This is a genomic window from Nostoc sp. JL33 (assembly GCF_017114985.1).
Taxonomy (GTDB): domain Bacteria; phylum Cyanobacteriota; class Cyanobacteriia; order Cyanobacteriales; family Nostocaceae; genus Nostoc.
This window is the reverse complement of sequence record NZ_JABXKP010000100.1, coordinates 24,761-82,431: the sequence shown is the minus strand read 5'-3', so window position 1 is coordinate 82,431 and position 57,671 is coordinate 24,761. Positions and strand designations below refer to the sequence as shown.

Annotated in this window: 46 protein-coding genes, 1 tRNA gene, 1 pseudogene, 1 CRISPR repeat array and 2 riboswitches (1 of these 51 cut by a window edge); of the genes and pseudogenes, 23 read left to right on the top strand and 25 right to left on the bottom strand. The window is 42.4% G+C overall.

The window, feature by feature from the left end; translation table 11 throughout:
* A CRISPR array of direct repeats spans nt 1-1,287; the repeat unit is 37 nt; unit sequence GTTTCAATCCCTGATAGGGATTTTGATGAATTGCAAT (it extends 364 nt beyond the left edge of the window).
* A 463-nt stretch (nt 1,288-1,750) separates the two neighbouring features.
* Nucleotides 1,751-2,581, top strand: coding sequence for a dienelactone hydrolase family protein (locus HWQ23_RS30300; RefSeq protein WP_292837398.1), 831 nt, complete (start codon nt 1,751-1,753; stop codon nt 2,579-2,581).
* A 66-nt stretch (nt 2,582-2,647) separates the two neighbouring features.
* Here the strand turns inward: HWQ23_RS30300 and HWQ23_RS30295 are convergent, their stop codons facing one another.
* A complete protein-coding gene (locus tag HWQ23_RS30295; protein WP_292837074.1) occupies nt 2,648-5,767 on the bottom strand; it encodes an MFS transporter in 3,120 nt (1,039 codons plus the stop codon).
* Nucleotides 5,768-6,268: 501 nt separating this feature from the next.
* On the opposite strand from HWQ23_RS30295, the gene HWQ23_RS30290 reads away from it, so the two are divergent.
* The gene (locus HWQ23_RS30290) at nt 6,269-6,481 is read left to right on the top strand and encodes a high light inducible protein (RefSeq protein WP_292837072.1); all 213 of its coding nucleotides are present in this window, start codon (nt 6,269-6,271) and stop codon (nt 6,479-6,481) included.
* A 574-nt stretch (nt 6,482-7,055) separates the two neighbouring features.
* Here HWQ23_RS30290 and HWQ23_RS30285 read toward each other — a convergent pair.
* The 4 genes from HWQ23_RS30285 to ntrB all read right to left on the bottom strand — a co-directional run bounded on the left by HWQ23_RS30285 (nt 7,056) and on the right by ntrB (nt 11,479).
* Nucleotides 7,056-7,676 carry a universal stress protein gene (locus HWQ23_RS30285; RefSeq protein ID WP_292837396.1) on the bottom strand — a complete coding sequence of 207 codons (621 nt, stop codon included), beginning with the start codon at nt 7,674-7,676 and terminating at the stop codon, nt 7,056-7,058.
* Nucleotides 7,677-7,868: 192 nt separating this feature from the next.
* A riboswitch (cyclic di-AMP (ydaO/yuaA leader) is annotated at nt 7,869-8,082 on the bottom strand.
* Nucleotides 8,083-8,120: 38 nt separating this feature from the next.
* Complete coding sequence (locus HWQ23_RS30280; protein ID WP_292837394.1) at nt 8,121-8,957, bottom strand: ABC transporter ATP-binding protein; 837 nt, start codon at nt 8,955-8,957, stop codon at nt 8,121-8,123.
* Between the two features lie 131 nt (nt 8,958-9,088).
* Entirely contained in the window at nt 9,089-10,531 is a 1,443-nt protein-coding gene (locus HWQ23_RS30275; protein ID WP_292837070.1) for an ABC transporter substrate-binding protein, read from the bottom strand.
* A gap of 96 nt (nt 10,532-10,627) precedes the next feature.
* Nucleotides 10,628-11,479: a nitrate ABC transporter permease gene (gene ntrB / locus HWQ23_RS30270; protein ID WP_292837068.1), complete on the bottom strand. Its 852-nt coding sequence runs from the start codon at nt 11,477-11,479 to the stop codon at nt 10,628-10,630.
* A 97-nt stretch (nt 11,480-11,576) separates the two neighbouring features.
* Nucleotides 11,577-11,777, bottom strand: a riboswitch (cyclic di-AMP (ydaO/yuaA leader).
* Between the two features lie 417 nt (nt 11,778-12,194).
* Here ntrB and HWQ23_RS30265 point away from each other — a divergent pair.
* Nucleotides 12,195-13,385 (top strand): sensor histidine kinase, encoded by a 1,191-nt coding sequence (locus tag HWQ23_RS30265; RefSeq protein ID WP_292837066.1) that lies wholly within the window; start codon nt 12,195-12,197, stop codon nt 13,383-13,385.
* 264 nt (nt 13,386-13,649) lie between these two features.
* On the opposite strand, the gene HWQ23_RS30260 is transcribed toward HWQ23_RS30265, so the two are convergent.
* The 5 genes from HWQ23_RS30260 to HWQ23_RS30240 form a co-directional block, all read right to left on the bottom strand.
* Entirely contained in the window at nt 13,650-13,748 is a 99-nt protein-coding gene (locus HWQ23_RS30260; RefSeq protein WP_472850579.1) for an element excision factor XisH family protein, read from the bottom strand.
* Nucleotides 13,749-13,846: 98 nt separating this feature from the next.
* Nucleotides 13,847-14,530, bottom strand: a complete 684-nt coding sequence (gene rnc, locus HWQ23_RS30255; RefSeq protein ID WP_292837064.1) for a ribonuclease III — start codon at nt 14,528-14,530, stop codon at nt 13,847-13,849.
* Between the two features lie 159 nt (nt 14,531-14,689).
* The gene (locus tag HWQ23_RS30250) at nt 14,690-15,469 is read right to left on the bottom strand and encodes an NYN domain-containing protein (RefSeq protein ID WP_292837062.1); all 780 of its coding nucleotides are present in this window, start codon (nt 15,467-15,469) and stop codon (nt 14,690-14,692) included.
* Between the two features lie 559 nt (nt 15,470-16,028).
* The gene (locus tag HWQ23_RS30245; protein ID WP_292837060.1) at nt 16,029-16,637 is read right to left on the bottom strand and encodes a hypothetical protein; all 609 of its coding nucleotides are present in this window, start codon (nt 16,635-16,637) and stop codon (nt 16,029-16,031) included.
* Nucleotides 16,638-16,815: 178 nt separating this feature from the next.
* Nucleotides 16,816-17,403: a Uma2 family endonuclease gene (locus tag HWQ23_RS30240; RefSeq protein WP_292837058.1), complete on the bottom strand. Its 588-nt coding sequence runs from the start codon at nt 17,401-17,403 to the stop codon at nt 16,816-16,818.
* Between the two features lie 94 nt (nt 17,404-17,497).
* On the opposite strand from HWQ23_RS30240, the gene bchD reads away from it, so the two are divergent.
* Nucleotides 17,498-19,528, top strand: coding sequence for a magnesium chelatase ATPase subunit D (bchD, locus tag HWQ23_RS30235; protein WP_292837056.1), 2,031 nt, complete (start codon nt 17,498-17,500; stop codon nt 19,526-19,528).
* A 53-nt stretch (nt 19,529-19,581) separates the two neighbouring features.
* Here bchD and HWQ23_RS30230 read toward each other — a convergent pair whose 3' ends face one another.
* Nucleotides 19,582-20,367, bottom strand: a complete 786-nt coding sequence (locus tag HWQ23_RS30230; RefSeq protein ID WP_292837054.1) for an RNA polymerase sigma factor SigF — start codon at nt 20,365-20,367, stop codon at nt 19,582-19,584.
* A gap of 337 nt (nt 20,368-20,704) precedes the next feature.
* Here HWQ23_RS30230 and HWQ23_RS30225 point away from each other — a divergent pair, with 337 nt between their 5' ends.
* From HWQ23_RS30225 to HWQ23_RS30185, 9 genes and pseudogenes are all read left to right on the top strand, one after another.
* Nucleotides 20,705-21,433, top strand: a complete 729-nt coding sequence (locus HWQ23_RS30225) for a Bax inhibitor-1/YccA family protein (RefSeq protein ID WP_292837052.1) — start codon at nt 20,705-20,707, stop codon at nt 21,431-21,433.
* A 130-nt stretch (nt 21,434-21,563) separates the two neighbouring features.
* A pseudogene (locus tag HWQ23_RS30220) lies at nt 21,564-22,719 on the top strand (PCRF domain-containing protein).
* Between the two features lie 121 nt (nt 22,720-22,840).
* A protein-coding gene (gene prfB, locus HWQ23_RS30215) for a peptide chain release factor 2 (protein WP_292837050.1) occupies nt 22,841-23,963 on the top strand; the annotation gives its coding sequence in 2 pieces (ribosomal slippage) (nt 22,841-22,912 and nt 22,914-23,963; 1,122 coding nt in all).
* Nucleotides 23,964-24,270: 307 nt separating this feature from the next.
* Entirely contained in the window at nt 24,271-24,426 is a 156-nt protein-coding gene (locus HWQ23_RS30210) for a DUF3285 domain-containing protein (protein ID WP_292837048.1), read from the top strand.
* Between the two features lie 39 nt (nt 24,427-24,465).
* Nucleotides 24,466-24,993, top strand: coding sequence for an rRNA maturation RNase YbeY (gene ybeY, locus HWQ23_RS30205; protein ID WP_292837392.1), 528 nt, complete (start codon nt 24,466-24,468; stop codon nt 24,991-24,993).
* 151 nt (nt 24,994-25,144) lie between these two features.
* Nucleotides 25,145-25,600: a diacylglycerol kinase family protein gene (locus tag HWQ23_RS30200; RefSeq protein WP_292837046.1), complete on the top strand. Its 456-nt coding sequence runs from the start codon at nt 25,145-25,147 to the stop codon at nt 25,598-25,600.
* 372 nt (nt 25,601-25,972) lie between these two features.
* Nucleotides 25,973-26,572, top strand: coding sequence for an anthranilate synthase component II (locus HWQ23_RS30195; protein WP_292837044.1), 600 nt, complete (start codon nt 25,973-25,975; stop codon nt 26,570-26,572).
* Nucleotides 26,573-26,795: 223 nt separating this feature from the next.
* Nucleotides 26,796-27,863, top strand: a complete 1,068-nt coding sequence (locus tag HWQ23_RS30190; RefSeq protein ID WP_292837042.1) for an RRXRR domain-containing protein — start codon at nt 26,796-26,798, stop codon at nt 27,861-27,863.
* A 36-nt stretch (nt 27,864-27,899) separates the two neighbouring features.
* Nucleotides 27,900-28,667: an MBL fold metallo-hydrolase gene (locus HWQ23_RS30185; RefSeq protein WP_292837040.1), complete on the top strand. Its 768-nt coding sequence runs from the start codon at nt 27,900-27,902 to the stop codon at nt 28,665-28,667.
* A gap of 149 nt (nt 28,668-28,816) precedes the next feature.
* Here HWQ23_RS30185 and HWQ23_RS30180 read toward each other — a convergent pair whose 3' ends face one another.
* Nucleotides 28,817-30,058 carry an FG-GAP repeat domain-containing protein gene (locus tag HWQ23_RS30180; RefSeq protein ID WP_292837038.1) on the bottom strand — a complete coding sequence of 414 codons (1,242 nt, stop codon included), beginning with the start codon at nt 30,056-30,058 and terminating at the stop codon, nt 28,817-28,819.
* A 592-nt stretch (nt 30,059-30,650) separates the two neighbouring features.
* Between HWQ23_RS30180 and HWQ23_RS30175 the strand changes: the two genes are divergently transcribed.
* Nucleotides 30,651-31,961, top strand: coding sequence for an aminopeptidase P N-terminal domain-containing protein (locus tag HWQ23_RS30175; protein ID WP_292837036.1), 1,311 nt, complete (start codon nt 30,651-30,653; stop codon nt 31,959-31,961).
* 31 nt (nt 31,962-31,992) lie between these two features.
* On the opposite strand, the gene HWQ23_RS30170 is transcribed toward HWQ23_RS30175, so the two are convergent.
* The 10 genes from HWQ23_RS30170 to HWQ23_RS30125 form a co-directional block, all read right to left on the bottom strand.
* On the bottom strand, nt 31,993-32,460 hold the full coding sequence (locus HWQ23_RS30170; protein WP_375466460.1) for a hypothetical protein: 468 nt from the start codon (nt 32,458-32,460) through the stop codon (nt 31,993-31,995).
* Nucleotides 32,461-32,698: 238 nt separating this feature from the next.
* The gene (locus HWQ23_RS30165; RefSeq protein ID WP_292837034.1) at nt 32,699-33,244 is read right to left on the bottom strand and encodes a hypothetical protein; all 546 of its coding nucleotides are present in this window, start codon (nt 33,242-33,244) and stop codon (nt 32,699-32,701) included.
* Between the two features lie 411 nt (nt 33,245-33,655).
* On the bottom strand, nt 33,656-35,542 hold the full coding sequence (gene ftsH2, locus HWQ23_RS30160) for an ATP-dependent zinc metalloprotease FtsH2 (protein ID WP_292837032.1): 1,887 nt from the start codon (nt 35,540-35,542) through the stop codon (nt 33,656-33,658).
* 459 nt (nt 35,543-36,001) lie between these two features.
* The gene (locus tag HWQ23_RS30155; protein ID WP_292837390.1) at nt 36,002-36,496 is read right to left on the bottom strand and encodes a hypothetical protein; all 495 of its coding nucleotides are present in this window, start codon (nt 36,494-36,496) and stop codon (nt 36,002-36,004) included.
* Between the two features lie 222 nt (nt 36,497-36,718).
* A complete protein-coding gene (gene gltX / locus HWQ23_RS30150; protein WP_292837030.1) occupies nt 36,719-38,164 on the bottom strand; it encodes a glutamate--tRNA ligase in 1,446 nt (481 codons plus the stop codon).
* A gap of 138 nt (nt 38,165-38,302) precedes the next feature.
* Nucleotides 38,303-38,376 (bottom strand) — tRNA-Asp (locus HWQ23_RS30145).
* Between the two features lie 97 nt (nt 38,377-38,473).
* Nucleotides 38,474-40,000: a serine/threonine protein kinase gene (locus HWQ23_RS30140; RefSeq protein WP_292837028.1), complete on the bottom strand. Its 1,527-nt coding sequence runs from the start codon at nt 39,998-40,000 to the stop codon at nt 38,474-38,476.
* 101 nt (nt 40,001-40,101) lie between these two features.
* Entirely contained in the window at nt 40,102-41,724 is a 1,623-nt protein-coding gene (locus HWQ23_RS30135; RefSeq protein WP_292837026.1) for a serine/threonine protein kinase, read from the bottom strand.
* Nucleotides 41,725-42,050: 326 nt separating this feature from the next.
* Complete coding sequence (locus HWQ23_RS30130) at nt 42,051-43,235, bottom strand: esterase-like activity of phytase family protein (RefSeq protein WP_292837024.1); 1,185 nt, start codon at nt 43,233-43,235, stop codon at nt 42,051-42,053.
* A gap of 381 nt (nt 43,236-43,616) precedes the next feature.
* On the bottom strand, nt 43,617-45,077 hold the full coding sequence (locus HWQ23_RS30125; protein ID WP_292837022.1) for a TM0106 family RecB-like putative nuclease: 1,461 nt from the start codon (nt 45,075-45,077) through the stop codon (nt 43,617-43,619).
* A gap of 127 nt (nt 45,078-45,204) precedes the next feature.
* On the opposite strand from HWQ23_RS30125, the gene HWQ23_RS30120 reads away from it, so the two are divergent.
* From HWQ23_RS30120 to HWQ23_RS30080, 9 genes are all read left to right on the top strand, one after another.
* On the top strand, nt 45,205-46,395 hold the full coding sequence (locus tag HWQ23_RS30120; RefSeq protein WP_292837021.1) for an aminotransferase class V-fold PLP-dependent enzyme: 1,191 nt from the start codon (nt 45,205-45,207) through the stop codon (nt 46,393-46,395).
* Nucleotides 46,396-46,842: 447 nt separating this feature from the next.
* Nucleotides 46,843-47,925: a glycosyltransferase family protein gene (locus tag HWQ23_RS30115; protein ID WP_292837388.1), complete on the top strand. Its 1,083-nt coding sequence runs from the start codon at nt 46,843-46,845 to the stop codon at nt 47,923-47,925.
* Between the two features lie 27 nt (nt 47,926-47,952).
* On the top strand, nt 47,953-48,450 hold the full coding sequence (locus HWQ23_RS30110) for a hypothetical protein (RefSeq protein ID WP_292837020.1): 498 nt from the start codon (nt 47,953-47,955) through the stop codon (nt 48,448-48,450).
* On the top strand, nt 48,447-48,671 hold the full coding sequence (locus HWQ23_RS30105) for a hypothetical protein (RefSeq protein ID WP_292837019.1): 225 nt from the start codon (nt 48,447-48,449) through the stop codon (nt 48,669-48,671). The genes HWQ23_RS30110 and HWQ23_RS30105 overlap by 4 nt, the downstream gene beginning before the upstream one ends.
* A 43-nt stretch (nt 48,672-48,714) precedes the next feature.
* Nucleotides 48,715-49,128 carry a secondary thiamine-phosphate synthase enzyme YjbQ gene (locus tag HWQ23_RS30100; RefSeq protein ID WP_292837017.1) on the top strand — a complete coding sequence of 138 codons (414 nt, stop codon included), beginning with the start codon at nt 48,715-48,717 and terminating at the stop codon, nt 49,126-49,128.
* 297 nt (nt 49,129-49,425) lie between these two features.
* On the top strand, nt 49,426-50,175 hold the full coding sequence (locus HWQ23_RS30095; protein ID WP_292837015.1) for a hypothetical protein: 750 nt from the start codon (nt 49,426-49,428) through the stop codon (nt 50,173-50,175).
* Between the two features lie 39 nt (nt 50,176-50,214).
* Nucleotides 50,215-51,003, top strand: coding sequence for a Nif3-like dinuclear metal center hexameric protein (locus tag HWQ23_RS30090; RefSeq protein WP_292837013.1), 789 nt, complete (start codon nt 50,215-50,217; stop codon nt 51,001-51,003).
* Between the two features lie 192 nt (nt 51,004-51,195).
* Entirely contained in the window at nt 51,196-51,414 is a 219-nt protein-coding gene (locus HWQ23_RS30085; RefSeq protein WP_292837011.1) for a hypothetical protein, read from the top strand.
* 639 nt (nt 51,415-52,053) lie between these two features.
* On the top strand, nt 52,054-52,365 hold the full coding sequence (locus tag HWQ23_RS30080; RefSeq protein WP_012408115.1) for a DUF6679 family protein: 312 nt from the start codon (nt 52,054-52,056) through the stop codon (nt 52,363-52,365).
* An 88-nt stretch (nt 52,366-52,453) separates the two neighbouring features.
* On the opposite strand, the gene HWQ23_RS30075 is transcribed toward HWQ23_RS30080, so the two are convergent.
* The 3 genes from HWQ23_RS30075 to HWQ23_RS30065 form a co-directional block, all read right to left on the bottom strand.
* Nucleotides 52,454-54,124 (bottom strand): MBL fold metallo-hydrolase, encoded by a 1,671-nt coding sequence (locus tag HWQ23_RS30075; RefSeq protein WP_292837009.1) that lies wholly within the window; start codon nt 54,122-54,124, stop codon nt 52,454-52,456.
* A gap of 617 nt (nt 54,125-54,741) precedes the next feature.
* Complete coding sequence (locus tag HWQ23_RS30070; RefSeq protein ID WP_292837007.1) at nt 54,742-55,209, bottom strand: DUF29 domain-containing protein; 468 nt, start codon at nt 55,207-55,209, stop codon at nt 54,742-54,744.
* Nucleotides 55,210-55,404: 195 nt separating this feature from the next.
* Nucleotides 55,405-57,671 (bottom strand): HEAT repeat domain-containing protein (locus tag HWQ23_RS30065; protein ID WP_292837005.1); only part of this gene is annotated, 2,267 nt, incomplete at its 5' end.

Below are 57,671 nucleotides of genomic sequence, written 5' to 3'. Positions count from 1 at the left end.
CGATTCCAGTTTCAATCCCTAATAGGGATTTTGATGAATTGCAATATATCAGCCCAAGCAAGGCGGCAATCGAGCCAACTGTTTCAATCCCTAATAGGGATTTTGATGAATTGCAATTTCCCTGTAAGGATTTGGGAATATTTGCTTCATCAGGTTTCAATCCCTGATAGGGATTTTGATGAATTGCAATTGTCCGTTGGGCAGTTTCACGATATTATTCTTTTGGTTTCAATCCCTGATAGGGATTTTGATGAATTGCAATCTAGAATACCGTCTGAGTCCTTGGGAGAAATTAAGGTTTCAATCCCTGATAGGGATTTTGATGAATTGCAATTGCTGCTTTTGGCAGTAAGGGCAGCTAACTTGCCATTGGGTTTCAATCCCTGATAGGGATTTTGATGAATTGCAATTTGATGCTATTCGGACTGAAGAGAAAACTCATTGGTTTCAATCCCTGATAGGGATTTTGATGAATTGCAATCCCGATGGCGAATCATGGCGAGTTCGTGTTTGCCAGTTTCAATCCCTGATAGGGATTTTGATGAATTGCAATATTTTTGAGTGGGTCATCAATTATTCCGCAGTTGTGGACGAGTTTCAATCCCTGATAGGGATTTTGATGAATTGCAATTTATCTTCGCCGTACATCTCTACAAAAGCCGCGTGTTTCAATCCCTGATAGGGATTTTGATGAATTGCAATTTCAGCAGTTAGCTGGTAGCCAGGGGGTTCCCGATGTGCCGTTTCAATCCCTGATAGGGATTTTGATGAATTGCAATGCCATGCCAAGTCCCTAAGATGTTATAAAGTGCAAAATAGTTTCAATCCCTGATAGGGATTTTGATGAATTGCAATATGTTTGGATTAAATATCGCTAAAACGGCTACTGTTTCAATCCCTGATAGGGATTTTGATGAATTGCAATCTAGGGGCTACGGCTAACACTGGAGTGTCCTTACTGGTTTCAATCCCTGATAGGGATTTTGATGAATTGCAATTGTCAATGGCAAGTTACTGATCACGATCCACGTTTCAATCCCTGATAGGGATTTTGATGAATTGCAATAAACTGACGCGCTGAGTAACCCAAGACGTAACATGTTTCAATCCCTGATAGGGATTTTGATGAATTGCAATTTGTTCCGGCGGCGATCGCTCCCCAATCGACACGGGTAAATGTTTCAATCCCTGATAGGGATTTTGATGAATTGCAATCAGATAGTCTTTTAAACAAAATTAGTGCTGGCGCAGTTTCAATCCCTGATAGGGATTTTGATGAATTGCAATGGCGGGAGCCTGAAAGGCAAGCTGTATTTAGTTTTCAAGGTGCGGTTGCGCGATTCAACAGCAATCATAGCATTAGAGAATTCGTTTGGGAAGAGTGTCGGGAAAAATTCAAGGCTGAAACCCACTCTTTGTAAGCATTTCAGAGATTGCGCGGATGACAATTGGGCGATTAGTGGGTGAAATGCTTGCTGGGGTTGAGATAGAAGCAGTTTTTTCGGCTGTGGAATTTGTACACCTACCCTGCCGCGCATTTGACTATACAGAAACTTAACTATAAAGGAACTCAGCACAGAAAATTGTTTAGTCCGGTGGCTTTTATTTACCAATACGTCCAACTTTTCCCTGACAACAGCCACAGAGAAAGAACGCTTGGACTGCAAACGAAGCTAATATTATTGTAGTATTTGGTTGCCGTAGTACGGATAACAAAGAATAAAACTTTCGCCAATTCAAGGTAGAGATGATGCAAGAAGTAACTCGCCGCAAATTTATTGCAACAGCCACCCTAGCGACGGGTTTTGCCCTCGCAGTACAACCCATTTCTGCCGGAGTCATCACTACCGATGCTAAGAGTTTGGTAGCTGGTGCGGTGAAAATTCCCGTCAAAGATGGCGAAATTCCTGCATATAGAGCAGCACCAGCCAGTGGTGAAAATTTCCCAATTGTTCTGGTAATCCAAGAAATCTTTGGCGTACACGAGCATATTCAGGATATCACTCGTCGCTTTGCCCAGTTGGGGTATTTAGCGATCGCACCGGAATTATTCATCCGTCAAGGCGATGTCACTAAGTTAAGCAGCATGGACGAAATTCGCCCAATTGTCGCCAAGGTGCCAGATGCCCAAGTATTATCCGATCTCGATGCGACGGTACACTGGGCGGCGAAATCAGCTAAAGGTAATGCCAACAAATTGGCAATTACAGGCTTCTGCTGGGGCGGCCGCATTACCTGGTTATATGCAGCACATAACCCCAAGGTGAAGGCTGGTGTGGCTTGGTACGGGCGACTCGTGGGCGATGCTACCGAACTTCAGCCCAAGTATCCTGTCGATATTGCATCAAAACTGACAGTTCCCGTTCTTGGACTCTACGGCGGCAAAGATACGGGTATTCCCATCGATACAGTAGAACAGATGCGCGATCGCTTAAAGGAAAGCAGCAGCAAATCTAAAATCATCGTCTACCCCGATGCACCCCACGCTTTTTTTGCCGATTATCGCCCCTCCTACCGCGAGAAAGAAGCTAAGGACGGTTGGAAACGTCTTTTGGCATGGTTTAAGGAAAATGGCGTGTAAGTCTGCGGAACAAAAAAAGCCTCCCGGTATGGGAGGCTTAAAAGTTAGCGGAGAAAACTTGTTAAACTACTGCGTAACTACAGCGATCGCTCCTCCTAATGCAGAGAAAACGGCGGAGACGGATGCTGTGGCAAATAGCCACCAAGCGGCTGTAGCTGCGGCTTTGCGGGTTTCTTCTGCTTGTCGTTGTGCTTGATGTTTCACCTCTTCTAGGCGGCGTTGAGCTTCGTGCTGTATGCGTTCTGCACGTTGCAATACTGTGTTGCGTGCGCGTTCAATTTGGTCGATGATCCGGTTGGCATCTTCTTCGGAGATGTCCTCACGAGAACTCATAATTGCCACCAGGGTCTCACGATCAAAAGAGGATAGGCGATCGCGCAGGGCATCAAACCCCGCTTGGGGATCGTCAAAAAATGTGCGAACATCGCGCTTGATACTATCGTAATTAAGTTCCGGGCGATCCAGGGCGTTGAGATAGTTGCGAATGCGGCCGAAAACCCCATCAATTGCATCTTGAATGCCTCGTTGAATGTTCCGCACTTGTTCTACAAATTGATCCCTTACCGATACCATGTTATCGGCAATCCGCGCCGCTTCTTCATCAGAAATATCTTCCCGAATTTTTAGCAAGGCGATGATCGTAGAACGGTCAAAATGGGAAAGGCGATCGCTAAAACTTTCTACCCCAACTCGCGGATCGTGCAACAATAATTGCAAGTCGCGTTTAATACCTTCTGGGTTAAGTTCTTCCTTGCCAGTTTGCCGCAAATACTCTTCCAGATAACCTTTGAATGTTTCCACTCTTTGCTGTGTGCGGCTAGCTAGGCGACGAGGCGCACGTACAAAGTTGCGAATCGAAGTTTGGGTGGAATCAATGATTTGATTGACTTGTTCTTCACTTAAGTCTTGGCGTTGACTGAGCAACTTCACCAGTGTATCTCGGTCTACCTGCGACAACCGACGGCGCAGTGCGACAGCTCCCTGCTGGGGATTTTCAAACAATCTGGTCAAATCTCGCCCAATACCTTCTGGGTTGAGTTCTTCTTTACCAGTATTCCGCAGATAATCTGCGATCGTGGTGGTAACAGAGTCGTATTGCTCTTTGGCTTTATCCACTACAGCTTGGGGTGTGTGGCGAATGTTATGCCAGGACTCTTCAGCAGTATTGATGATTTGATTAACTTGATCTTCACTCAAATCTTCCCGTTGGCTCAATAGCTGCACCAAGGTATCGCGGTCAAAGCGAGACAAGCGGGCGCGAATTGAGCTAATTCCAGCTTGGGGATCTTCTAGTAACCTTTTGAACTCCGCGCGGATGGCATCAGGATTCAGTTCTGCTTTTCCGGTGTTACGCAGATATGATTCTACATTCAGCCACAGGGTTTCTGCTTGATATTGTGCCTGTTCTGCTAATCCTTTGGATTCTACCAAGACGCGATCGCGCTGTTTTTCCAACTCATCGAGAATGCTGTCTACTTCATATAGCTGGACATCATTACGTTGCAGCAATATCTCCCGAATTTCCTGACGCTCAATGTGCGCCAGTCGCAATGTCAGGGTTTCATAATCTGCATCTGAGTCTTGCAACAGTGGTTTGAAATTCTGCTCAATGCCTTCGGGTGTCAAATCTGCTTTCGGGGTAACGAGCAGATAACTTTCCACTGCACGTTGCAAGTCTTGAACTATCTCTCTTTCTTCGACAACTTTCACTGTTACTACCACATCTTGGCGCACAGCTTCTAGCTGATCTGCAATGCGCTGAATTTGGGCTTGGGTAAGTAGTCCTCGCTGTTGCAGGATGTTGGCGAAATCGTTGCGGGATAGTTGCTCTAGTTCCCTCTTGACTATTCCGGGGTCAGCTGCTGGGTCGTAGATGACATCACGAAATTCCTGAGCGATTTTTTCTGGGCTTAGTTGCCAAGCATAAGTGTTGTGCAGATAGTTTTCGACATCAGCCCGAATTGGGCTATAGGGTTGTGATGGTGTTGGCAACCCTAGCTTATCTGCTTGTTGGGTGACTTTCTCTTTGGCAGTAGTCAGGCTACGCAAGATTTTTTCTACATCCAAATCAGGCAAATCTGCCCGTCCCAACACAGTGGCAGTTAAGGCAGATAGCGCTTGCTGGACTGTACTTTTAATTGGGCCTGAAGCCGCCTTTTGGTCAGATCCTTGGGAACCACCCTTTTCTGCTACTAACCGATCCAGCTTGGCGTTGAGTTCATCTGTTTTGGTCTGTCCTGCTGGAAGTGATTTGAGATAATCCATTAACTCACCCAGACGGTCTTCGGTGGGTGGTTGCTGACTTACGACTTGCTGCCAAACTTTATACAACGTATCAGCAATCCGGCTAACGTCTTTTTTGGAAAGGTCGGTGCGACTGCTGACTAACTCGATAAACTTTTCGCGGTCGATGTTGCGGATATCTGGAGTCCCAGCGATCGCTTTTAATTGCGGATCGTTGAGTAAATTTTCAAAGTCACTCCGAATTTTCGACACATCTAGCTCTGGAGGACGGATCTTTTCTAAGTAATCCTCTATGTTCTCCCGGATACTCATAGGGTCGATGGCGCTCCCTAGTTCCCGACCGATAGCGGCGGCGGCGGCTTCAGCCGTGGCTACAACTTGGTTATTGATAGCTTTTGCGCCCAGTGCGGCGGTGGCTGTCCCCATAATCGCCTGAAAGCCGGAGGTTGCTGTACTCACGACTGAGCCAATTAAGGAACCCACGGTGGTGGAACTTACCCAGACGAGGAGCAAAAAGTAAGCACCCCAAATCACCAAGCCGAGAATCGCTCCCAATACTGGGTCTAAGATTACAAGGCTCAATTTTACCGCCAGAAAAGAAGCGATTAAAAGAGCGATCGTCACAGTGACTAATGTCCAAATCCCCACGGCGGTGCCGATTTTGCGAATGCTGCCGCCCAAACTTCCGGCTTCCCCACTATCTGAATCGGAATCAGATGAGTGCCCCAGGTAGGAAATACCGGCTGCAAGGGAGAGATTAGTTAGAACTAATTGGAAAGCAAAGGCTAGAATCACGCCGGAGATTAAAGCCACAAAAAAGCGCGGCCCGGAAAAGAGACCCGATGCCTGTGCTGGCGTAAGGTTTGAAGTATCTGCTTGAACCTGTGCTACCCACAATAGTGGTTTGTAGAGTCCCACCATGATTTCCGTACTATGGAACATTGTATTTCCTTGTTCTAAGTTTAATTTTAGGGAATTAAGAATTTCTTGAGAAGCAACTCTTAGTATGTATTTATGTCTGTACCTATGGCAATACCTAACTGTTTAGTTCAGAATCGTAGAATTTAGCTGGTTAAAGCATCTCTCCAAAGGCTGAAAAGCGTATCCGGCGTTAGATATAACTTTTATATCTAACGCTAAAAATATTCATATCAGATGAAAAATTTAGCTAATTATTGGCTGCTACGTTTTAATTTTTCATTCCTGAGTCACAACTATTTATTTTGCGAAAATTGCAGTTTAATTCTGATAATTTTACATTTCTTTATAATTAGATTTTTATCACCCTCTCAAGGTGGATTTATCTGCACCAAGGTGTAGTTGATGATCATCCGCAAGAAGTGCCTGTAGTTTATGCCTAAAGGCAGAAAGGATCTGAGTTTTAAATAGCTACATTAAACTTAACAAACGAAAACAAACGAATTATTAAGGAAAAACAAAAAAATGGCAACTCAAGAAACTCGCCCTTCTACTGATTTACCATCTGTTGCACCCGAATACAACGGTGTAGATCGCAATGCATTTTTGTTTGGCTGGACTCCTCAAGCCGAAATTTGGAATGGCCGCTTGGCAGCTATTGGCTTTCTCGCCTATTTACTTTGGGATTTGGCTGGTTATAGCGTTGTTCGTGACGTGCTACACATCGTTGGATATTAGTAATAGCTAAGGAGTTAGGAGGAGCCACTGCGTTGCGGGGGTTCCTCCTTTGTAGCAAGTGGCGTTGATCAGTTTGAAACATAGTATAGGACTAATATTTGATTTCTGAAAAAGCTCGGTACAACTCGAAAAGCCTTATTCCTTATTCCCTACTCCCTACTCCCCACTCCCCGCCTACGTAGATAATTTCAAAAATCAAATACGATTCCTATATTAATTAAAAACTCAAAACTGATAATTCTTAACTCCTGGCTAAGGGATTTCCAACAAATAAATTATTCAATCTTGTCGGGTGGGCTAAAAAGTCCGCCTTTGGCTATGGACAAAGAAGAAGTAGATGGACTGAAATAAATATAATATAGTTTGTCATTGCTTCACTTCGTTCGCAATGACATTTTATATTTAATTTTGCCCAGCTAGGTACAATAAATATATCCCAGAAACAAGCAAAATATCACAAGTCCCATAATTTTTGAAGAAGTAAGTTTATTTAGTAGCGAAAAAAGCCACCTATAAATAGGTGACTTATCTATGATTAAAATTTGATAAAAATTACTGAAATTCTGAACAGCGATTATTCATCAATACAACTAGGAATGCCCAAAACGGCACAGGGGAAATTAGAACCTAGAGCCTCAATCATCGGATGATTAACAGAGTTGCATCCTAGAAACAAAATATCGGCAGTTTCTGAGTCAACAACTTTCTTAAGTTCTGTGGAAATGCAGCCAAACCGCAAATGAGATTTGAAGGAACCCTGCCATTCTTCAGCTAGACTTCGGGCTTGCCAGAGAATTATATCTGCTTGTTGCAGGGGAGTTACTACTGTCTGCAATTTGGGTTGAGTTAATACCAGTGTGATAGACTTTGATACTTCACTGATTTGACATTCCAATGAAGGCTGTTGTTGTGGAAAGCTCAAGATGTTTGGATGCTGGTTGCTTTGATTGTTTTCTACCACATAAACGGCTTGAACTGTAACTTCTGCATTAGTGGCTAAACGCGTTTGATGAGCAATCCAAAAAGCAATATCTAGCGCCGTATGACTGTTAGGAGATGCGTCATAAGCAACAATTAAGTTAACTGCTTTTGAGCTTTCAGGTTTTTTAGAAAAAGGTTTTTTTGGCTCTGGCAGCAGTACCATTTGTTCAATTAAGTTATCTCGGCCTGTGGCACTTTGCAGACGTGCTAACATTGGCTTAATTTGCACAGCTTTACTTCTCCTAATGAAATGAATTAGCAATGAGAAGCAGGGGGACAAATTTTAGATTTTAGACTTCGGCTACGCTCAGTCGAACGATTTTAGATTGAGTGACGATAAGCAAAATCTCAAATCTGAAATAAGTCAAGGAAACCCCAATAATAACTGTATTACAGCCAAAGACTTGGGGGTTCCTTCCATTGCCTACGGAGTTAGCTGACGGGCTAAGACTGGAAGGTGTCTCTCTCTTAGGAGTGGTGAGTGCTGTTAGCGGATAGCTAGGGTTTAGCCACTGCTGAGTTAATTAATAATTCCTAACTCTTGACTCTTAACTCCTCACTTTCTATGAGATACGCCCCACAATATGGTTCCTCCGCTTCAAATTCAGCTTTCATGACTTTGAATTAGGCTACCCACTAAAAAAAATGATAATCTAACTTACTCGTCTTGGGTAAAATATCGATCAAGAAAATTTAGGGCGTGGTTGCGGAGTTCAAAATATTCTTTTGAGTTTCGCATGGCGGCCCGATCGCGTGGATGTTCAAAAGGAACTTTTAATATCTCTCCTATACTAGCAGCTGGGCCATTGGTCATCAAGACGATGCGATCGGACATATAAATTGCTTCATCTACATCATGGGTAATCATCATCACTGCTTGACGATTATTTTCCCAAATATCCAATACCTGGCGCTGCAATTTGCCACGAGTTAACGCATCTAGTGCCCCAAAAGGTTCATCCATCAGCAACATTTTGGGACGAATTGCTAAAGCTCTGGCAATACCTACTCGTTGTTTCATACCTCCAGAGATTTCATCAGGATATTTGTCAGCCGCCGCCGTCAAGTTTACCATTGCCAAGTGTTGATTTACAATGCTAATTTTCTCAGCCCTATTAGCATTTTTTAACACTTCATCCACGGCTAAACGGATATTTTCTCGCACAGTTAACCAAGGTAACAGCGAATAGTTCTGAAATACCATCATCCGTTCGGGCCCTGGCTGACGAATTTCTTGTCCATCTAGCCTTACTGAGCCGGAAGTTGCTTTTTCTAAACCAGCTACTATCTTTACTAGAGTTGATTTACCACAACCTGAGTGACCAATTACAGAAATATATTCATCTTCACCAATCGTCAGATTAACCCCATCTAAAACGACAAAATTATCTTTATCAGGTGTCGGATAAGACTTGACTAAATTTTCAATTTCTAAAAATCCCGGGCTGGGCAGAACTTCAGTCTGGGTATTAATAGGTAATGAGGTATATTCCATCATCAAAATGCTCCGAAAATAATTTAGTCATCAGTCAATATTTAACAAAAGAGAATAAAGGCACCAGTCGGCAGAATTCAAAATTAAATTCTGTGTGATCTGAATTCTGTATTCTTCTTTAAACTTGGGATTTAAGACATGAAAAAGTTAGTGGGAGCGTTAGCCCTGATGGCAAAACTATTAAGATAACCTACCGGATCACTGGGGTCGAAGCCTTTATTATCTATAAAGACTTCTGGTGGTTCGACCTTGTAATCATCCTTGGGACACTCGATGCCCATTTCAGATGCTATCTCCCGATATAAATCTGTTTTCCAGCCAAGCTCTGCTAGTTTCTCAGCATTTTTGGGGAATTCTTTAATTTGCCCCCACCGCGCTGCTTGTGTCATCAACCAGATACTTCTCGATCTCCACAAAAATGTGGAGTGTTCTGCTGGCTGTTTGGGAAAGTTGTCAGGAATATCGAAGAAAATCGTGGTGTCTGCGGCTTTGATGGTGCGGTCTTTGCCGTCAAAGCCGCCATAGTTGTAGTTACCGAGAATTCCCGGACTTGTAAACTTCGCGATTGGGGCATTTTTGTTTTTAGGTCTAGCGCCTGTAAAAGAACGGTCTGTAATCAGTTCAGCAACTTCTTGACGGTTTTCTACTTTGCTGCAATACTGGCAAGCTTCAATCATCGCCTTGACTAAAGAACGATAGGTTTTAGGATATTTGTCGATGAAAGATTGCATCACCCCCAACAGTCGATCTGGGTGTCCCCACCAGATTTCTTTACCTTGTGCGAAGGTAAAGCCGATATTTTCATTACCTGTAATTGCGCGTGTGTTCCAGGGTTCTGCAACCATGTAAGCTTGCATTGCACCAATCCGCACATTTGTCACCATTTGGGGGGGCGGAACGATGATGATCCGAAACTCTTTAAGCGGATCAACACCTGCGGCGGCGGATAGGTAGCGGACAAAGTATTCGTAAATGGCGGAACTCAGAACAACTGCCCAAACTTTGCGTTCTGGCGGCTGCTGGTCAAAGTAGCCTCGGAAATCGCGCCCAAAGGCTTCTAGCGCACCATCGCCATATTTTTGTTGATACTCATACCACGGACGTAGCCCAAAATCCCACATGGCTTTGTTCATGGTCATGGCGTTACCGTGGCGGTGAATGGTCATCGCTGCACACAAGGGGGCGTGGCGTGCGCCTTCAGCACCAATTCTGGCGTTGGTGACTGCACCGGATACTACGGGTGAAGCATCCAGGCGACCAAAAATTAAACCGTCGCGGGAGGTGGCCCAACTGGCTTCGCGGTTGAGTGTAACGTTCAAACCATATTTGCGGAAGAAGCCTTTTTTCCAGGCGATCGCAAATGGCGCACAATCATTAACGGGAACGTAACCAACGGTAAGATCAGATTTTTCTAGGTCTTGGGATCTAATTACTGGTTCTACAGCTAAAGCTTCTTCAGTCAATCCTTTGGCGGATCTATCTCCTGAAATCGCACAGGAGGACAGCGCTATTGATGTTGTGGTTGCTCCTATTCCCTTAATAAAATCTCGTCGATTCCAACTATTATCACCCATTTTTGTAGCTCCATTGGTGATTAATTTGGTTGCCAGATAGGCTAACCCCAAAGTGCATTAAAGAGCGTCTTAGGGTTTTGATGCGAAAAAGTTTAATCAGTTAGAAGCTGTCGGGCGGCGAGTTATTAATTCTTGGATTTTGCCCACGCCGTAATCTAGGATTAACCCAGTTAAGCCAATTATCAACACAGCTAAAAACACTGAACTCAGGTTTAAGCGACTCCATTCATCCCAGACAAAAAAGCCGATACCAATACCGCCTGTGAGCATTTCCACGGCGACGATTACTAGCCAAGCTATCCCTAAACTAATTCGTAAACCTGTAAAAATATACGGCAAACTTGCAGGCCAGATGATTTTTGTAATTCGTCGCCAACGGGGCATTTCCAGCACTCGTGCCACATCTAAATAATCTTGGGGAACGCTAGAAACTCCTAATGCGGTATTAATAATTGTCGGCCATAAGGAAGTAATAAAAATTACAAAAATGGCTGAAGGATCTGCTAAATTGAAAATTGCTAAGGCGATGGGTAGCCAAGCTAGGGGCGATACGGGCTTAAAAATTTGAATGATCGGATTGAGCGCTAACATTGCCGGTCTGGACATGCCAATTAGAAACCCCAGAGGAATCGCTACTACTGCACCTAATAAAAAGCCCAATAATACCCGGCGCAGACTTGCTATCAACAACCAACCAATTCCCAAGTTGCCGGGGCCTCGTTGATAGAAGGGATTTAAGATGTAGTCTAGATTAGCGATTAGCGCTTCTGGTGGGGTGGGCATCAATTCATGGTTGGCAAGTGCAACAATCCACCACAGCAAAATTATTCCTAAGAAGCCCAATACAGGTAGAATGAAGACATCTCTAAGGATGACAGGTTTTGTCTTCTTCCAAGCAGCTTGTCCTGCGATCGCAGCGATCGCAACCAAATTTAGTTGAAATATCATTTACGACCTCAACAGATTTAAGTGCAGGTACAAAAAATTTGAGCAGTACCAGCCTTGGACACTGATGAGATCGGAACATTATAAAAATGCCGTCTCTTCAGTCTCCTCTCAATGCCTACGAAGTTAGCTGACGGGCTAGGGCTGAGAGATGCCCTTCTGAAGAAAGTTATCAGTTATGAGTTGAATATTGAGTAAAGTAACTTCTAACTCTTCACTTTCTCTGAGATACGCCCCACAATTTGGTTCCTCCGCTCCAACGTCACCTACTGTGATCTGATGGATTAGGCTGACTTACTCTAATGGATACTAGTTATCAACAATATAACATCAATGCTCAGTAAAAGCCAACTGTATTATCATAAATGTTGTTGATTTCAATACCAAAATCAAGTTTGTTTCCTTGCTTTTCCGTAATTGACAAAATTTATAATTTTAGCTGTCTTGTGAGTGAACTCATTGCACACACAGCTAAACAACAATAGTTGAATCAATCATCAAGTTTGCTACCTGCTTAATTAACATTTCTTAACAAAAATTATATTATACCTTCCCCCTTCTATATACGGGAAGTTAATCTCGCAAACAACAGAACAGATAAAATCTATTTCTTTTGGTAGGTTAATAAAATCGCTAATTTTGGTAAAAAACCACTGCAATCGCTAAACTATTTGCATATGGAAGTTTACTCATCTATCTCCTAGCTGAATTTAACATAATGGATTTTAGTCAAGTACTGGCTGAAAAAACGGACACTATCCTTGATAAATGGATTGTAGCAGTTCGCAAGGATAGACGAATTGAAAGTGCTGATGACCTATCTTACACAGCGATCAAAAATCATATCCCTGATGTCTTGAAAGCTATGGTAACAGTGCTGTCAAAATGCCAGGAGAATGATATTGAGTCGATAGTTATTGCCAGTTTCGAGCATGGAGCTATTCGAGCTGAACAAGGCTTTTCTCCAGGAGAAATTGCCAGAGAATATCATCTGCTGCGAACAGTAATATTTGATGCTCTACAAGCAGATTTATTGGGTGGAACCCCGTCAGAGATAATTCGTTCCATGCGTTTGATAGATGCAATTGTAGATGAAGCGATCGCTCGGTGTTTCAAGAGTTATGTTGAGGAGCGGTTGCGAGAATTACAGCAGTTGCAGTCATCACTAACACTCCATAATGAAGAACTCACACGTTTAATTAGCGCTAATCAAGAGCATCTTTCGCAACTAGCCCACGAATTGAAACATCCTTTAACTTCTATTATTGGTTACTCGGATCTGTTTTTACGCCAACAACGACGAAAGACTCAGGTAAAAGACACTTCTGCCAATTTAGAACACATTGAGCGCGTGCTACGTAATGGTAGACAATTACTGCACCTGATTAACAATGTATTAGAACTTTCGCGGTATGATGCGGGGCAGATAAAACTCCAACTAGTACCCATCGATGTGCGTGAATTAATTAATAATGTATGTGAAATGTTGGAACCTTTAGCATCTGGGAAAAATTTAAAAATCGTAGTAGATTGCGATCGCGCTCCCAAAGACTTAATCACAGATTCTCTTCAATTCCAACAGATTGTCACAAATCTTATTAGTAATGCAATTCGTTATACAGAGTCGGGGACTATTATTATAATGTGCCAGGTGTTGGAGAACCAGAGATGGGCGATCGCAGTTTCTGACACTGGAATTGGCATTGCACCAGAAAACCAAGCCCAGATATTTGAACCCTACTTTCGCGTGAGTTTTAGCGATCGTCCTTATCTTCCTGATAGTACAGGATTGGGGTTAGCGATCGTCTCGCGGTTAGTGAAACTACTACAAGGTGAAATTAAGCTAGTCTCTGAGGTGGGAATTGGTTCTACTTTCACTGTAATTTTGCCCTTAGAAGTGAAGATTTGAGAAAGTTTATAGTATAGTTTAAACACTCATGAAACTGCATATTGTGTATGTTACTAGTGAAAGTGTCGCGCTAACCGATATCCCGCCCAGAACTGAAGTTCGGGGCTAATAGCTCAAGTCCACTTAAGTGGACTGAAATTTTCCATTTCACAAAGTTTAGCCATCTACATCGTTTAAAATCTTGTATTTAGTCCTCTTGAGAGGAATGCAAGCTATAAGCAAGAGGAATTGATTCTGAGGTGGGATGGGAACCAAGCGCAAGATTTAAAAGATGTTGGTAATGACAAGCTTTAAATGTAGGGAGTCATCTGTAATTATCCAGCCTTGTTGAATTGAGGCATTCTTAACAGCATCATGATAAATATCTCTTGCAGGGATATCAAAGTATATTCATTAAAATAACTCTCCTTGGGCTAGTTATGATTTGGTTTCTGCGGTAAGGCGTGAGATAAAAATCATTTTTACAACAACAAACCTTGCTTTTTCAACTCAGCTAGCGCATCTTCAGCAGCAGCTTTTTCAGCCTCTTTTTTATTGCCTCCCTGACCTTCGCCGTAAATTTTTTCATCTACCAAAACTTTTGCGATGAATTGTGGCGCGTGAGAAGGGCCACTTTGCTCTGTGAAATATTTAGGGGGATTTGGGGTAAGATTGCGTTGCACCCATTCCTGAAAGCGATTTTTTGAGTCTACATTAGAGCGAGACACAACAATATTCTCAGGTACAGAATTAAACAAAGGTTCTACAATTTTGCGAACTTCCTCAATATCTGACTTGTTATCCAGATAATAAGCACCAATCACAGCTTCAAATGTACTGCTAAGTAAATTAGGATTTTGGTAGCCTCCATCTCGTATTGCACCTTGTCCTAGACGCATCCGAAAATCTAAACCTACTTCAATAGCAAATTTTGCTAATTGCTTCTCATCTACCAGCGCAGAACGCCGCCGAGTTAATTCATCTTCTCCCTTTTCTGCGTGTTTTTCATAGAGATATTTACCACTTAAGAAATTTAGAATAGCATCACCAAGAAACTCTAGACGTTCGTTATGTTCGCCTTCTCCAGGATGTTCGTTGACATAAGAACGGTGGGTAAGTGCTTGTCGCAGAAGTTTTTCATCATGGAATATTAGAACTTTGTGCATTTTATCTTGTGGATTGTTGCGTAAATTAACTGTTGGGAAACTTTACAAGTGTGCTTTTATTCAGATATGAAAAAACCGCAAATTGCGGTGTATTGGCAAAACCCAGCTTAGGATAAAACTGGGCTTTTAAAAGCTATTTAAAATAGCTAGTTTGTCTAACTAAATTAAAAACAATTCCTGACCTTCCCTTTGCACTTTACGATCTCTTACAGCAGCATTAACAAACTGACTAAAGTTTTTAAACTTCTTGCCATCAGGCATGGAAATAGAGGAAAATCCCTGATATTTATTACAATGCTGACGCATCAATGTGTTAACGTATCCAAATACGGTAGGCTTGCCTTGGCTTAAGGCAGTGTTGATAGCTTCAGTCATATACTCTATAGCCTCATTGTAATTAATCTGAGACACAAGAGCTGTGTTTTGAGGTTGAGTCTTATTGCTATTGGCAACTAGCTGAGGTAATTCATCTACAAAGTAGAAGTTATCATTACCAACTAGTTTAATCAACTCTGAACTCTCACTACCTCGTTGAGCAAAGACAATGACTTTTTTACCTAAAGCCTTTAAAATGCAAATTAAGCCAGCATAGTCCCAGTCTCCTAATACGAGGATAATTATATTAACTGAAGCATTAAAGGCAACCCAATTAATACAGTCATTTATCAATCTATAATCTGCACTATTCTCTGAATTATCAGGAACATCAACACCCTTCATACCAAAAATTTCTAGCTCATTTTTGGTAGAAACTTGGTCTATGTAGTGTGAATTATAGTAGACATTTTTGCAGCCTATACGCCCCTTCGATTGGGCAAATTCCAGCAACAAATGACCCTTTCCTTTAATTGAAGAGACGTTTTGAATATCGGCAAAAATACCGATAGAATTTTTCTGCTGGCTTGTTTGTCTATTGAAAGATTGATTAGCGTATGCCATCGTAATGTATCCAGTATTCTTTGGTGAACTGGACAGCTTCAACAAATTACACATCTACCAGTAGTAGGGCTTTATACGAGGAATTTGCACTCAAAAAGTACTTCCCTGAAATAAAGCTCTCTACCGTCGCTTTCCTTTGGTTCAAGTCTCAGCCGTAGAACTCCTGGCTTCCTACCAAGTTTCGCGTCATCCTTTCCCCTGAACATTCATCCAAACATCTTGTCTTCCCGTTGAAAGTCTAGTCAATCAGTTGACCTGACATTGGACTGAATACTCAGCCGAAGGGATGACACGAAGCTCGGCAGGAAACTAGGAATTCTGCTGCTGAGACAACACCAAAAACCTGCGCTTTAGAGTGCGGTTATTTTGCTATCTTACATACACAATTGCATAGCTGATGCTGGATGTCAATATAGTTATTTATGAAGTTTTAGTAAAAACGTAGACGCGTAGCGGCTTGTCGTAAGACATCGCCTATTATCCCTTAAGTTTAATAATCATCTATCGTATTCTCTCAAAACCACCATTTATTTAAATAATATTTTAGCTAATAAATAATTTACGGCTTACTTTGCGCGATCGCACCATACAAAATACCTAAAATTCTCTTAATATCCTTAATATAATACTCACTCAAATCAATTGAAACTACATTGCCTTCAAGTTTGAGAAATTGCCAAATAGTACCGATAGTAACAGCACCATATATAGCTTTAATTTGATTTCCACCTCTCTCGTTAAATAACTGAGCAGCTACCATTTCGGCAATACATTGCGCTAAACCAGACCTTAAATTCTCATTTTTACTTTCTACTAAGACAATCACCGGACTACGTACAAGCAACTGCTCTGAAGAAAGACTCAAAATAAAACCACAAAAGCCATTTAATCCTCGCTGGCTATCAACAGTAAAATCAACTCCAGAAAACAAGCTGATTTCATAATTAAATTTGCGCCTAATTTCTAATAAAATTGGACTTATTATCATTTCACTCCGAGCTTTTTCTGTACTTATCGCTACTGCTAAATCAACATTTTCCCTAACAATGGTAGATAATAAATCACTACATTCTTGCTCTTGTACATTTGCGAATAGTCCAGATAACTCGTGAATAACTAAACCAAAAGAATCAATAACTTCAATAACTTTGAAATCACTATAAGCCATAAGAATTACTCTTTGCTTGGTCTTAGAGGATGTTTGAAAAGTATTGGGCGAATAGAATTCGCGGCTACACAGACAAAACCCACCGACCTGGGTTAAGAACCCCTGATTTTATATTTTCTATTCGCAGGGCGATTAATAAATTAAACTTTACAAACATCGTTTTATGCCATAGCAAAGTTTAAAAATTCTGCTTGGGCGGAAACACCCTAGCTAAATTAAGAGATAAATCAGGGAAGCAGGGAAAAGTTATTACCTCATTTGACAAGAAAATTCTCTTATTTGAATAACCATGTCTGCCTTGATTATCCTGATATGGTTCACTGTAAGCTTCCAAATAATTATCGAATAAATTGAATATCCAATAATCAGTAATACCCGCTTTAGCATAGAGAGGGATTTTCACATCTTGGTCATAAGCTAAAGAAGAATCTGCAACCTCCATCACCAATAACACATCAGTCGGTTTAGGATGAGCCGACAGATAATTATCATCTCGGTTTTGAACAATCGCAAAATCTGGTTCAGGTTCACTGTTAGGTGGTAAAGTAATTGGCGCTTGAGATTGTAGAGTTGCCCTATCTCCTACAATCTTTGGGAGTTGTTTCCATAAATTCCTTAAACAAGTTTCATGAGCTGTACCTTTGGATGCCATCTCAATAATTTCGCCGTTGATTAATTCAATGTGGTCATCTTCATGGAAAAAACCCAATTCTCCAAGCCTGTGGTATTCATCCAGTGTGAAGCGTTTAGCCTGAGCAATACTCATAACCTTACCTTTGTCTCATTGCCACCATAATACTTATTCTAAATGTGCCAGAAATTGGTATGCTAAAGGCCAAGACTCGCTATGAAAGCAAACAATGGCCGCGCCTACTATCAATTCCACGATCACTGCCTTTCCCTTGACAGCCGTAGTCGGTCAAGAAGCAATTAAATTAGCCTTGCTGTTAGCCGCAGTTGATCCTGGTTTGGGGGGAGTGGCGATCGCAGGTCGTCGCGGTACGGCAAAATCTGTGATGGCTCGTGCTATCCACGCTCTACTACCGCCGATTGAAGTTGTCAAAGGTTCAATCAGCAATTGTGACCCCAACCACCCAGAAGAATGGGATGATCAACTGTTGGCGGAGTACGCAGACAAAGACATTCAAGATGTGCCCGTCGAAATCATCAGAGCGCCTTTTTTGCAAATTCCTCTAGGTATCACTGAAGACAGACTCCTCGGTTCGGTGGATGTGGAAAAGTCGGTAAAAGAAGGTGATACAATTTTTCAGCCTGGGTTACTCGCTACAGCTAACCGGGGTGTACTGTACGTAGATGAAATTAATTTATTAGATGACCAAATATCAAATCAGCTTCTAACAGTGTTATCTGAGGGACGCAACCAGATTGAACGGGAAGGGATTAGTTTTCAGCATCCGTGTAAATCTTTGTTTATTGCCACCTACAACCCAGAAGAAGGCGGATTACGGGAGCATTTGTTAGATAGAATTGCGATCGCACTCTCTGCTGACGGTGTACTCGGCTTAGATCAAAGAGTAGAAGCAGTTGAAGTTGCGATCGCTTATTCCAAATCTCCCCAAGACTTCCTCCAACAGTACAACGAAGACTTAGACGCGCTCAAAACCCAAATCATCTTGGCACGGGAATGGTTGAAAGAAGTAATCATCACCCATGAACAAATTGCCTATTTAGTAGATGAGGCGATTCGCGGCGGAGTTCAGGGACATCGCGCCGAGTTATTCGCCACGCGGGTAGCCAAAGCGGCGGCGGCTTTGGAGGGACGAACAACAGTTAATGCTGAAGATTTGCGCCGTGCTGTGGAACTGGTGATTGTTCCACGCGCCACAGTTGTGCAGACACCACCACCAGAACAATCACCACCACCACCTCCACCCCCACCACAGAATCAAGAAGAACCCCAGGAGGAATCAGAAGAGGAACAGGAAGAACAGGAAGAAAAGGAAGAAAATCAAGAGCAAGAACCCCCCAGCATCCCGGAAGAATTCATTTTTGATCCAGAAGGGGTAATTCTTGATGACAACGTGCTTTACTTTACTCAAATGGCGAAGCGGCAAGGTAAATCTGGTAGTCGTAGTGTGATCTTTTCCGATGACAGGGGACGCTACATTAAGCCAATGTTGCCCAAGGGGAAAGCACGACGCATTGCAGTAGATGCTACCTTGAGAGCTGCTGCTCCCTATCAAAAAGCCCGAAGAGAAAGACAACCAGACAGAAAAGTTATTGTCGAACAGGCTGATATTCGCTCGAAACGCCTAGTACGTAAAGCCGGGGCGTTGGTTGTATTTGTGGTAGATGCTTCTGGCTCAATGGCCCTGAACCGAATGCAATCGGCTAAAGGTGCGGTGATGCAACTGTTGACAGAAGCTTATCAAAACCGCGACCAAATAGCATTAATTCCCTTCCGGGGAGAACAAGCAGAGGTATTATTGCCTCCAACACGTTCTATTGCTTTGGCGCGTAACCGCTTGGAAAGGTTGCCGTGTGGTGGGGGTTCGCCCTTAGCGCATGGTTTAACCCAAGCTGTGCGCGTCGGCTTAAATGCTCAGATGAGTGGAGATATTGGGCAAGTTGTGCTTGTAGCGATAACCGATGGACGAGGTAATATTCCCTTAGCGCGTTCTTTGGGTGAACAGCTAGAACCAGGAGAAAAGCCAGATATCAAAGGAGAATTATTAGAAATTGCTGCCAGAATCCGTGCTCTGGGGATGCAACTATTAGTAATTGATACGGAAAGTAAATTCGTGTCCACGGGCTTTGCTAAGGAATTATCGCAAACAGCAGGCGGTAAATATTATCATTTGCCGAAAGCGACAGATCAAGCGATTGCTGCTATGACCAAAGGTGCGATCGCTGATTTAAAATCTCGATAATTAGTCATTTGTCAGTTGCTTTTCTACTAACCACTGACCATTGACTAATGACATCAAGATCCAGTGGGCATCACCTGTGGTTGCAAATAGTAAATCAAATCCTGGATTCCCTTTTGCAGATACCGCGTTACCGTCATTGGACTAGTGCCAATATTCTTAGCAGCATCCTTGCGAGACAGTTCCTTCAAAAATACCATTTCAACTGCCATGCGGGGCTTTTCTTCCAACATATTTATTGCGCCTTGGAGTTGTTGGCGTTCTTCCTCTTCTTGCAGGAGAACATGAGAACGAGGACAAGGAAGTGCCTCACCCAAGGTTATTTGGCAATCAACATAGTTAAGTGCGGTGGCATCTAAACTCAAAGGCATACGGTTTTGAGCAGCTAACTTGGTTTCTTGCCATTCTTGCAGAGATACCCGAAGTTCCTTAGCGATTTCAGCATCTTTGGGAAGGCGACCTAAAGACATTGCCAAGTCCTTGCGAATCTTTTGCCCTTCATTGTATAGTTCTTGCCAACGACGGGGAATTTTTAATAGAGTACTGCGATCGCGCAAAAAGTGCAGCATCTCACCGCGAATATATGGTACAGCAAAGGAACTAAAAGCATATCCTTGGCTAGGGTCGAAGCGCTCAATTGCCCTAATCAAACCAAAATAACCGATTTGTTCTAAATCTTCATAAGGTTCATTACATTGATGGCTGAATTTATGAGCCATTTTCCGCACTAAGCCAGTATGTAACTGTACAAGTTTATTACGAAGTTTAATAGAAGGATTCTGGTGGTACAAGTGTAATAATTCTATACCATCAATTCGTAAAGAGGACTCACTTGTTGCCATATACATTCCCTTGTTGTAACTCCTATTCCTCAGAAATTGGAGCTGCGTATATTTTCTTTTAAGCTGTCATTATTTTCTCTAGTCAAGCCAGAATAAGCCATCGTCGTTTCACTGAACTTATCAGCAGTCGGACTTAACAGTTCAGTATTATTACGCATGATTTTCCTATTCTCTCTGTTGCAGGTTATTTTTGATTTTTAGATAAAAATTTCAACCTGGCATAATTTTTTTTGTTTAGTTGCCTTCTAACTTGCGTAACCCCTTCCTGGTTACTTGCCCTAAATCTTGGTAAGAATAGGAATAAGCAGAACGTTTCCCTAAAAAACAGTTTTTCAATATGAGCAATACCAGTAATTTTCGTGAAGCTATCCGTGAGGCTAAATCTCACGCCCTCGTTGGCCCAAATGTGATTGCCAACGCCCTCCCCTATGTCGGTGGTGGATTGGTGCTAACGGCATTAGGAACCTACGGGGGTTTGGGAGTTATTCGTACTAACCCCGGAATATTCTTTCCCACCTTCATTGGTGCGGTGATTTTGGAGTTAATTTTGTTTTTTGTTGCTCAAAATGTTGCCCAAAAAGGTAACAAGGGTCTTGCACTACCCCTGTTGGCAACCTACAGCCTCTTGTCTGGATATACTCTCAGTGGCTTGATATTTGTCGCTTTGAGATCCCAAGGTGTTGGCATTCAAGGCATTGGGTTGGCTGCCCTTGGTTGTGGTGTCACCTTTATTGCTGCCCGTCAAATTGGTTCAAATCTTTCTGAACAAGATGGGATGGCTTTGACGAAAACCATCAATCTCGGTGTTATCGCCTTGGTGGTTGTGTGCCTTGCCCAATTCGCCTTTGCCATGTTTGGTGTTTACACGCCAAATTGGTTAGAAATTGCGATCTCCGGTTTAGGAGTATTCCTGTTTGTTGGGGTTTCTGTTGTCGATTTCTACATCTTGCCCCGCACTTACAGCGATGACCAATATCTGCCTGCTGCTTTGTCGATGTACCTCACTTACATCAACTTGTTCGTCTTTATCTTGCGGTTGCTAATTGCCATCAATGGCCGCGATTAATTGTCTGTAGCCACTAACAAAAGTAAAGTTTTATAAGGTAAAACCGTGGTTAAATTTTTAGCAACCACGGTTTTTTCATCGTTTTAATAGTAGAATATGTAGATAAGTTCAGCCTCAAGTGAGCAAAACTATGCTAGAACTCTTAAACATCAAAATCGAAGTAGAAAGGTTGTCTAATATCTTGGGGAAGGCTGAAGGCTGTCTTTGACCTGGCAGAACTGAGTGCAAAAATTCAATATTTAGATCAAGTAATTGCTCAAACTGATTTTTGGAATAATCCAACTCCTGCTTATGAGACACTTCAAGAAATTGAATACTCGATATTTTACAAGCATCAGCAATATCAGCGCTGGTGTTCGATTCTAGAAGATATCAAGGCTGCACTTGAATTGTTGGAATTATCAGCCGATGAGCAATTGTTGCAAGAGGCGCAAACCAATCTTACCCAACTCCAACAAGAACTCGAAACAGCAGAAATACGACAGTTATTGTCTGACCCCCACGACCAAAAAGGTGCATTACTCACTATTACTGCTGAGGTTGATGGTGTAGATGCTGAATATTGGGCATATATGCTGCTACGAATGTACTGTAAATGGGGAGAAAGCCACAGTTACAAAATCCTGTTAGTGGAAGAATCTTGCGGAGATTTCGCTGGGATTAAATTTGCCTCCTTGGAAATAATCGGTCGTTATGCATATGGCTGCCTCAAATGAGAAACAGGCACACATCAACTACAGCAAATATCGCCCTTCGATGTTACTAACAGCTTGCGGACGAGTTTGGCTAGTGTAGAAGTTATCCCAATATTGGGTGAGTCCGTTGAGTGTGAGATTCCAGAGAAGGATTTGGAAATAACTAGGTGGCACAGCAATAGCAGGAATATCAATCACTCCGAAATATGGGTAAAGGTGGTTCACATTCCTACGGGAATTAGTGTATTTTGCGACCAAGAACGCAGCCAGATGCACAACAAAGAGAAAGCCTTAGCTATTCTCAAGAGTAAACTGTTTGCGATGCCTACGGCTGGCTACGCCTACGCACTAGCCCAAGGTGTCGAGCTTGACAAAATTCAACCTCGGCTGATACAATGTCTATCCAACAAGCTCATCCGTGAATATATCTTGCATCCTTACACCAAGGTGAAAGATTTACGTACCAATGTAGAAACACCTGCTGCGGCAGAGGTTTTAGATGGTGAAATTGATTTTTTTATCAAAGCCTATCTGCAACAACAAAATCAAACCACTTCAGTGACCAAAGAATCGCTTGATAATTTCAAGTAATTTTTGTAACCTATACAAGTTCCAGAGAATTTGCTCAACTACAGCTAAAATTAATAAATGTAAGTAGAATAAAGAGCAATTTTCCAATCCAAAGCGCTCTATCTATCATTCAGCAAGCACTATGGAAGTTTTAGAACTCAAACGCGAAATCGAAACGTTGTCTGGCCGCCTGGGTAAAACCCAGGACTATCTTTGACGTACCTGCACTGACAGCCAAAATTCAAGACCTCGAAAAAATATCAGCACAGCCAGAATTTTGGAATGACCAAACCCAAGCCCAACAAACGCTGCAAGAACTCAACGACCTGAAAGCCCACCTCCAGCAATACGATCGCTGGCATACGAATCTAGAAGATACTAAGGCTGTTGTTGAGTTGTTGGAGTTAGAAACTGATGAGGCGCTACTCCAAGAAGCAGAATCTACCATCACTAAACTGAATCGTGACCTGGATCAGTGGGAGTTACAACAGTTACTTTCTGGCCCCTATGATGCGGAAGGTGCTGTACTGACGATTAATGCTGGTGCTGGTGGCACAGACGCTCAAGACTGGGCATTTATGCTGATGCGGATGTACACCCGTTGGGGCGAAGCTCATGGCTATAAGGTAACTTTAGCTGAAGAGTCGGAGGGTGATGAAGCCGGAATTAAATCGGCAACCCTAGAAATTACTGGTCGCTATGCTTATGGTTACTTGCGATCGGAAATGGGCACACATCGCTTAGTGCGGATTTCACCTTTTAATGCCAACGGCAAGCGACAAACCAGTTTTGCAGGGGTGGAAGTGATGCCGCAGATTGATAACTCCGTGCAGTTGGATATTCCAGACAAAGATTTGGAAATCACCACAACTCGTTCTGGTGGTAAAGGTGGACAAAACGTCAACAAAGTAGAAACTGCTGTGCGGATTGTTCACCTTCCCACAGGTCTTGCCGTGCGCTGTACAGAAGAGCGATCGCAGCTGCAAAATAAAGAAAAAGCCCTAAATCGCCTCAAAGCAAAGCTGTTGGTCATCGCCAAGGAGCAACGCGCCCAAGAAATTGCCGAAATTCGCGGCGATATGGTGGAAGCCTCCTGGGGAAACCAAATCCGTAATTATGTGTTTCACCCTTACCAAATGGTGAAGGATTTACGTACAAATAGAGAAACAACGGCGATTGGCGATGTGATGAATGGCGAAATTGATCCATTCATTCAAGCTTATCTGCGCCAAGAAAATAAATTAGTAGAAAACACTTCTGCATAATTTGGGGTTATTTACAAGTGCTAAGGAGTTATTTTTAACATTACTTAGCGCTTGTTATTTATTTTTAGTGTTTCAGATTGGCGCAACGCCGATAGCGTTCGCGTAGCGTCTCGTAGAGAAGCGTTAGCGAGTCTTGCCTACGGCACGCTGCGCGAACGAGCGTCATAGCCCGTCGTAGACATCGCATAGCATTTCCTCTCATTGGAGCGTTTTTAGAGAAATTCCTTATTCTATATACAGGCGATCGCCATTCTATCCCAGAGCAACTGTTACAGTTATAAAAGAGTCTGTGGACAAATAAATAATTATGAGCAACTCTCCTTCAACAGAACCTCAACCTAGCTACGTAAAACTCGCCATGCGAAACATGGTGCGGAAAGGTGGAACTTCCCTAAAGCATTTTGCGTTGACTGCCGTCGGGCTTTTATCTCTCCTTGTTGGTCTTGCTTACCTAACTCACTAACGACAAACCGTAAACCTCAGACTAGGAGACTGTGTGCCCCTGAGAGTTGAACTATATGTGGAGGATGATTTTTACGAGTTGTCCCCGACAACATCTGTAAAATTTGAGGAGATTGATCCCCGAATTACTCCTGAAACTTGGGAAAACTGGTTTAATCGCTGGTTGGAAATACTTCACCCTCATATTCCGCCAGCGCCAAGTTATGAGATCGGGCTGCGTTTGACAGATGACTCGCAAATTCAAGAACTGAATGCTCAGTATCGTCAACAAAATAAGCCCACAGACGTTTTAGCCTTTGCTGCTTTGGAGGTGGATTTTCCTCAAAGCGAAGAAATGCTTGCTTCTCTACCATTATACTTAGGTGATATAATTGTGTCTGTAGATACAGCACAACGTCAAGCTCAACAGCAGGAACATACCTTACCAACTGAGCTAGCCTGGTTAGCTGCTCACGGTTTATTGCACCTGTTGGGCTGGGATCATCCTGATGAAGAAACTTTGGGACGAATGTTAGAACAGCAAGTGATATTGCTGAAGGCAATAGGTATTGCTATTGACATGGAATAGCAGGATGTGTATCTCTTAGTGTTAATTTTGGGTAATACTTTTATAATACTTCTGTGGAAAATTGCTTAAAGATTGCCTGAAAGTTAATTCCGCTATTAAGATCGGCGAATATTCCCACTGTAGCAACTCTGTTCTTGTTTTTTTTAAGTCTATGTCCCAAAAAATTTCTCCATCACCAACGCCCACCTCGTTACAAACACTGGTGTCTAACGAACGGGAATTTTCCTGGAAAGTAGCCTCTAATTTATTTGTTAGTTTTAAATATGCCTGGGCTGGAATCAGCTATAGTTTCCAAACTCAACGTAATTTTCGCATCCACGTAAGTGTTTGCGCTTTAGCGATCGCTTTAAGCGTTTTTTTGCATCTGCAAGCCGTGGAAATAGCCGTAATTGGCATAACTAGTGGTTTAGTTTTGGCACTAGAGTTACTAAATACAGCGATCGAGTCCCTTGTGGATTTAACCGTTAAGCAGACATACCATGAATTGGCAAAAATTGCTAAAGATTGTGCAGCTGGTGCAGTGCTTATCTCTGCTTTGGTAGCGGTGCTGGTAGCTGGTACGCTATTGCTCCCTCCTCTGGTAAAGTTAATTATATCGGCTTTGTAGATGTGATTTGCTTCGGCTAGCAAAAACCGCAGGCATCACCAAGTGACTTGGTAAGAGGATCACGCTCTGTTTGATCGCCTTTGGAGAACAAATTATAAACAATTTAAAATTTAAGTAATGCGATGTCTACGACGGGCTACGCCTACGTGCCAAGCATCCTGGGTAAAGGGTTACAGTTACTAGAGCAGAAAGCCCACTGCAACGAGCGTGTGGGGACTTGGTAATCTTTAGAAAGTGGCTGGTTGTAGAGTAGCCGCTTTATATGTACGCATCCACGTCAGCGTTATTTTTACACCTAGCGAACAAATAGCATCAGATATTGGTCTATGCTTTTTGCAACTGATGAGTGGTAAAAACCAGGAGTGATCAGCTTTGATTATAGTTATCGACAATTACGACAGTTTTACATATAATTTAGTGCAATATCTGGGAGAATTGGCAGCAGAGTTCCCAGTGGCAGATGATATTAAAGTTTTTCGTAACGACAAGATATCCATAGATGAGATTCGGGCATTAAAGCCGGAAGCCGTGGTTATTTCTCCTGGGCCAGGTCGCCCGGAAGATGCCGGCATTTCTTTAGAATTGATTGAACAGCTAGGACAAGAGTTGCCAATCTTGGGTGTCTGTTTGGGACATCAAAGCATCGGTCAAGTGTTTGGTGGTAAAATAATTCCTGCTCCAGAGTTGATGCATGGTAAAACCTCTCAGGTGTCTCACACTGGAGTCGGGGTTTTCCAGGGATTAGAAAATCCTCTAACCGCCACCAGATATCATAGTTTGGTGATAGAACGTGAGACTTGTCCAGATGTGTTAGAAATCACCGCTTGGGTTGAAGATAACACCATTATGGGAGTCCGGCACCGGAACTATCCTCACATTCAGGGCGTCCAGTTTCACCCAGAGAGTGTCCTGACATCTTCAGGAAAACAGTTATTGCGAAATTTTCTGGAACAGTTACAGTCGAGAGCATAATTAGTCACAAACCCTGCTCTAAAGAGACAGGGCTTGTAAGAGAAAGACTAACCACCTTTTCGATACAAGACTAAAAAAGTGTCTAGCTTACAGGCTTAAAGCCTAAACTGAATTGCCTGGGCGTGGTAGCCCACAACACGTTTTGAATGCTTCCCAAGTTCTTAACCTCTTAGGCAATCAGTAGCGATGGGATATACACACCTAGCAATAGGATTTATCGTAAATGTTTGTATCAGTAGTTGACAAAAATAACCGTCCTCTGATGCCAACGACACCTAGTAGAGCAAAGCGTTGGATTAAATCAGGTAAAGCTACACCATTCTTTAAAAAGGGAGTATTCTGTGTTCGATTAAATCAAGAACCAAGTAATAGAAATACTCAGCCAATTGCCGTTGGAATTGACCCTGGTAGTAAGCGTGAGGGGTTCACGGTGAAATCAAAGATACATACATATATAAATATCCACACTCATGCCGTTGATTGGGTAAAAGACCACGTAGAAGTTCGTTGTAATATGCGACGTGCTAGGCGATTTCGTAATACTCCTTGCCGACAAAATCGGAAGAACCGACTTGTAAATAAAAAAAGAATACCTCCATCTACTAAGGCGAGGTGGCAATGGAAGTTGCGTATTTGCAACTGGTTGACGTTAATATTTCCTGTCTCAACTTTTGTAGTTGAGGATATCAAGGCTAAAACCTGGAAAAATGGCACTAAGTGGAACGTAATGTTTAGCCCTTTAGAAGTTGGCAAAAAGTGGTTCTACTCAGAACTTAAAAGGCTTGCCAACTTGGAAACTCGCACAGGGAACGACACTTACGAGATGCGTCAAAGTTTAGGGTTGAAAAAGTCTAAAAATAAATTGTCCAATAGCTTTTTTGCCCACTGTGTTGATTCATGGGTGCTAGCTAACTGGTTTGTTGGTGGGCATATCAAGCCCGAAAATACAGCATTGGTTGAGGTCGTGCCATTAGAATTTCATCGTCGCCAGCTTCATAGATTACAGCATTCTGTGGGGCATATTCGTTCTAGATATGGTGGAACGATTAGTGCGGGATTTAAACGCGGTTCAGTAATCAAACATCCAAAATTTGGATTTTGTTATGTTGGTGGCTGGCAGGAGTCTCCAACTAAAAAAAATCCAGGCAGAAAAACAATCAGCTTACATTGCCTAAATACTGGTAAACGATTAACACAGAATGCATTACCAACTGAGTGTAAATTTAAGGGATATTCTTCCTGGAGAGCCACAGCAGTTAAAACTGCTGTTCGGCTTTCCTCCACTGTCTAAGCAAGCGTGGTTTCCAGCCGTATCAGGGATTTTCTTATGAAACGACGACAGTTGATGGGCTATGCTGGGGCGGGGTTGGTAACAGCTTTGGTTACTAACTTGGGTTCTGAATCTCAAGCTGACGCACAATCTAGCGGTTTATCAGTTCAGTGGTTGGGTCATACTTGCTTTCTTTTTACTGGTGGCGGTGCGAAAATTATTGTCAATCCATTTCGGGCGGCGGGCTGTACTGCTGGGTATCGTCCACCAAAAGTTGCAGCAGATTTGGTATTGATTAGCAGCCAATTACTGGATGAAGGTGCTGTGGACATACTACCGGGAAATCCAAAACTCATCTACGAACCAGGAGTTTACGAGTTCAAAGGCATTAAATTCCAAGGAATTGCCATAGACCACGATCGCAAAGGTGGTAGGCAGTTTGGTTTAAATACTGCTTGGAGTTGGAAGCAAGGCGGAATTAATATTTTACACTTAGGGGGAGCTGCTGCACCGATTTCCATTGAGCAAAAAATCTTGATGGGACGTCCCGATGTGGCATTTATTCCAGTGGGAGGCAGTGCAAAAGCCTACAATGCTGAGGAAGCAAAGCAAGCTGTTCAAGTGTTAAATCCCAAGTTGGTGATTCCGACCCATTACCGGACACAGGGCGCTGATGCTACTAAGTGCGATATTTCGCCACTCGATAATTTTCTCACCTTGATGCAAGGTATGGCAGTGCGGCGTAGCAACGGAGATAGTATTTCCATTAGCCCTAAAGATTTGCCGGAAAATAGCGTGATTCAGGTTTTGAGTTACAAGTTTTAACAAAAGAAAGTAGAGATATGAAATTTCGCCTCTCTACTAGGTTAATTAAACATTGGAGTGAAATTAAATATGTAGAGACGTAGCACTGCTACGTCAAAACAATTCTTTTTCACTTCTATGTCTATTGTCTTAACCGAACCTATTGGGTTTTAGAACGTATACCACTCTGGGCCAACCTTATCTGCGTCGTTGATAGGAGTCTCAGTGGCTGTCGTCCCATCTATAGTCCAAATCTTGTCTGCACCAGCTGTCTGATCGCGCCAGTAGATGTCGGTCTTACCATCGCCGTTGAAATCGCCAAGGGATGGTGTCAAGGCCGCGTCATTAGCCGGTAAGAACGCTTCAGTAGCAACTGTTGTACCATCCATCAACCAAGCGGTGTTCGCACCTGTGGTTCCATTGTGCCAGAAGATATCGGTCTTGCCATCACCGTTGAAATCGCCAATTTTGGAAGTCCAGGATGAGTCAAGTGTCCCCAAAGCACCCTCTGTGGTTAAGATACCATTCATCGTCCAAACCTTGTTCTCACCAGTTTGAGCGTTTCTCCACAGAATGTCAGTCTTATAGTCGCCGTTGAAATCACCAAGGCTAGGAGTCCAGGCGGCATCTTGTGATTGCAGCGCAAATTCGCTCTTTTGCGTACCATCCATAAACCAAGCGCCGTTATCGCCGGTTGTCTGATTGCGCCAGAAAATGTCACTCTTACCATTGCCGTCGAAATCAACAACGGTAGGAGTTAGTGCTGCATCTGTAGTGTCTAGAACAGTTGCATTCAGGACTGTGGTGCCATCCATCTCCCAAATAGCGTTCTCACCGGTTGTGGCATTATGCCAGAAGATATCGGTTTTGCGATCGCCATTAAAATCGCCAATTTGAGGAGTCCAAGCTGGGTCAACGCTGGTTAGAGAAGCCGCATTAGCAACTTTTGTGCCATCTATTAGCGCAATGGTATTCTCACCAGTTGTCTTATTGCGTAATAAGAAGTCGGTTTTGCCATCAGCATTGAAGTCAGCAATTTTATAATCATAGGCGGATACGTCGTAATTACCTAGAGAACCTTGTTCGATAACGTTTGTTCCATCCATCAACCGAATGATAATCTCACCCGTTGTAGAATTGACCCAAACTTTATCCGTTTTGCCATCACCGTTAAAGTCAGGAGTAATCGCCGCACTAGTTAAGTAAGGATTAGGATTGGGATTTGCTGACGTTTTAACAGGCGCACTCACCGATTCACTTTCTAGTGCTAGTAAGGAACTCTTATTCCCAAACCCCAAATCAGAATTTAAACTCTCAAAAGAAGTTGTCAAGATTTGTGATTTTGCCAAAGACTCTGATGCCCATTTAGATGTATTCAAAGATAAGGGTGAGGAATTTGTACTTTCAGGCATGGTGTATTTTTATTATTGGTTGTCATATTTTTTTAACTTTTTTAGGCAATCTCTTTCTGTAACGAAATAACATTTACCAGGCTTTTAAGATTTCTTTATAACTATTTTTTCTTTATTAATGTCATTCTTTTAAGATAAGTATCCTTTGTTTTAAACGATTATCATAAAATTTTCAAGTTCTATATAAGCAATTGCAAAATAAATTTTGTGCTTTATCTATATGATGATTTATAGATAAACATTGTTTATTTTATCTATTGTTTTTACATTTAAAATGTTCAATTAGAACATACATATTTATGTAATTGTTATTCGGTTACATAAAATACTTTCACTATGTAATCACAGCAGTATTACATAGTGGTTTGTATAGCAAGTCTAAATTATTCATGACTAGATTCCCGACTTCTTTAATAAGTCGGGGATCTGAGCTTTTCAAGATAATTGATTATTCTCTAATGATTTATGACTTGAGTGGAAACAAATATTGGTTAGAATAACTTAGATTAGCAACTACCGAGAAGCACCATCTGTGCATCCTCTAGTTGTCAAAAGTGTAAAATAACACAATATTTTCATAAATACATCAGCTATGCAAGCAGAATATCGGCAGCGTCGCGAACAGTTAATGGCAAAAATTGGTGATGGGACAGCCATTTTTCGCAGTGCGCCAATGGCAGTAATGCACAACGATGTCGAGTATGTTTATCGCCAAGACAGTGATTTTTTCTACTTGACTGGATTTAACGAACCACAGGCAGTAGCAGTGTTAGCGCCGCATCATTCAGAACATCGGTTTGTGCTGTTTGTCCAACCAAAGGATCGCGAAAAGGAAGTATGGACTGGTTATCTTTCAGGGGTAGATGCAGCCAAGGAAATTTATGGTGCTGATGAAGCGTACCCGATTAGCGAGTTAGATGAAAAGTTACCGCAGTATTTGGAAAAAGCCAGCCGCATTTACTATCACTTAGGACGCGATCGCAATTTTAACGACCAAATCCTGGGACATTACCAAAGTTTACTGCGGACTTATCCGAAGCGCGGTACAGGCCCGATCGCCATTGAAGATACTGGCCCTGTTCTCAACAGCATGAGATTAATCAAAAGTGAAGCTGAGTTGGGGTTGATGCGTCAAGCAGCTGCGATCGCAACTGAAGCGCACAATTACGCCCAAGAAATCGCCGCACCCGGACGTTATGAGTATGAAATACAGGCGGAGATGGAACGCATCTTTCGAGTTCGGGGTGGCTTAGGCCCGGCTTATCCTTCGATTGTGGCTTCCGGTGTGAATGCTTGCGTACTGCACTACATTGAAAATAATCGTCAAATGCAGGATGGAGAATTACTGCTAATTGATGCCGGTTGTGCTTACGGTTATTACAACTCAGATATTACGCGGACATTTCCTGTGGGTGGTAAATTTACGCCAGAACAAAAGACGCTGTATGAGATTGTATTGGAGGCGCAAAAACAAGCGATCGCTCAAGTGCAACCAGGTAATCCTTTCAAATTAATTCATGATACAGCAGTGCGCGTTCTCACGGAAGGTTTAGTTGAGCTTGGCATCCTCAAAGGTGAAATTGATAAGTTAATTGAAGAAGAGAAATATAAGCCATATTATATGCACCGTACCAGTCATTGGTTAGGTTTGGATGTCCATGATGTTGGGGTTTACCAACACGGTGAAGACAAACCGCAGATTTTGCAACCAGGTCAAATTTTGACAGTGGAACCGGGACTATATATTGTGCCTGACACCAAACTAGCAGAAGACCAACCAGAGACTAATCCTCGATGGATTGGTATTGGTATTCGGATTGAGGATGATGTGTTAGTTACACCTGATGGACATGAGGTGTTAACTGCGGGAGTTCCCAAGGCAGTGGATGAAGTGGAACGATAAAAAAATGGGGATGGTGTGTACCATCCCCAAGCTAAAATTGCGGACAAGCCATCAGAGTCGTTGTCAGAATTCCTAAGATTTTGTCTATTTCTTTAATAAAGTAATCGTTCTTATCGATAAAGATGGTATTTTCACAAAGTTTGAGAAATTTCCAATCTGTTCCTGTTGTAACTACACCATAAATTTCATTGATAATATTTCCTTGTTGCTGGTTAAACAATTGAGATGCAAACATTGTCGCAATGCATTGTCCTAAACCAGATTTAATACTCTCATTTTTAGCTTCCACAATAGTTACGACAGGACTAGTAATATCATATTGTTCTGGTGAACAACTGAGAATAAAATCACAGCGTCCTTCTAAGCCTTTAGAAGCATCTACATTAAACTCTGAACCAGAAAATATACTAATTTGGTATTTAAAGAAGCGTTTAACTTCAATTAAAACAGGCATAATAATTAGTTCAGAACGAGCTTTTTCTGTATTTATTGCTGTCACTAAAGGTAGATGCTCAGAGAAAATCTTTCTTTAGATATTCACTAGGTGAAACTGCCTCTACATCCCGAAATAAATCTTGATTTTCAACAAAGATTAATTTAAAGTCGGTTTTTACTTTGCTAAGATTAAAGGCGCTGTACGGCATTGTATTATCTTGGGAGTAAAGTGCAGCGATGCCAAAGGCGGCAAGCTACGCAAGTTGCAGAAGCTAGGGAAGTAAGTTTGATGATATCTCAGATCAAGAACAGCCCTCGACAAATTCAACTTCTGGTAGTTTACCTGAGCGAAACTCAGTAACACGCTTACCGTCAGTCTCGAATACCACACGATAGTTCTGGTTAGCACGGTCTTTCGGTACTAATGTCAAGTAGTGTCCGCCTTGGACGTATTTATGAGGTGTGACTTTAATTTGTCCTGGGTAAAGAGACTTAATGCGTGCTTCAGTATCGCCGATTTTTGCACCTTTAAGGGTAGTAATCTGGGTATTCTGCCGCACATCTACTCTAGAAATGCGACCTTCTGTAACCATGAACGAAAGATTTTTGGGTTGGTTTTGTGGCTTAACGTAGTAGCAACTGTTATTCGGCGAATCACCCACTAGCTTAGTACCAGCAGCGTTTGCCGCTTGAGAAACAGTCATCCCAACTCGAACCGATCCAATACCATTGATGAATAATTTTGATTGGTTGGTTAATTTTGGCTGTGCTACAACTGTGCCGAGAGTTAGAGAAGAAAGAGCAAGCATTACGGTACTAAAAGTCAATAATTTAGCTTTGCTATTCATTTTCTGCAAATAAAAAGGGGTAGATATTTATATACAGTAGCCATGTTGCCAGTTTCGGATTTTTATTTAGTTGATTGGAAAAACTAAGCTACCATTCCAATCAAGCCAACAAGGCAATATTGCGACTCAGGTCAATTGACGCAATGTTAAATTTTATTCAAAGAACTTAATTAAGCGATGCCAACTCTTGGAGACCGGAGGCGAACGGCGGGCGTAGCGATCGCAATCGCCAAAATACCAAAATTGGGTTAAAATATCATTTTTTTCATAGTACAAAGGTTCACCTTGAAAGGGCTAGTTCTAAAACTATAAAATTTCACCTAAAAAAAATGAGGATGGTATGCGCCATCCCCATTTTATTTTTTGTTCTTTTACTCATTTCCAGATATTAGCCCAGAAAAGAGTTACCTACTACAGTTGAGGTACGTACTCCTGCTTGTCAGGGACTTCAGCGTACTCAGCCACAATCTGGCGGAATTCTTCGCCGTCAATGGTTTCTTTTTCGATCAGTAAATCGACTAAGCGATCGGTGACAGTGCGATGATCGCGGATAAGCTTCTTAGCATTGTCGTAGCACTGTTCAACAATTTCCCTGACTTGTCCATCGATGCGCGAGGCAATGGATTCGGAATACTCAGATCGGGTTGTCCAGTCACGACCCAAAAATACTTCTCCCTGTTGGCTTTCTAAGGAAAGTGGGCCTAAGTTTGACATCCCGAATCGCGTCACCATTTGGCGTGCCATTCCCGACAACTGTTGTAAGTCTCCACCTGCACCAGTGGTAACTTCCGCAGCCCCAAAAATCACCTCTTCGGCAGCGCGACCGCCTAAAGCACCAGTAATCCGGGCTTTCAACTGAGAACGAGAAATTAATCCCTGTTCTTCGTTGGGAGTAAACCAAGTCAAACCCTGTGCTTGTCCTCTTGGGATTAAGGTAACTTTCTGCACTGGGTCATGGTCTTTTAACAAAGTCCCAACTAAGGCGTGTCCAATTTCGTGGTAGGCAATTAAGCGCTTGCTCTTGCTATCCACCAAAGGAGTACCTTCCATCCCCGCAACTACCCGATCCACCGCATCATCAATTTCGCGGAGGGTAATCGCTTCTTTGCGTCTTCTAGCAGTGAGAATTGCTGCTTCGTTGAGTAAGTTGGCTAAGTCAGCACCAGTGAATCCAGGAGTGCGGCGAGCGATCGCATCCAAAGATACGCTAGTGTCTAGTTTCTTATTCCGCGCATGGACTTGCAATATTTCCAAACGCCCTTTGATATCAGGTGGATCGACTGTTACTTGGCGGTCAAAGCGACCGGGACGCAACAAGGCTGAGTCTAGTACGTCGGGACGGTTGGTGGCAGCAATAATAATGATGCCTGTATTACCTTCAAATCCGTCCATTTCGGTGAGCAATTGGTTGAGGGTTTGCTCTCTCTCATCGTTACCGCCACCGATACCAGCACCCCGTTGGCGTCCAACGGCGTCGATTTCATCAATGAAGATGATACAGGGGGCGTTGTCTTTAGCTTTCTTGAACAAATCGCGGACGCGGGATGCACCCACACCAACGAACATTTCCACAAATTCCGAACCGGAAATACTGAAGAAAGGTACGCCTGCTTCGCCAGCGATCGCTTTTGCTAGTAAAGTTTTACCAGTTCCAGGAGGCCCAACTAATAGCACTCCCTTGGGAATGCGTGCGCCTACTGCGGTAAATCTTTCTGGCTGTTTGAGGAAGGTGACGACTTCTTGCAGTTCTTCCTTAGCTTCTTCGATGCCGGCTACGTCGTCAAATTTCACGCCAGTTTTTGCCTCCATTTGGAAGCGGGCGCGGGATTTGCCGAAGTTCATCGCTTGACCTGGCCCGCCGGGGAGGTTGCTAGAACGCCGGAACAAAAAGAACAGCCCAGTAATCAATAAAATTGGAAACACGAGATTGCCCAACAATCCCCAAATTGCGCCATCATTCCGCATCGGGTGAGCATCAAAACTAATGGCTTTTTCTTTGAGCTTGCTGATTAACTCAGGAGCGTTAACGGGCAAATCCACCCGCCACCTTTGGACACGATTTTCGATGTCTGGATCGCGGGCTTCTATAATTGCTGTCCTACCGCCTTCGTACAGATCCACGCTGTTGACGCGATCGCCGTCCAAGTATTCTAGAAAGCGGCCATAGGTCATGCGGGTATTGGCTGTATTCTTACTCGCGTCAACAGGAGCGCCTGCAAAGGCTCCTTGCCAGAAGAAAAAGCCAATTACCAAAGCCGGCAATGTCCAGAGTACTAGGACTTTCCAGGAGAATTTCATCTTAATTTGCCTCTAGATGCCTATACAACTCATCAGCCTTAGCAACCGAATGTTAATCACTCTGTTACTTTCAGATGTTAAACGGATGTTTATAAATCCATTTTGTTTAATTTGATCTCTTATATGCACTCCCATAGAGCGATCGGCGCATTATGGCGATGCCAACAAGAATCTTAATCAAAGTTAACTTAATTTTAATACAATATCGCACGAGAAAAGGGAGCGCAATGGGATGCAAAGACACGAAGAATTTCTCCAGAATGCTCCTCGTGTCGTTCAAGCCTCTTTCAATCATCATTCTGGGGGAGTGGGGGAGATGAGGGGGATGAGGGAGATGTAGCTTTAGCTTCCCGCAGGGTGGGGGATGAGGGAGCAGGGGGAGTGAGAATTTTAGATTTTAGATTTTGGATTAAATTTCAATTCTTTAATCTAAAATCCAAAATTGAATTGCCCCATGCCCTACTTAACTTCTGTAATTTGTAGAGTGTAAGGAAGATACTTGCCTTTTTCGTAGGAACCAACCCAAACTTGGTAACTTCCAGCCTGCCATTCACCAACCATACCGGCATTTTTGCCATCAAAATCGTCATTGCACCAAGTACCACCAGGCCCCTTAATAATCATGGTGGTGTCTTCAGGACTTTGCACTTGCAATTTCAGGTAGTCAAATTTACTTGTTAGTTCTAATGTATGGTCTGGTGTTTCATCAACAAATCCAGTACAAGGGCCAGTGGCTGTTTCGCTCCTCCCACCTACTTGACTCCCAGATATTGAGCCACCACTCATCCCGCGAACTGTCAGGGGGTCTGGCGAAAACTGTGGGTCAATAGTGACATCTCCAAATATCGTTGGCGCTTCCTGAGCATCAGTCACAGCATTAACTGTTGATGTGATGCAGAGCGTAACTATCATCAACGATAATCTCATCCCTCTATTGAGCGCTTTTGTCGGCATTGTAATTACTTCGCTTCTAAGTGTTTTTGAAGACATGAATTTTACACACCAAGTTCCCAACATGAGGAGAATTGACTACCTATTTTAGATTTGAAATTGGGGATAATCCATTAGTAATTAGCCAATGATTTCTTGTTCCTATAGTTGCTCTACCTTATGGATAAGGGCACACAAATGTGCGCCCCTAAAATCTAAAATATTTCTAAAATTCGGAAGTTACCACTAATTAGCTTCCGTTAATGCCCGACTCAAGCGCGACTTATCTAAACCAATTTGATTTAGTAGTAACCAAGATTGGATCAGATCGGGGCCATGAACATCTCCAGTTAAGGCTGCTCTGAGCGATCGCATGACTAAGCCTTTTTTGACTTTTTGCTCTTTCACCACTTGTTTGATAATGTCCTGGGCGCTGGCTTCCGACAGTTGCGGCTGATTTTCTAAAGCTGTGACAATCCCCTCAAGGACAGCAGCAGAACCTTCTTGTTTCAGTTGTGTACTAGCTTCTTCGCTAAATTCAACTGTGTCGCTAAAAAACAGTTGGCTTTGAGGTACTGCATCTACCAGGCGAGTCAAACTCTGGCTAATTAAAGTTACTAGCTGCTCTAACCAGGCGCGATCTCTTCCACCATCAAATTTATACCCAGCCGCTTGCCAATAGGGTATGAGTAAATCTGTGAGTTTATCTACTGGCGTCTTGTGGACATACTGACTGTTCAACCAGTCCAGCTTATCCCAGTCAAACTTTGCACCTGCTTTATTTACACGCTCAAAACCAAATTCTTTCGCTGCTTCTTCTAAGGTAAATATTTCTTGCGTCGAGTCTGGTGGCGACCAACCCAGCAATGTCATGTAATTCACTAAGCCTTCAGCAGTAAAGCCCATTTGCTGAAATTCAGAAATGGAAGTGACACCATCCCGCTTAGAAAGCTTGCGCCCTTCGATGTTCAAAATTAGCGGCGTGTGGGAGAACTCTGGAATTTTTGCACCCATTGCTTCATACAGCAGAATTTGCTTGGCAGTATTGGCGATGTGGTCTTCTCCCCGGATGACATGGGTGATTTGCATATCGATATCATCCACTACAACGACAAAGTTGTATAAAGGTTGGCCGCTACCCTCTTCTGAGGCGCGGGCGATGACCATATCACCACCTAAATCGCTACCCCGCCAAGACATCTTTCCCCTTACTAGGTCATTCCAGACAATTTCCCGCCCATCTTCGATTTTGAAGCGAATCACAGAGGAGCGACCTTCTGCTTCAAATGCGGCGCGTTGTTCTGGCGTGAGATTGCGGTGACGGTTGTCATAGCGAGGAGCTTCGTTTCTAGCTTTTTGGGCTTCTCTTAGAGCCTCTAGTTCTTCAGAAGTAGTGTAGCAGCGATAGGCTAATCCTTGATCTAGCAGTTTTTGCACTGCTTCTTTATAAAGATCCAGGCGTTGGGATTGGAAAAATGGCCCTTCATCCCAGTTCAGTCCTAGCCAGCGCAATCCTTCAAGAATATTCTCCGTGTATTCGGGACGCGATCGCTCTAAATCTGTGTCTTCTATTCGCAATATAAATTTCCCACCGTGGTGGCGGGCAAATAACCAGTTAAATACAGCCGTTCTAGCTGTACCAATATGTAAATTTCCGGTTGGACTTGGCGCAATACGGACTCTAACAGTCACAGTTGATTCTCTCTTTTGCAAAGCATGATAAATGTAGCTTATATTCAAACCCTGAATTCTGAGTCAATCCCTTTGGGGAATTCAAAATCTAAATTCACCGAACTTTAGTTCGGTGATTCACTACTCATAAATTTAGAACGGGACTGACGGGGCTCGAACCCGCAACTTCCGCCGTGACAGGGCGGTGCTCTAACCAATTGAACTACAGTCCCTTGTTTGGCAACTTTGCTATTATCACTATTTTTTTTCTACTTGTCAAGTCTTTTGAGTTGGGAATTTGTCCCGTCTCTCCAAGGTGCGAATTTTTCGTTAAATAGAGCCTGATAATACAACCTGTGGCTCTGATTCCAGATGCTGCAATATCCGGGATTGCATTTGTTTATACTGCTGCTTTAATAGCTGTTTGCTCAACTGAGGTTTATAAGCGGGTGGTAGACTCCGACTCTGTTTCACCCAACTTTTCAACATTTGGCGCTGAGTTGGCTCAATGCCACTGCTGAGAACGTTGGTGCAAGAATGTGGTGCTTCTAGGCTAAAGAAAATCAAAGGGTAGCGTTCATTTTCAGCCAGGAAACTTACCAGCCTAAGATTTTGAGGATTTTGCATATCTAGATAGCAGGGTAGCCACTTAGGAGCTAATTGCCGATTGTAGAGTACAGTCACCCACAACAGCATTGGGTGAGGGGATGTGATGAAGATAAACTGGTTATAACGAGTAGAAAGGGCATAATTTTTGATTTTTTGTTCAGGCAACATCAACCATAGTGCTGTTATAGATCCTTGTACAGTGTCTAGAAGCTGGGGAAAAACAATTTCTTGAATTGGCTTATTTTCAGGCCACAAAAGTTGCCGACAGCTTTCTTCTACTGTGATTGGCAATCCAGAATATAAGGGACGGCTAAGGATGGGACTAGAAGCTAAAATTGTCGGAAAATTGGGATAAGTGGACTGTTCTAAACTGTTTATAACTTGCAGAATTTCAGCGATATTTTCTGGGCGATCGCTTGCTTTTTTAGCAAGACAAGCCATGATTAAATTATTTAGCTTTTCAGGTACTTGAAGATTGGGTTTAACATCTGCGATCGCTCTTGGTTCTTCAAACTGATGTGCTTTGTACCAAGCACCAAAGTAATCAGTTTCTGGTTCCCAAGGTTTTTTGCCTGTGAGCATCTCAAACATCATTACACCCAGGCTATAAATATCAGAGCGACTATCTAATTTTTCCCCATCTAGCTGTTCTGGAGAACAGTAAGGTAAAGTGCCATTAAATCCCCTACTTGTAGTACCTGTTGATGTATAATTCAAAAATCTAGCAATACCAAAATCAAGAATTTTAACTAACTGACCCAATATCGGATCGGGAATAACTAATATATTGGCAGGCTTGATATCTCTATGAACTAACGGACAAATTTTGCCATCAATGTTAATACCTTGATGAGCGCACTGTAAGCCCAAACAAATTTGGCGGGAGAGAGTCAAAAACATCGGCAAGGGCAACGGAATTAAATCTTTTAAACTCTTGCCGCTTAGATATTCCATAACGTAGTATGGTTTTCCTTTTTCATTCACACCATAATCATACGCCCGCACTATATGTACGCTCCTTTGACTCAAAGCTGCACTCATTAAAGCTTCACAAGCAAAGTCTTGTTCCATCTTGGCATCGACAACAGTCTGAGTCAAAAACTTGATAGCAACTGGTATACCTCCTAACAAAATATCATTTGCTAAAAAAACTTCACCCATGCCACCGCTACCAATTAATTGCTGGAGTTGATAACGATTGGCAAGCAAGCCCGTACTACTTGGAGATGTAAATGGGCTTTGATTCACTTTGATCACCTTTACTGCTGAGTCGATTTAAAGTTAGTAATACACACATAAGAATATCATTAGGTAATCGTGGCAAGGATTTTGATTTTGATAACGGACTTTCAATGACGTGATAAAAGTTTTAAAAAAATCACCAAAAATTTAGCCATCCATTTTTTTAAACCTTCTTTCTGAGTTTTTTGATCTGCGGCTAAATTTTGTAAAATATCTAACTTCAGTTTTTCGTACTCTGTTTTTAGCAGATTTTTGGCTTGATTCGGTAAAATTATTTCATTTAACTGTTGACTCATATCTAAGCAATCTATAAGTTGCTGGCGCTGGTTAGCCGTGAGGCTTAAAGTCGTTACATGAGAGCAACGGGTTGGATCTTCTAGGGCAAAAAGTAGTAGATGATAGTAGCCTACTTCTGCTAAACTACGCACTATCTTCTGCCCTTTATTATCTTTCAAATCCAAAAAGTAAGGTAGCCACTTAGTCAGAGAAGGCTGGGCATTGTATAGGACTGTAACCCATAATAGCATCGGGTATACATTCATTTGACTAATAAATTCAGTGCTATGTATTCTATCCAAAAAGTTTGTAATCTCTTGTTTGGGCAACATTGCCCAAAAAGTTGGTATAGGTCTTTGGGAAGTATGTAGTAAATGCGGAAATCCAATTGGCGCAATTGGTTTATTTTTAGGCCAAATTTTCTGCAAACACTCTTTTTCTGATAATAATGTTGCAGGTACTAATTGGATGGGACATGAAAGGTTAATAATCTCACTACTATTGTGATGACTAACTTCATTAAGCTGAATATTAACCTTTTCTAAATCTTCTAATATTTGGTTGATATTTTGAGGGCGATCGCTTACTTCTTTAGCTAAACAACTCATCAACATTTTTTCTAATATCTGCGGTATTTTGACTTGCGGATTCACTTGCTCAACTGTAGGTGGCATTTGAAAACGATGAGCTTGATACCAAGTACCAAAGGAGTTACTTTTTGTCTGAAATGGATGCTTTCCTGTCAGCATTTCAAACATTAGTACTCCCAAACTGTAAATATCAGAGCGCACATCTAGCAATTTGCGCCCTTCCATATGTTCTGGAGAACAGTAAGGTAAACTGCCAATAAAAGAGCCTGTCAGGGTCATCCCACTTCGCTCTGTTAAAAACTTGGCAATACCAAAATCTAGGATTTTAACAATTTTTCCTTGTTTACTATCTTCACTAATGAATATATTTTCTGGTTTTATATCCCTGTGAACAATCGGATAAATCTCTCCTTTGAGGCTGATACCTTGGTGGGCACATTGTAAGCCTAAACAAATTTGATTACAAATCTCCAAAAAATTAGATATTGTTAATGGCTGAATTTTAAGAATTTGTTTGAGATTTTTTCCTTGGAGGTATTCCATTACATAAAATGGAGTTTTATCCTCAGTAGCTCCGTAACTTAAAATACGAACAATATGTTTACTTTTGCGACCCAATTGAGCGCCAATAAAAATCTCTCTGGCAAAGCGTTGGGACATTTGCTGATTTGCCAAACTGAGTGATAAGATTTTGATTGCGATCGGCATACCGCCTTTAGCAGTATCTTCTGCTAAATAAACTCTACCCATCCCCCCTTTGCCAATCAATTCTTTGATTAAATAGCGATTATTTAAAAATTGTCCAATGTAATTGTCTACCTCTGCTTTTTGCCCTACCATATTCTCAATTTTAGTTTGTGACATAAAAATCATTTATAAGAAATGTTTTTGGCAAAATACTTTAATAAGCCTAGCTAATTATTAAATTTAAATCTAAAAAATATCATCATTGGGAGAAAATTAATTATATGCTGTAATTATAGTTAATTTCTCTGCAAAAGATCCTAAACATTGTGTAACATATTTATTAATGAATACGGTTGAGAAATTACACGTAAACTATAAATATGCTAGAAAAAGTTGCCTATTAGATTCCGTAAATCCACAGACATAAGTTTCAAATAAGTAAATAGCAATAAAGACGCGATGTCTACGACGGGCTACGCCGGAGCGCCTTATTCTGCATACAGCTAATGGTTGTAATTCGGGAATAAACGGCGTAATAACCTGATTAGTGGTGTTTCGATTTTAATTTTAAAGGCTAGTATCTGGGTGCGTTGCAGGGAGTTGAAATTGTTATCGCTGACGAGAATTAGTGATTGCTGGCTATCGGGTAGTTTAGGGCCAAGAGTTAAGCCTTCGATGTTGTCTAGCAGTACATCTAGAGTTCTCAAATCTAACAACAGTTTTTTCTTAACTGGTTTAATATTCTTAGAGTCAACTGCTAAAAGGCCATCTATTTTATGAATATCATCTGCTCCTTCTAAAGAAACCTGAAACAGGGAAATAGCAAATCCTAAACCAGTAAAAGACCGTTCTAGACTTAGGAAGTGTCCTTGATTATCGAGAGCAAGTAAATCAGGTAATCCACTAGCGAATTTGCCAGTCAGATCCAAAAATGGTGTAACTGGTTCAGTTTGGTAAAGAAATTCCTTTTCTGGCTGGTTGTTGAGCAAGTTGTATTGCAAAATCCGGCAAGGGCTACCGATATTAGGTTTGGCTGCGACACCATCTTGAATTAGAGCATTTTCGGTGGCTGTGAATATATGCTTTTTATCAGGTGTGATGGTAAGGCTTTCAAAAGCCAAATTGTTGCGGATACCTTTTTGACTAGTTTTATCTGGCAAAAATTTGTTTGGTATGGGAAGCGTTGCAATTTCTCTACCAGAAGATAGGGAGAACTCTTTGATAAAAGGATTAATTAATTTTCTAACATCGCCTTCAGAAGAAATAAACACAGTTGCTTTATTAGTTAATGCAATACCTTCTGTATCAGTTTCACTAGGGCGAAATTTTTGACCATTTTCATTTAATAATGTGGTAACACTGACAGGAATAACTGTATCTTTTTGTAGGGAACCTTTGCTCAAGTCTATTTTTAGAGTGTAGAAACGGGCGGCAGCTTTTTGTCCCCGATCATCGGAAATAGCATAATAAAGGTTGTTTTTTGCATCGTAGGTAATTCCAGATAAACCTCCAACTTCAGTTTTTTTAAAGATTAAACCTCTCGGTAAAGTGGCTTCCCCGATAAACTCTATGCTACTGACTTCAACCGCGTTTGATAGGAAATGTGTGAATAAGAAAATGATAATTATAATCGGGATAAAGAAGTAAATAATTCGTGGGATTGCGAAGATTTTTTTAATTAGCTGCATAGATTTTTTTTGTTAAATCAACACACGTAGGGAGGCACAACTATATTTAACTTGCATAATTAAGGCGGGCAAGATGCCCACCCCACAAGAGTTTAATTTAATTCGAGTATGCAATTTAGATGTTTTTCAGATGACAAGCCTGGAAACTCTTATGAAATCAGGTTTTCTTAATTTTGCAGGACTTACGCACTAAAAACCTGAAACCTCGTTCGCGTAGCGTGCGCGAAGCGCACTCCCCCCTAACCCCCCGATAAATTGGGGGGAAACTCAAAGAGCCAACTTTTTAAGGGGGTTGGGGGATCTCTTGTGCGTAAGTTCTATTTTTAATTGGCATAATATGTATTCCAACCAATTGAAAACCTTTAGAAAATACGAAATTCCTTAAGCAAGTCGCAAATCATATTCATCCTGAAAAAAGTTGACAAGCCAATCTTTGACTCTGCGGGTAGCGCGGCAATCATCTTCGTTGTAGCTTTGGATAATTTCTAGTAAGGTGCGATCGCCTGTTTCTAGCCACTGATCATACCAATAAATACACTTGGCACCACTAGCTTCTTTTTCCCGCCACTCAAATCCTAACCAACGAGCGATCGCTTTCAAGGCATAACTTTCTACGGGCAATGCTACACTTTGGGTTAATTGTTCATACACATCCACAAATCGACTTAATACAGGACGCACTGAAGAGTAGGGAGTGCCGTAAAGTTTTGCCAACCGCTTGACTGTATCAAACTCGTAGACACAAAAATGATAAATTGGCGCTTCGGGATATTGCCAAACCAAATCCAAAAATTGCTGCCAAACTAATTCTTCGTCTTCTGGTTTGTCTGCTAAAAACGAATAAAATTGTTCTGTGTTGGCAAGTCTATCAACGACCAAAACCCCCAAAAGATAATCTAAATCTAAGTCGGGCTGTGCTTCAATATCAAAGTAAAGCTCTATGGGTGCTGTGAATGTGATATCTTTTATTGGTAGCGGGTAGGGTAAGATTAGGGGTCGTTTTTCCAGTGTAGATTGAGCTTGCACTACTAGCTTGGGCGCTACTTCAGTGTCAAAACCAACCAGGTTTTCTAGGGCGCTGGGACTGGTGTTAGCGAGAGATTCCAGTGTGGTGATGGCTAAAGCTTGCAGTTGAGTGTAGCGAATCGGTGTTACGCCTGGTAACAGGGAGAGATGTTTTTCAGATTGAGCGATCGCATAACATTGACTATACCAATGGCAAAGATTGCACTTTTGACGGGCAATGAATACCTCTGGCGGATTCGGTAACTCTAAAACTTGAATAAACTCCTCTAGAATCTGCTGCATCCGTGGTGTCCATTTGAACAAATCCACAGGATAATTTCTATCTTTGCTACGCAATATCAGCCAAGCTGTTTCTGGTGTAAAGTCCTGTACTGTTGCCAAAACTTGGGTGTGAAATGCGGCAACAACTTGATATTCTTGCTTAGGGCGCTTACCCAGTTCAATACTAGCCGGAACGTATATCCAATCTCCAAAGCGGGATTTTCCTGGCCGTTTCACGAGTAAATCTGGACGACTTAGCAGGGTGTATTCTTCAGAATAAGGTGCTGACAGTACTCCTTTATATATGTATTCAACCCCACGCTGCATCAATTCTAAAGTTGCCTTCTCTCCGCTTTCCCAGTTTCCGTATGAATAATCTGGTTGGTGATAAGTCATCTGTGCCAAAGCACTCATTTGATGGGCGATTTTGTCCTGTTGCAGTTTCCCAAGGAACTCATTGGGAGCATCGCGCTGACTTTTGTCACCGTGGATATCTAGAAAAGGCCGGCGTTTACAGCGTTGGTATTGCAGTAGGAGTTCAGCATTAATTAGCATTTCTTTAAGTTAACAAGAATTAGCACACTCTGGCAGTAACTCAGACAATTAATAATGGAATGGGAGAATGAGGGAGATGAGAAACTAAGACTAATCCGAAATTCAAAATCCAAAATCTAAAATTGGTATGACCAGTACTTCTGTCGCACAAACCAGGTTGCATAGCCATCGAGAGCAATTTCCCGCTTTAGCGAATAAGACTTATTTCAATTATGGGGGACAAGGGCCGATGCCCCAAAGGGCAATGGATGCGATCGCTCAAACTCAAGCTCATGTTCAGCAAATAGGCCCCTTTGGCACTGAGGCGTATCGCTGGATAGCACCTCAGACTCAAGCTGCTAGAGTTGCGATCGCTTCCGAGTTACATGCAGCAGTTGAAACAATTACTCTGACTCAGAATGTCACTATTGGCTGTAATATCGCCATGTGGGGCATTGAGTGGCGTGCTGGCGACCATATGCTGCTCTCAGATTGCGAACACCCAGGCGTGATTGCCACAGCGCAGGAAATCGCGCGGAGATTCGCTGTGGAAGTTACCACCTGTCCCCTAAAAGCGACTTTAAATGAGGGCGATCCCGTAAAAGTTATTGCCCAGCACTTGCGCCCAAATACCCGTCTTGTGATATTGAGTCATGTTTTCTGGAATACTGGTCAAGTTTTACCTCTTGATAAAATTGCCGAAGTATGCAGAAATAATCATTCTTTACTATTGATAGATGCTGCCCAATCTGCTGGTTTGTTGCCTTTAAACTTGACTGAATTGGGAGTAGATTTTTATGCTTTCACTGGTCATAAATGGTTATGTGGGCCTGCGGGTGCTGGTGGTTTGTATGTTCGACCAGAAGCACGAGAAAGCCTGAAACCTACATTTATTGGCTTAAGTGGCATTGTTGTGGATAGTCAATCTCAGCCTGTGGATTGGCTTCCAGATGGGCGACGATACGAAGTGTCTACATTAGCTTATCCTTTGTATGTTGGGTTACGGGAGGCGATCGCAATCCATCAGCAATGGGGAACGTCACAGGAACGTTACGAGCAAATTTGCCATAACAGTGACTACCTCTGGCGAGAATTGACGGCGTTACCCGATATTAAATGTCTACGAACTTCCCCACCTGAAAGCGGTATAGTTTCTTTTCAACTAATAAATAATCAGCCGCAACCTCATTTGCAGTTGGTGCAATTTTTAGAGTCACAAAGGATATTAACTCGGACAATTGCCGATCCTAGCTGTATACGCGTCACCGTTCATTACTTTACTTTAGAATCGGAAATCGACTTATTAGTTGAGAGGATTCAAAGCTTTTGCAAAACTTAGTTAAAAAGTGGGAGTTATAGATATTTTGTTGCGTAAGTCCTAATATGAATGCGTTGCACCTTAACCCGCCCTGCAATAAATTGCGGGCTAATAGCTCAAGTCCACTAAAGTGGACTGAATATACTTTTGAGTCTACTTTAGGGAACTCCAAGAAATAAATTATTCAATCTTGTGGGGTGGGCGTCTCGCCCGCGCCCAGTTTATATGGCGGGCGAGACGCCCACCCCACAATAAATAATTGAATATTTTTTTATTTGGAAGTCCCTTAGTAGACTTAAGCTATTAGCTTGGGAATTGATTCCCAAGCGGGATGAAAGCGAAAGAACAAGACTTTAAGGACTTTTGTCAGTCAACTTAACTCCTGTACAGACGCGATTAATCGCATCTCTACTCAATACTCCTGTACAGACGCGATTAATCGCGTCTCTCTTTACTCCTAAATTAAAAATGGAACGCCCAATTTTATACATAGCCATAACTAACCACGGCTTTGGTCATGCTGCCCGCACGGCTTCTGTAGCTGCGACAATTCAAAAATTATGTCCAGAAATTCTGCTAATTCTTGTTACCACTGCCCCACGCTGGTTGTTAGAGTGCTATATAGAAGGCGATTTTATCTATCGTCCCCGTGCATTTGATTTGGGTGTAGTGCAAACCGATAGTTTGACAATGGATAAAGTAGCGACTTTAGAAAAGTTGCTGCATATTAAGAAGCATCAAAATTCGCTGATTGCCTCAGAAGTGAATTTTATCCGCCAAAATCGCGTTAATCTCATCTTGGCAGATATTCCCTTCCTCGCTCCTGGGTTTGCCAAAGCTGCAAACATTCCCTGCTGGATGATGAGTAACTTTGGCTGGGACTTTATCTACCGGGATTGGGGAGGTGAATTTACCACAATTGCTGATTGGATTAGTGATTGGTACTCAAAGTGCGATCGCCTATTTCGTCTCCCTTTCCACGAACCAATGCCAGCTTTTAACAATATCACAGATGTTGGCTTAACAGGCGGTTCCCCCCGTCACTCTGCTGATGATTTACGCTCTCTTTGGAGAATAACTGCACCTGTTGAAAAAACTATTTTGTTGACCTTTGGCGGTTTGGGTTTGCAGCAAATACCATATCATAACCTACGCCAATTTCCAGATTGGCAATTTATTGTCTTTGATCAATCTGCCCCTGATTTACCTAATTTAGTGAAAATTAATGACCGTAAATATCGCCCTGTGGATTTTATGCCTATTTGTGGGCGAGTCGTTTCTAAACCCGGTTACAGCACTTTTTCTGAAGCCACACTGCTAGGAGTACCTATCGTTACCATGCCGCGTGATGACTTTGCCGAAGCAACTTTTATAATAGAAGGCATAACTAATTATAACCAGCATCAAATTATCACCTCATCTGAGTTTTTCCAGGGGACTTGGGATTTTCTACATGAGTTACCCCAACCACCAAAACAATCTCAACCAATTGCTAAAGATGGTAATGAAGCGATCGCTCATGCCGTTATTAACTATTTCCAGTCAAATTAAAGTTATTCAAAACAACGTGAATTTATAATGGAAAATCCAACAATAGACAAAGAAACGTTGGAATTAGCCGCCCAAGATGTGCGTCGAGTGATTGAAAGACAAAAGGAAGAACGGCAAATTTTAATCACTCAGATGAACATCCTATTTGTCACAAACACCGCACTATTAAGTTTTCTAACAATATCTAGACTGATTACGAGATTTAGTATTTTCAGTGTAACAGAAATATTGTTACTGCTTTTCAACTTTATGCTACTAGTACGGGCTTTATTGCCACGCAAATTTTTTGTCAGTCCCAACCTAGAAACTGGCGATTTCCAGAATAAATATTTAAAGTTTTCACCTCAAGAATACCAGTCACACATGTTAGCTAACTTGAGAGAGACTTATAATAAAAACCAGAAGCAAGTAGATGATATTTCCCTAGCCTTGAAATATGCTACTGGTGTTACGGCTGGAATTACTGTGGTTGCCTTGTTACATCAAGTAACAGTTTATTTCATTCCTGAACTACAAAAACTATGAATACCAACCAAGACGATACAACATATTCTAAAGAGAGTTTGGAACTGCTAAAACCGAACCTAGATAACATTACAGCTTTGTCTCACAATCTGCCTAACACACCTATCATCCCCGGTATCCTAAAAGATTTTGTAAATGCCGTGTTAAGCTTCTTTAGGAGAAGACATACTCAGTCTAGTGATCAACCAACGGCAGAACAACAACCAAATCAAGCAGATTGAACTGCTAATTAGCTTTTACTGTCATCAATAATTACTGTTTTAAATGAGTCACTACCAAAAGTTACTAAAAATTTCCACCACTGGCAAATCTTTTTACAATATAACCGCGAAAATTGAAGCCATAGTTACAGAATCGGGAGTTGAAACTGGCCTTTGTACTTTATTTTTGCGCCACACTTCAGCTAGTTTAGTCATCCAAGAAAATGCCGATCCTGATGTTCTTGTGGATCTAGCTAATTTTATGGCAAAACTCGTGCCAGAATCAGGCAAATACATCCACGATGCAGAAGGCCCCGATGATATGCCGGCACACATTCGTACCGCACTCACCCACACTTCTGAACATATTCCGATTAATCGTGGCCATTTGGTACTGGGAACTTGGCAGGGAATTTATATTTGGGAACACCGCCACCGCAGTCATTTAAGAGAATTGGTTGTTCACATTTCTGGATAGATAATTCTTAATTGTAGTTTATTTAAAGTGCCGCTTTGTAGAGTTTAAATACTCTGTTTATACTGCATATTATTTGGGTATAATATTGTAAACTGCGCGGTGATAAGCATTAAATACATTTCGCTGTGATAACTTGAGCATAAAAATTATTTATGCCAAGTTTACCAAATACACATTTCGAGAATTCGTGTCAATTTGTAAATGAAAAAGTTAAGTTTATTTGTGGTTATTTAATAATCTAGTTGTTCCGATATACACTAATGTTTAGTGTAAGCTGCCTGGGCTATTTCAATTACTATGAAGCAAGAACTGACACCAACTCATACTTTCCATTTTATTGATGAAATATTTGCCCAGCAGTCTATAAACCTATTGTCACTTAATCCCCACAAGACATTAATTACCAGTTTTGCAGAATTAGGAAATTTGATTATTGAACAAAACACCGATATTAAACTCCTCACAACCCTTCAGGAAACTCTCCAATCCATAGTATATACTCAGTTACAAAATTTTCCAGAAAACATCTTCTGGGATTTTGATTTTCTGGTAAGTAGTATGCTTAGGCAGGCTTTAGTAGCAGATGAGGGCGCTGTTCCTTATTTAAAAGTTTTTGCTAAAAAGATGGTTTCTCTGATAGAGATGTTCGGAAATAAAACGGAAATGCGCTTTCGTTACGTTCACGATTTTATGTATGGATTTGACTGGGCAAGATGGGTACAAAAAGAGCCACAAAAACGCGCACATATAGAGCCTTTTAGTCTGGTTTTTTTAGATTATTTACTCGTCAAAGGTAAAGAACTTTTACAACGTATTAGTCACGGTCAGGTCATATCTTATAAACTGTGTGATACTGGCTACCGCAATCCCTTCACTTTTTCTCGTGAACCAGAAGATGAATATCGTCTGCTAACTTATCTTGCTGAAGAACAACTTATCCCGGTGGCAGTGTGGGACTGGAATGCTAGCCCTGTATGGAACAAACCTTTCCAAGAAATGCGCCAGCAATTAGCATTAAAATTAGATATTCAACCACAGAGACACTGATTAGCAATTAAAAATTAAAAATTGCTGAAGAAAATAATTATGAAAATTGCTGATTTAATTACTTGGTTTGAAGCATGGGCAAATCCCGCTTGGTGTGAAAGCTGGGATAATTGTGGCTGGCAGATTGAACCAGGAGTTTTGCAGGAAAAAGCACGGGTTTTGGTGTGTTTGACACCGACTTTAGCAGTAATCGAAGAAGCGATCGCTCTAAATGCTAATCTGATATTTGCCCATCATCCCTTAATTTTTAATCCTCTCAAGTCCTTACGCACTGGTGAAGCGATCGCGGAAATGGTACGGTTAGCCTTTACCCACAATATTGGTATTTACACTGCTCACACGAATTTCGACCAAGTGCAGGATGGTACGGCTGACGTTTTGGCTCAGATTTTAGAACTCAAAGAAGTTACTCCCATAGTACCTACACAAGCCGGATTAGGATATGGGCGTGTTGGTTTGCTAGAGCCATTTTTGACATTACAGGAGTTACTCACAGCGATTCAAACCCGACTTGCTTCCCCTAATTTGATTTTTTCCCCAACTGCTGATTTGCAGCAAACAATTTCACGAGTTGCCGTTTTGGGCGGTTCGGGGGCTAGTTACATTTCAGACGTCGCCAAAACTGGCGCTCAAGCTTATCTGACTTCTGATTGTAAATTTCATCAGTTTCAAGAAAGCCGCGATTGCAATCTCATTTTAATCGATGCTGGACATTATGCTACCGAACGTCCGGCTTGCGATCGCTTGGTGCAAAAATTCCAGTCCTTAAATCTAGACTGGGTGCAATTAAGTCAAAAAGATGAAGATTTCCGCCAGTTTTTTGCTTGATTGCTGGGGTAATCTCAAATCTCAAATCTAAAATCCTTTGATTGTATGACTGATTATTGTGATGCTATTGTGATACAAATCACCAATTAAATGTAACTATAATCACACAATACTTATGTTCCATATCAATTAGTAGCAGAGAAAAATGTTCCACACTTGACGTAACAAATTGTTCACTCTGCCCTAATCAAGATGATTCGCACACTCGTTGAATCTGCCTTCCAAACTGGATATCTTAGTGTTGAATCTGAGGGTTTACTCCAGCAAGTGCTGGCCACTAAATGCTGGAAGGAACAGGATTTGTCAGCCCTGGCAACCCTATACAATGCAGTTCGCGCAGGTCAAATTAAACGAGAAGCGTCCTCGTCGAACGTGCTTATGGAATTTCCCCTACCATATAAATCTTGCTGATATTGCCACAGAAGATGGCGGATAGAGGGGAATTTTCTCATCGTCTTTCCCCTCTATCCGCCATCTCCTTTGCCTCTGGAGCCTCTTGTCCTGACTCCGTTGCCTTTTATCTTAGTCAAGCATGACATGAGCAGCCAAAAACCTTAAAAACTCAAAACTCTTTGAATGTTGTTGTTGAAAACCGTCAAGGTCAGCAAGAGAATGAGTTAAGATCAGATACAAGTGGGTAAAAGTAAAGCCAAGTCCCCGGACTTCCCAGTAATGCCAATGATTAAAAGTAGGCAAGTTAAACAACCGCAATCAACGATTATTTTGGAGTATTCTTTATTACATAATGGTAAGAATGACTCACCAACAAATATAAACCTGCTTAGGACAGGTACCGAATTGTTTGACTTCTATAAAGCAGACATTCCCTAGAACCATCCGGGGGGGGATTGAGTTCATTGCTAGAGCAACCATTGATTAATGACCCAACATTTCCCGATATTTTGACAACTACAAGCAAGTCTTGGGATTGGGTCATGAAGCGTACTTGTTCTCAACGGTGAAATTAACCTCTTAAAGGTGTAATCTAATGGGGTAGAACCCAGATTTTGACAGGTTTAACTACGTTGTTTAAAAAGGCAGAAACAGTACATGCTACACCGCAAGATTTATCAACTCTGTTGCGATGGGCGCGAGGTATGTGTTTTCTTGCGGGACCAGCAACGCTGGATCGAACGCGCCCGCATCATCGACATAGAGGGAGATTTAGTGACCCTACGCTATGAAACAGAAGAAGAGGACGAAGTTTGTTCTTGGGAAGAAATGGTTCGCCTCGAGAGCATTGGTGCTGTAACGCAAAAATTGGCTTCAGTACCACGCGGGAATGTGGAACCTCTGATGACAGAAGATTGTCCCGAAGCTGAACGCATCCACAACCGTTACACTGACTCGAATCCAGAATAATCAGTGCTGAGTCACCGACTGTCAGATGTAAGCAAGCCTTATCTTTGACTTCTCGCCGAGTGCTGAGTAATAAATCCTAACTCAGCACTCAAGACTCAGGACTAGATAAACCTTCAAAGGCAGGACAGTAACCTTCTAGAGTTACCTTAAAGTTATATAACGGGGAAGCTGGATTCCAACACCGCTGCCCCCTTTGATGTCGGCAGGTACCGCAACAGTCTACATCTGTCCATGTATAGCGATCGCTATTTTGGTTGAGCAGTTCTCGTTGAGACAATCCCCTTAATACTAGTTCTTCCCCTTGCCAACGAGCTTCGATTAAACCAGTATCGGCAAATTGCCGCCAACGCGGATCGGCAGTAATCACATTGGGTAGGGTGATGGTGATTACTGTTGCCAACTCTGTTAGTTCACCTTCGTAGTTAGTTTCTGGTGCTGCTGGTTGTAAAAATGTATCGCCGATGGGCAGTTCTACTAAGGTGTCAGCCGCCGGGGAATGTACATGGTAGCGGTTTTGCAACTCCTCTAAGCTAGTCAGGTCTGCCAAGTAGGCAGGAGAACCGTGGACGAAAATGACGTGCTGGGGTCGCAAATTATGAATTAGCTGCGTAGTACCAGGCCCATCACTATGTTGAGCTAAAAGATAGGTTTCGACAGTGGTAGGCGCTAAATATTCTTTGTTAACTTTTATATCAATTTTTTCTGGTAGGAGGATCAGCCAAGGGCCTGAGTCTAGTTGGCAGTGCTTACCCAAATCATCTTTAGAGTCGGTAAGGACTATACAAGGTGACTTGCCTACTGTGGGACGGTGTTCTGATTGTAAACGACGCACGCGGGGACGCACCCGTTCATCCCAAAACAAGGGTTGATGGCGGGCAAAGTTCTGCACGGATGGGGGGAGGTGGGGTAGCAGTTCTAGATATGCATCACATCCAGTCGCCACAGCACCATCTACCCAGATATCTAAATCTCGTCCGGTGAAGTGGTGATGTGACCGTAAGAGCATTAGCAGTTCTTGACCCAATCCTAAAGCTGGGGTGGGAAGGATGACAGAACAATGGTCAGCGATCGCCCGATTAATTCGCTCTGCTAGTTGATTTTCTTGGGTACGGCGATGAGGATGACGCGATGTGCCATAACTGCCTTCAATGATCAGCACATCCAAGTCTAAGCCTCGCAATTCCTCTAAACGCAAACCTTCTACCAACCGTGAGTTTGACAGGAAAAAGTCGCCTGTATACAGTAGCTTGTAAATACGCTGCTTGGTGGTGTAGGTAAGTAGAATTGCCACTGCCCCTGGTAGATGCCCGGCGGGAAATAATTCTGCTACCAGACCCTCTTGAAATTCCACAGGCGATCGCAACGGCAAAGCATGACAAAATTGGGAAATTCCCTCTCTTTCTTGCTCTAGCCAATTGAGCGGCAGCAACTTGCTAGTCACCTCACTACCATAAATAGGTAACTTGGGAAAAGCTTTATGCAGTGCCAGTAACCCTCTGGCGTGATCTGGGTGGGCGTGACTAATCAAAACTAAATCTGCTGGTAGGGGCGAACTAGCTCCACGTACCGACTCATTAAGCCCTTTAGCCAGCGATGAAATATCCTCCAAACCACAGTCCAACAGGATGCGATGTGGCCCCATCTTCACCAATAAACACACGCCCTCATTGTCATGCTGGACACTATAGGGCAAACATTCTAATTCACTACCTGCTTCGGCAGCATCTACGCGAGAAGATGCCGACAGATTATCCCTCATGCTTCCTCCCCTCAAACCTCATCATCATGGACATATCCCAAAAGCCAAAAGTTACACAAATTTTGGTTTTGTGACTTAGGGGTAAGTTTTATTGTGCGCCCCTACACCCTGAGAATACGGATTTTTGATTGGGGAGGACGCCTCCACCGAACCTGCACTGGTTCGGAAAGGTGGGCTAACAAGAAAGTCATCAAACTAGGAGCTAAAGGATGCTTCTTGTTTATTTTCCCTTTGTAAGTTCTGAGCTATCTTAGCCAACTCACCCTACGGGAAGTCGCCCAAGTGTCTACAGACTTATCTCAATGTGCGGAGCCATTGCCGTGATAGTTATCTGAATCATAGAATCCATTTTTCGTGCCAAAAAATAAGCACGAAAGCGTAAAGATAACTGTTAATCCAGCTAGAATCAGCTTTACATCCATTAGTTTGCTGTCCCTTACTTAAAGACTTTCCTATATTAATTTAGTGCTTCCGCAATCAAACGGAATCACTAGAAAATCTTTACTATGCTTATATGGATTGGGCAATAGGTAAAATTACCGCAATCAGTCAGATTGTAGAACTTTTCGGTTCACCTGTCTATCTATCTAGATGTAAACCAATATGAGAGCGATCCTCTACAGCCGGTAAAAATCTTCATCTAGAATCTGCTCAATCGAAAAAGGGCAAACCGTGGGATATTCACTTTCCTGGGGTATCCGAACCCCAAACTTAGCCAGCTTACCTTCCTTAATCCCTAGCTTTCGAGCATCTGGGTAGGCTTTTTCCACCGCTTCTACCAGAAAACTTTTTAGAGAAGGAGTATCTGCCAAATTATTCAAAACTCGCTGACGATGTTCAAGTATTGAGCTATACCAGCTGCCTTTCATGCTATCCGGTACATGATGCTGAACTTGTAACTTGAGTAAATGCGCCAACAAAATTGTCAGATTGCTTTTGAGCGCATTTTTCTCAGCTTTACCCAAATCAACTAGCTCTTCAATCAAATGCTCAATATCCAACGCCTCAAAATCATGATTTTGTAACTGTTGAATGGTTTGCTCAATCCATAATTGCAAATCTTGATCGTATAGCGTGTTAGGCATTTCTCAGATCAGCTCCCAGTTATTCAACATTCCAGCTAGCCTTGAAAGTTTATCCGATCATAGCGATGAAAGCGATGTCTACGACGGGCTACGCCTACGCACATTCAAGTGTTAAGGGAGGGGGGTGGGGAGTCGGGGAGATGAGGGAGAAATAATCAATACCCAATGCCCCATGCCCCATGCCCAATGCCCCACTTATCTAGTCCGCAACAACTGCACAAAAGTATTACTCACCGTATTGTCTCTCGTGTCAGCCGCGTATTGAATCAATTTTTCCCGCAGTTCTTTGGCTGCATCTATCTCAAGTAAGGTTGCTAGCAAGAAATAAACACCACGAAATCGCGGATCGCCCATTCTATCAACTAATAGTCCTTCGGCGGCATCAGTTTCGCCCAGAAAGTTTTGCACTAAGAAGAAATCCATGATTTTATCATGGCGGAAGTACCATTCTTTCTTGGCTTCGCTTTTTTCATCTTGCCACTGACGGCTGACTACCATCTTGTATTTCTCGTCTTCCAAAGACTTGACAACTTGGTGAAATTCATCGGCGGGTAAGGCTTGTTTGTCTTCGAGTCGCATTTGGTAGACGGCGGCGGAAAATCTTTTGAGCGGAAATTCTTGATTCCATTCTTGCTGGTATTCTGCCGCCATCAGGTTGTATTGCTGTTCTTGCAGGCGAAACAAGTTTGGCTGTTTACCTTGTGATAACATCAGCGCTACCACAGTTAGATCCATTGGGTTGGAAAGAATTCGGCGGACAGCATCTAACTCTTCTTGGGCTTGTTGCTGTTTGAGGACTTCTGTTAAATAATTCGTGCAGGCTTTTTCGTAATCAGCACCTTGAATTTTGGCATCTTGGGGTAGTCGCGGCTGACGGGAGATCAAAAACTCTTGAATTTGTTGTTGCTCAAGGGGCTGCAAGTAGTATGTTTTGGCTGTTGAGGGGGGTGTCCACTCTAGGGGCTGGGTAGTCATTATAATGTTGCCCCGGAAATAGCTTTCGACAAACTGGCAGATTTTTGCGCGGGTGTCGGCGGTGACTTCGTTGAGTCCGTCGATGCAGATATCTATCGCGCCACTGTAAATCAGGTTTTTCAGAAAGCCTGCATCTTGGGCTTGGCCGTGTAGCTTGTCTTGGATGGCTTCAATTACGCCTTTATGACATTTCTGGGCGGGGAGATAAACGACTATGCGCTGGGAGTTTTTCAACAGATGGCGGAGAAACATCGACTTTCCTAAGCCAGAATCGCCTTCTAAGATAATTTGTCCTTGAATGCTGGGTAAGGCTGGGGTAATTGGCAGGATGTCTCCTGAAGCGGGAACTTTGACTTGAGATTCTGGGAAGTATGATTGGTCATGAAAATTATCTAACCCAGCATCGGCTAATAGGGAAGGTTTGAAGGGTTCAAATAATTTGCGGCGGAAGGGGGGAAACCAGGTGAGGAGAAAGCCGACATAGCCCACGCCGAGAATACGGCGTACCCAAGGGTTCCAGAAGAAGATGGCTTGGACTTGGGGAAATTTGGGGTAGGCAAAGATGAGGAGAAGCCAAAAGGCAGCGTGAATCAAAATAGTAGTTCTGGCGTTAAAAAACCACTGCCAACCCTTGAGGTTAATTATGACTGATTGCAGTGAATCAGCTTCGTTGAGTCCTTTGAGGTTGTTGTAGTGCTTTTCTAAAATGAGAATATCTCCTGGATGCCAAGAAACTTTTCTGGCGACTACAGCGATTTCCTTGGCTAAGTCTTCGTGTAATCGTGCTAAATCTCGGCTGGGTTCCCAGGCTTTAAGGAAGAGTTCTAGTGTTTTTACACCTTCATCGTGTGTCAGTTTATCAGGAATTGCTTGAGGTCTGCCTAGCCATGTCAGTAGGGTTTTGACTTCCTCGCTACTGCCACCTAAGAAATAAGTCCAAAATCGCCAAAATTCAAAGTTATTATTCTCAGAGTAAGAACCAAAGAATTGTTGATTTGGTTCGTAGGCATAATTCAAAATTACGACAACCTCTTCTAACTTCAGTTGTCTGATTTTCCCTAATGCCTCTGCCGCACTGACACGAACAGACTTGTCCACCTTTTGATCTTTGAGGATTTGGGCGATGTCAGGGACATAGTTAGCCGCAGCTGGCCCCAGATTCCCTAATGCCTTTGCCGCACTGGCATGAACAGAGTAGTCCACCTTTTGATCTTTGAGGATTTGGAGGATGTCAGGGACATAGTTAGCCGCAGCTGGCCCCAGATTCCCTAATGCCTCTGCCGCTCTGCCACGAACATACTTGTCCACCTTTTGATCTTTGAGGATTTGGGCGATGTCAGGGACATAGTTAGCCGCAGCTGGCCCCAGATTCCCTAATGCCTCTGCCGCACTGGCACGAACAGAGTAGTACACCTTTTCATCTTTGAGAATTTGGGCGATGTCAGGGACATAGTTAGCCGCAGCTGGCCCCAGATTCCCTAATGCCT

Excerpts from the sequence above, each read along its gene's own strand:
- HWQ23_RS30300 (WP_292837398.1), top strand. The coding sequence starts at position 1,751 with ATGCAAGAAGTAACTCGCCGCAAATTTATTGCAACAGCCACCCTAGCG.
- HWQ23_RS30295 (WP_292837074.1), bottom strand. The coding sequence starts at position 5,767 with ATGTTCCATAGTACGGAAATCATGGTGGGACTCTACAAACCACTATTG.
- HWQ23_RS30290 (WP_292837072.1), top strand. The coding sequence starts at position 6,269 with ATGGCAACTCAAGAAACTCGCCCTTCTACTGATTTACCATCTGTTGCA.
- HWQ23_RS30285 (WP_292837396.1), bottom strand. The coding sequence starts at position 7,676 with ATGTTAGCACGTCTGCAAAGTGCCACAGGCCGAGATAACTTAATTGAA.
- HWQ23_RS30280 (WP_292837394.1), bottom strand. The coding sequence starts at position 8,957 with ATGGAATATACCTCATTACCTATTAATACCCAGACTGAAGTTCTGCCC.
- HWQ23_RS30275 (WP_292837070.1), bottom strand. The coding sequence starts at position 10,531 with ATGGGTGATAATAGTTGGAATCGACGAGATTTTATTAAGGGAATAGGA.
- ntrB (WP_292837068.1), bottom strand. The coding sequence starts at position 11,479 with ATGATATTTCAACTAAATTTGGTTGCGATCGCTGCGATCGCAGGACAA.
- HWQ23_RS30265 (WP_292837066.1), top strand. The coding sequence starts at position 12,195 with ATGGATTTTAGTCAAGTACTGGCTGAAAAAACGGACACTATCCTTGAT.
- rnc (WP_292837064.1), bottom strand. The coding sequence starts at position 14,530 with ATGCACAAAGTTCTAATATTCCATGATGAAAAACTTCTGCGACAAGCA.
- HWQ23_RS30250 (WP_292837062.1), bottom strand. The coding sequence starts at position 15,469 with ATGGCATACGCTAATCAATCTTTCAATAGACAAACAAGCCAGCAGAAA.
- HWQ23_RS30245 (WP_292837060.1), bottom strand. The coding sequence starts at position 16,637 with ATGGCTTATAGTGATTTCAAAGTTATTGAAGTTATTGATTCTTTTGGT.
- HWQ23_RS30240 (WP_292837058.1), bottom strand. The coding sequence starts at position 17,403 with ATGAGTATTGCTCAGGCTAAACGCTTCACACTGGATGAATACCACAGG.
- bchD (WP_292837056.1), top strand. The coding sequence starts at position 17,498 with ATGGCCGCGCCTACTATCAATTCCACGATCACTGCCTTTCCCTTGACA.
- HWQ23_RS30230 (WP_292837054.1), bottom strand. The coding sequence starts at position 20,367 with ATGGCAACAAGTGAGTCCTCTTTACGAATTGATGGTATAGAATTATTA.
- HWQ23_RS30225 (WP_292837052.1), top strand. The coding sequence starts at position 20,705 with ATGAGCAATACCAGTAATTTTCGTGAAGCTATCCGTGAGGCTAAATCT.
- HWQ23_RS30210 (WP_292837048.1), top strand. The coding sequence starts at position 24,271 with ATGAGCAACTCTCCTTCAACAGAACCTCAACCTAGCTACGTAAAACTC.
- HWQ23_RS30200 (WP_292837046.1), top strand. The coding sequence starts at position 25,145 with ATGTCCCAAAAAATTTCTCCATCACCAACGCCCACCTCGTTACAAACA.
- HWQ23_RS30190 (WP_292837042.1), top strand. The coding sequence starts at position 26,796 with ATGTTTGTATCAGTAGTTGACAAAAATAACCGTCCTCTGATGCCAACG.
- HWQ23_RS30185 (WP_292837040.1), top strand. The coding sequence starts at position 27,900 with ATGAAACGACGACAGTTGATGGGCTATGCTGGGGCGGGGTTGGTAACA.
- HWQ23_RS30180 (WP_292837038.1), bottom strand. The coding sequence starts at position 30,058 with ATGCCTGAAAGTACAAATTCCTCACCCTTATCTTTGAATACATCTAAA.
- HWQ23_RS30175 (WP_292837036.1), top strand. The coding sequence starts at position 30,651 with ATGCAAGCAGAATATCGGCAGCGTCGCGAACAGTTAATGGCAAAAATT.
- HWQ23_RS30165 (WP_292837034.1), bottom strand. The coding sequence starts at position 33,244 with ATGAATAGCAAAGCTAAATTATTGACTTTTAGTACCGTAATGCTTGCT.
- ftsH2 (WP_292837032.1), bottom strand. The coding sequence starts at position 35,542 with ATGAAATTCTCCTGGAAAGTCCTAGTACTCTGGACATTGCCGGCTTTG.
- HWQ23_RS30155 (WP_292837390.1), bottom strand. The coding sequence starts at position 36,496 with ATGCCGACAAAAGCGCTCAATAGAGGGATGAGATTATCGTTGATGATA.
- HWQ23_RS30135 (WP_292837026.1), bottom strand. The coding sequence starts at position 41,724 with ATGTCACAAACTAAAATTGAGAATATGGTAGGGCAAAAAGCAGAGGTA.
- HWQ23_RS30130 (WP_292837024.1), bottom strand. The coding sequence starts at position 43,235 with ATGCAGCTAATTAAAAAAATCTTCGCAATCCCACGAATTATTTACTTC.
- HWQ23_RS30125 (WP_292837022.1), bottom strand. The coding sequence starts at position 45,077 with ATGCTAATTAATGCTGAACTCCTACTGCAATACCAACGCTGTAAACGC.
- HWQ23_RS30120 (WP_292837021.1), top strand. The coding sequence starts at position 45,205 with ATGACCAGTACTTCTGTCGCACAAACCAGGTTGCATAGCCATCGAGAG.
- HWQ23_RS30115 (WP_292837388.1), top strand. The coding sequence starts at position 46,843 with ATGGAACGCCCAATTTTATACATAGCCATAACTAACCACGGCTTTGGT.
- HWQ23_RS30110 (WP_292837020.1), top strand. The coding sequence starts at position 47,953 with ATGGAAAATCCAACAATAGACAAAGAAACGTTGGAATTAGCCGCCCAA.
- HWQ23_RS30105 (WP_292837019.1), top strand. The coding sequence starts at position 48,447 with ATGAATACCAACCAAGACGATACAACATATTCTAAAGAGAGTTTGGAA.
- HWQ23_RS30100 (WP_292837017.1), top strand. The coding sequence starts at position 48,715 with ATGAGTCACTACCAAAAGTTACTAAAAATTTCCACCACTGGCAAATCT.
- HWQ23_RS30095 (WP_292837015.1), top strand. The coding sequence starts at position 49,426 with ATGAAGCAAGAACTGACACCAACTCATACTTTCCATTTTATTGATGAA.
- HWQ23_RS30090 (WP_292837013.1), top strand. The coding sequence starts at position 50,215 with ATGAAAATTGCTGATTTAATTACTTGGTTTGAAGCATGGGCAAATCCC.
- HWQ23_RS30085 (WP_292837011.1), top strand. The coding sequence starts at position 51,196 with ATGATTCGCACACTCGTTGAATCTGCCTTCCAAACTGGATATCTTAGT.
- HWQ23_RS30080 (WP_012408115.1), top strand. The coding sequence starts at position 52,054 with ATGCTACACCGCAAGATTTATCAACTCTGTTGCGATGGGCGCGAGGTA.
- HWQ23_RS30075 (WP_292837009.1), bottom strand. The coding sequence starts at position 54,124 with ATGAGGGATAATCTGTCGGCATCTTCTCGCGTAGATGCTGCCGAAGCA.
- HWQ23_RS30070 (WP_292837007.1), bottom strand. The coding sequence starts at position 55,209 with ATGCCTAACACGCTATACGATCAAGATTTGCAATTATGGATTGAGCAA.